57 protein-coding genes and 1 pseudogene (2 of these 58 only partly in view) are annotated in these 56,176 nt (G+C 66.5%); 31 read left to right on the forward strand and 27 right to left on the reverse strand.

Going from position 1 to position 56,176, the window contains the following annotated elements; all coding sequences use genetic code 11:
- Together ACIP5Y_RS35110 and ACIP5Y_RS35115 are read left to right on the forward strand one after the other, a co-directional pair.
- A protein-coding gene (locus ACIP5Y_RS35110) for an AAA family ATPase (RefSeq protein WP_400356688.1) crosses the window boundary here: on the forward strand, nt 1-318 show its end. 765 nt of this gene lie to the left of the window's left edge; only the last 318 of its 1,083 coding nucleotides appear in the window; its start codon lies off the left edge, out of view; the stop codon is at nt 316-318.
- Between the two features lie 673 nt (nt 319-991).
- The gene (locus ACIP5Y_RS35115) at nt 992-1,162 is read left to right on the forward strand and encodes a hypothetical protein (RefSeq protein WP_400356689.1); all 171 of its coding nucleotides are present in this window, start codon (nt 992-994) and stop codon (nt 1,160-1,162) included.
- A 9-nt stretch (nt 1,163-1,171) separates the two neighbouring features.
- Here the strand turns inward: ACIP5Y_RS35115 and ACIP5Y_RS35120 are convergent, their stop codons facing one another.
- From ACIP5Y_RS35120 to ACIP5Y_RS35130, 3 genes are all read right to left on the reverse strand, one after another.
- Nucleotides 1,172-1,726 (reverse strand): hypothetical protein, encoded by a 555-nt coding sequence (locus ACIP5Y_RS35120; protein ID WP_400356690.1) that lies wholly within the window; start codon nt 1,724-1,726, stop codon nt 1,172-1,174.
- A 347-nt stretch (nt 1,727-2,073) separates the two neighbouring features.
- Nucleotides 2,074-2,223: a hypothetical protein gene (locus ACIP5Y_RS35125; protein WP_400356691.1), complete on the reverse strand. Its 150-nt coding sequence runs from the start codon at nt 2,221-2,223 to the stop codon at nt 2,074-2,076.
- Entirely contained in the window at nt 2,220-2,606 is a 387-nt protein-coding gene (locus ACIP5Y_RS35130) for a hypothetical protein (RefSeq protein WP_400356692.1), read from the reverse strand. Before ACIP5Y_RS35130 ends, ACIP5Y_RS35125 begins: the two co-directional genes overlap by 4 nt.
- 183 nt (nt 2,607-2,789) lie before the next feature.
- On the opposite strand from ACIP5Y_RS35130, the gene ACIP5Y_RS35135 reads away from it, so the two are divergent.
- On the forward strand, nt 2,790-3,578 hold the full coding sequence (locus tag ACIP5Y_RS35135) for a helix-turn-helix domain-containing protein (protein ID WP_400356693.1): 789 nt from the start codon (nt 2,790-2,792) through the stop codon (nt 3,576-3,578).
- Between the two features lie 4 nt (nt 3,579-3,582).
- Here the strand turns inward: ACIP5Y_RS35135 and ACIP5Y_RS35140 are convergent, their stop codons facing one another.
- From ACIP5Y_RS35140 to ACIP5Y_RS35180, 9 genes and pseudogenes are all read right to left on the reverse strand, one after another.
- Nucleotides 3,583-4,284 (reverse strand): HAD family hydrolase, encoded by a 702-nt coding sequence (locus ACIP5Y_RS35140; protein WP_400356694.1) that lies wholly within the window; start codon nt 4,282-4,284, stop codon nt 3,583-3,585.
- Nucleotides 4,285-4,622: 338 nt separating this feature from the next.
- Entirely contained in the window at nt 4,623-5,177 is a 555-nt protein-coding gene (locus ACIP5Y_RS35145; RefSeq protein ID WP_400356695.1) for a recombinase family protein, read from the reverse strand.
- A gap of 479 nt (nt 5,178-5,656) precedes the next feature.
- A pseudogene (locus tag ACIP5Y_RS35150) lies at nt 5,657-5,797 on the reverse strand (MFS transporter); the annotation flags it as partial.
- Between the two features lie 4 nt (nt 5,798-5,801).
- Entirely contained in the window at nt 5,802-6,266 is a 465-nt protein-coding gene (locus tag ACIP5Y_RS35155; protein WP_400356696.1) for a MarR family winged helix-turn-helix transcriptional regulator, read from the reverse strand.
- A 126-nt stretch (nt 6,267-6,392) separates the two neighbouring features.
- Nucleotides 6,393-7,436, reverse strand: coding sequence for an acyl-CoA dehydrogenase family protein (locus tag ACIP5Y_RS35160; RefSeq protein WP_400356697.1), 1,044 nt, complete (start codon nt 7,434-7,436; stop codon nt 6,393-6,395).
- On the reverse strand, nt 7,433-8,593 hold the full coding sequence (locus ACIP5Y_RS35165; protein WP_400356698.1) for an acyl-CoA dehydrogenase family protein: 1,161 nt from the start codon (nt 8,591-8,593) through the stop codon (nt 7,433-7,435). Before ACIP5Y_RS35165 ends, ACIP5Y_RS35160 begins: the two co-directional genes overlap by 4 nt.
- A 32-nt stretch (nt 8,594-8,625) precedes the next feature.
- Complete coding sequence (locus ACIP5Y_RS35170) at nt 8,626-9,756, reverse strand: acyl-CoA dehydrogenase family protein (RefSeq protein ID WP_400356699.1); 1,131 nt, start codon at nt 9,754-9,756, stop codon at nt 8,626-8,628.
- Nucleotides 9,757-10,665: an enoyl-CoA hydratase gene (locus tag ACIP5Y_RS35175; protein ID WP_400356700.1), complete on the reverse strand. Its 909-nt coding sequence runs from the start codon at nt 10,663-10,665 to the stop codon at nt 9,757-9,759.
- Nucleotides 10,662-12,209: a FadD3 family acyl-CoA ligase gene (locus ACIP5Y_RS35180; protein ID WP_400356701.1), complete on the reverse strand. Its 1,548-nt coding sequence runs from the start codon at nt 12,207-12,209 to the stop codon at nt 10,662-10,664. Before ACIP5Y_RS35180 ends, ACIP5Y_RS35175 begins: the two co-directional genes overlap by 4 nt.
- Before the next feature lie 71 nt (nt 12,210-12,280).
- On the opposite strand from ACIP5Y_RS35180, the gene ACIP5Y_RS35185 reads away from it, so the two are divergent.
- From ACIP5Y_RS35185 to ACIP5Y_RS35215, 7 genes are all read left to right on the forward strand, one after another.
- Nucleotides 12,281-13,501 carry an acyl-CoA dehydrogenase family protein gene (locus ACIP5Y_RS35185; RefSeq protein ID WP_400356949.1) on the forward strand — a complete coding sequence of 407 codons (1,221 nt, stop codon included), beginning with the start codon at nt 12,281-12,283 and terminating at the stop codon, nt 13,499-13,501.
- Entirely contained in the window at nt 13,498-14,292 is a 795-nt protein-coding gene (locus ACIP5Y_RS35190) for an SDR family oxidoreductase (protein WP_400356702.1), read from the forward strand. The genes ACIP5Y_RS35185 and ACIP5Y_RS35190 overlap by 4 nt, the downstream gene beginning before the upstream one ends.
- Nucleotides 14,293-14,510: 218 nt before the next feature.
- A complete protein-coding gene (locus ACIP5Y_RS35195; protein WP_400356703.1) occupies nt 14,511-15,266 on the forward strand; it encodes a hypothetical protein in 756 nt (251 codons plus the stop codon).
- Nucleotides 15,267-15,314: 48 nt separating this feature from the next.
- Nucleotides 15,315-15,920: a TetR/AcrR family transcriptional regulator gene (locus tag ACIP5Y_RS35200; RefSeq protein ID WP_400356704.1), complete on the forward strand. Its 606-nt coding sequence runs from the start codon at nt 15,315-15,317 to the stop codon at nt 15,918-15,920.
- A 102-nt stretch (nt 15,921-16,022) separates the two neighbouring features.
- Entirely contained in the window at nt 16,023-17,174 is a 1,152-nt protein-coding gene (locus ACIP5Y_RS35205) for an acetyl-CoA C-acetyltransferase (RefSeq protein WP_400356950.1), read from the forward strand.
- A 134-nt stretch (nt 17,175-17,308) separates the two neighbouring features.
- Entirely contained in the window at nt 17,309-19,162 is a 1,854-nt protein-coding gene (locus ACIP5Y_RS35210) for a multicopper oxidase family protein (RefSeq protein WP_400356705.1), read from the forward strand.
- 63 nt (nt 19,163-19,225) lie between these two features.
- Entirely contained in the window at nt 19,226-19,618 is a 393-nt protein-coding gene (locus tag ACIP5Y_RS35215) for a hypothetical protein (RefSeq protein WP_400356706.1), read from the forward strand.
- Between the two features lie 80 nt (nt 19,619-19,698).
- Here the strand turns inward: ACIP5Y_RS35215 and ACIP5Y_RS35220 are convergent, their stop codons facing one another.
- Entirely contained in the window at nt 19,699-20,508 is an 810-nt protein-coding gene (locus ACIP5Y_RS35220) for a hypothetical protein (RefSeq protein WP_400356707.1), read from the reverse strand.
- Nucleotides 20,509-20,608: 100 nt separating this feature from the next.
- Nucleotides 20,609-21,466: a metallophosphoesterase gene (locus ACIP5Y_RS35225; protein WP_400356708.1), complete on the reverse strand. Its 858-nt coding sequence runs from the start codon at nt 21,464-21,466 to the stop codon at nt 20,609-20,611.
- Nucleotides 21,467-21,553: 87 nt separating this feature from the next.
- On the opposite strand from ACIP5Y_RS35225, the gene ACIP5Y_RS35230 reads away from it, so the two are divergent.
- Nucleotides 21,554-22,387 (forward strand): SDR family oxidoreductase, encoded by an 834-nt coding sequence (locus tag ACIP5Y_RS35230; protein ID WP_400356709.1) that lies wholly within the window; start codon nt 21,554-21,556, stop codon nt 22,385-22,387.
- Between the two features lie 87 nt (nt 22,388-22,474).
- Here the strand turns inward: ACIP5Y_RS35230 and ACIP5Y_RS35235 are convergent, their stop codons facing one another.
- The 4 genes from ACIP5Y_RS35235 to ACIP5Y_RS35250 are packed head-to-tail and all read right to left on the reverse strand — an operon-like array spanning nt 22,475 to nt 25,958.
- A complete protein-coding gene (locus tag ACIP5Y_RS35235) occupies nt 22,475-23,554 on the reverse strand; it encodes an NAD(P)H-dependent flavin oxidoreductase (RefSeq protein ID WP_400356710.1) in 1,080 nt (359 codons plus the stop codon).
- A complete protein-coding gene (locus ACIP5Y_RS35240; RefSeq protein WP_400356711.1) occupies nt 23,551-24,309 on the reverse strand; it encodes a CoA-transferase subunit beta in 759 nt (252 codons plus the stop codon). The genes ACIP5Y_RS35235 and ACIP5Y_RS35240 overlap by 4 nt, the downstream gene beginning before the upstream one ends.
- Nucleotides 24,309-25,187, reverse strand: coding sequence for a CoA transferase subunit A (locus ACIP5Y_RS35245; RefSeq protein WP_400356712.1), 879 nt, complete (start codon nt 25,185-25,187; stop codon nt 24,309-24,311). Before ACIP5Y_RS35245 ends, ACIP5Y_RS35240 begins: the two co-directional genes overlap by 1 nt.
- Nucleotides 25,188-25,193: 6 nt before the next feature.
- Complete coding sequence (locus ACIP5Y_RS35250; protein WP_400356713.1) at nt 25,194-25,958, reverse strand: enoyl-CoA hydratase family protein; 765 nt, start codon at nt 25,956-25,958, stop codon at nt 25,194-25,196.
- A gap of 56 nt (nt 25,959-26,014) precedes the next feature.
- Here ACIP5Y_RS35250 and ACIP5Y_RS35255 point away from each other — a divergent pair, with 56 nt between their 5' ends.
- The 5 genes from ACIP5Y_RS35255 to ACIP5Y_RS35275 all read left to right on the forward strand — a co-directional run bounded on the left by ACIP5Y_RS35255 (nt 26,015) and on the right by ACIP5Y_RS35275 (nt 31,147).
- Nucleotides 26,015-26,788, forward strand: coding sequence for an SDR family oxidoreductase (locus tag ACIP5Y_RS35255; protein ID WP_400356951.1), 774 nt, complete (start codon nt 26,015-26,017; stop codon nt 26,786-26,788).
- A 10-nt stretch (nt 26,789-26,798) separates the two neighbouring features.
- The gene (locus ACIP5Y_RS35260) at nt 26,799-27,710 is read left to right on the forward strand and encodes an SDR family oxidoreductase (RefSeq protein WP_400356714.1); all 912 of its coding nucleotides are present in this window, start codon (nt 26,799-26,801) and stop codon (nt 27,708-27,710) included.
- 518 nt (nt 27,711-28,228) lie between these two features.
- Complete coding sequence (locus tag ACIP5Y_RS35265; RefSeq protein ID WP_400356715.1) at nt 28,229-29,572, forward strand: hypothetical protein; 1,344 nt, start codon at nt 28,229-28,231, stop codon at nt 29,570-29,572.
- Nucleotides 29,573-29,582: 10 nt separating this feature from the next.
- A complete protein-coding gene (locus ACIP5Y_RS35270; protein WP_400356716.1) occupies nt 29,583-30,095 on the forward strand; it encodes an ImmA/IrrE family metallo-endopeptidase in 513 nt (170 codons plus the stop codon).
- Nucleotides 30,092-31,147: a hypothetical protein gene (locus ACIP5Y_RS35275; RefSeq protein ID WP_400356717.1), complete on the forward strand. Its 1,056-nt coding sequence runs from the start codon at nt 30,092-30,094 to the stop codon at nt 31,145-31,147. Before ACIP5Y_RS35270 ends, ACIP5Y_RS35275 begins: the two co-directional genes overlap by 4 nt.
- 491 nt (nt 31,148-31,638) lie before the next feature.
- On the opposite strand, the gene ACIP5Y_RS35280 is transcribed toward ACIP5Y_RS35275, so the two are convergent.
- Complete coding sequence (locus tag ACIP5Y_RS35280; protein ID WP_400356718.1) at nt 31,639-32,055, reverse strand: helix-turn-helix domain-containing protein; 417 nt, start codon at nt 32,053-32,055, stop codon at nt 31,639-31,641.
- A 357-nt stretch (nt 32,056-32,412) separates the two neighbouring features.
- Nucleotides 32,413-33,582 (reverse strand): steroid 3-ketoacyl-CoA thiolase, encoded by a 1,170-nt coding sequence (locus tag ACIP5Y_RS35285; RefSeq protein ID WP_400356719.1) that lies wholly within the window; start codon nt 33,580-33,582, stop codon nt 32,413-32,415.
- A 207-nt stretch (nt 33,583-33,789) separates the two neighbouring features.
- On the opposite strand from ACIP5Y_RS35285, the gene ACIP5Y_RS35290 reads away from it, so the two are divergent.
- Complete coding sequence (locus ACIP5Y_RS35290) at nt 33,790-34,989, forward strand: cytochrome P450 (protein WP_400356952.1); 1,200 nt, start codon at nt 33,790-33,792, stop codon at nt 34,987-34,989.
- A gap of 65 nt (nt 34,990-35,054) precedes the next feature.
- Here ACIP5Y_RS35290 and ACIP5Y_RS35295 read toward each other — a convergent pair whose 3' ends face one another.
- The 4 genes from ACIP5Y_RS35295 to ACIP5Y_RS35310 are packed head-to-tail and all read right to left on the reverse strand — an operon-like array spanning nt 35,055 to nt 38,600.
- Nucleotides 35,055-35,465 carry a nuclear transport factor 2 family protein gene (locus ACIP5Y_RS35295; RefSeq protein WP_400356720.1) on the reverse strand — a complete coding sequence of 137 codons (411 nt, stop codon included), beginning with the start codon at nt 35,463-35,465 and terminating at the stop codon, nt 35,055-35,057.
- The gene (locus ACIP5Y_RS35300; protein WP_400356721.1) at nt 35,462-36,628 is read right to left on the reverse strand and encodes a thiolase domain-containing protein; all 1,167 of its coding nucleotides are present in this window, start codon (nt 36,626-36,628) and stop codon (nt 35,462-35,464) included. The genes ACIP5Y_RS35295 and ACIP5Y_RS35300 overlap by 4 nt, the downstream gene beginning before the upstream one ends.
- Nucleotides 36,625-37,659 (reverse strand): thiolase domain-containing protein, encoded by a 1,035-nt coding sequence (locus ACIP5Y_RS35305; RefSeq protein ID WP_400356722.1) that lies wholly within the window; start codon nt 37,657-37,659, stop codon nt 36,625-36,627. Before ACIP5Y_RS35305 ends, ACIP5Y_RS35300 begins: the two co-directional genes overlap by 4 nt.
- Before the next feature lie 17 nt (nt 37,660-37,676).
- Nucleotides 37,677-38,600 (reverse strand): Zn-ribbon domain-containing OB-fold protein, encoded by a 924-nt coding sequence (locus ACIP5Y_RS35310; RefSeq protein ID WP_400356953.1) that lies wholly within the window; start codon nt 38,598-38,600, stop codon nt 37,677-37,679.
- Between the two features lie 168 nt (nt 38,601-38,768).
- Here ACIP5Y_RS35310 and ACIP5Y_RS35315 point away from each other — a divergent pair, with 168 nt between their 5' ends.
- The 3 genes from ACIP5Y_RS35315 to ACIP5Y_RS35325 all read left to right on the forward strand — a co-directional run bounded on the left by ACIP5Y_RS35315 (nt 38,769) and on the right by ACIP5Y_RS35325 (nt 42,735).
- Nucleotides 38,769-39,806 (forward strand): LLM class F420-dependent oxidoreductase, encoded by a 1,038-nt coding sequence (locus ACIP5Y_RS35315; RefSeq protein ID WP_400356723.1) that lies wholly within the window; start codon nt 38,769-38,771, stop codon nt 39,804-39,806.
- Nucleotides 39,807-39,890: 84 nt separating this feature from the next.
- Nucleotides 39,891-41,540, forward strand: a complete 1,650-nt coding sequence (locus tag ACIP5Y_RS35320; RefSeq protein ID WP_400356724.1) for an acyl-CoA synthetase — start codon at nt 39,891-39,893, stop codon at nt 41,538-41,540.
- Between the two features lie 190 nt (nt 41,541-41,730).
- Nucleotides 41,731-42,735, forward strand: coding sequence for a sigma-70 family RNA polymerase sigma factor (locus tag ACIP5Y_RS35325; protein ID WP_400356725.1), 1,005 nt, complete (start codon nt 41,731-41,733; stop codon nt 42,733-42,735).
- A 125-nt stretch (nt 42,736-42,860) separates the two neighbouring features.
- On the opposite strand, the gene ACIP5Y_RS35330 is transcribed toward ACIP5Y_RS35325, so the two are convergent.
- Nucleotides 42,861-43,274 (reverse strand): VOC family protein, encoded by a 414-nt coding sequence (locus ACIP5Y_RS35330; RefSeq protein WP_400356726.1) that lies wholly within the window; start codon nt 43,272-43,274, stop codon nt 42,861-42,863.
- A 133-nt stretch (nt 43,275-43,407) separates the two neighbouring features.
- Between ACIP5Y_RS35330 and ACIP5Y_RS35335 the strand changes: the two genes are divergently transcribed.
- Together ACIP5Y_RS35335 and ACIP5Y_RS35340 are read left to right on the forward strand one after the other, a co-directional pair.
- The gene (locus ACIP5Y_RS35335) at nt 43,408-44,604 is read left to right on the forward strand and encodes a glycosyltransferase (protein WP_400356727.1); all 1,197 of its coding nucleotides are present in this window, start codon (nt 43,408-43,410) and stop codon (nt 44,602-44,604) included.
- Nucleotides 44,605-44,741: 137 nt separating this feature from the next.
- Entirely contained in the window at nt 44,742-45,437 is a 696-nt protein-coding gene (locus ACIP5Y_RS35340) for a maleylpyruvate isomerase family mycothiol-dependent enzyme (protein ID WP_400356728.1), read from the forward strand.
- A gap of 103 nt (nt 45,438-45,540) precedes the next feature.
- Here the strand turns inward: ACIP5Y_RS35340 and ACIP5Y_RS35345 are convergent, their stop codons facing one another.
- Complete coding sequence (locus ACIP5Y_RS35345) at nt 45,541-46,668, reverse strand: acyl-CoA dehydrogenase family protein (protein ID WP_400356729.1); 1,128 nt, start codon at nt 46,666-46,668, stop codon at nt 45,541-45,543.
- A 20-nt stretch (nt 46,669-46,688) separates the two neighbouring features.
- On the reverse strand, nt 46,689-47,882 hold the full coding sequence (locus tag ACIP5Y_RS35350) for an acyl-CoA dehydrogenase family protein (protein WP_400356730.1): 1,194 nt from the start codon (nt 47,880-47,882) through the stop codon (nt 46,689-46,691).
- A gap of 155 nt (nt 47,883-48,037) precedes the next feature.
- Here ACIP5Y_RS35350 and ACIP5Y_RS35355 point away from each other — a divergent pair, with 155 nt between their 5' ends.
- The 9 genes from ACIP5Y_RS35355 to ACIP5Y_RS35395 all read left to right on the forward strand — a co-directional run.
- Entirely contained in the window at nt 48,038-48,226 is a 189-nt protein-coding gene (locus tag ACIP5Y_RS35355; RefSeq protein WP_400356731.1) for a ferredoxin, read from the forward strand.
- A gap of 45 nt (nt 48,227-48,271) precedes the next feature.
- Nucleotides 48,272-49,174 carry a 3-oxoacyl-ACP reductase gene (locus tag ACIP5Y_RS35360; protein WP_400356732.1) on the forward strand — a complete coding sequence of 301 codons (903 nt, stop codon included), beginning with the start codon at nt 48,272-48,274 and terminating at the stop codon, nt 49,172-49,174.
- Between the two features lie 319 nt (nt 49,175-49,493).
- Nucleotides 49,494-50,258, forward strand: coding sequence for an MlaE family ABC transporter permease (locus ACIP5Y_RS35365; protein WP_400356733.1), 765 nt, complete (start codon nt 49,494-49,496; stop codon nt 50,256-50,258).
- 4 nt (nt 50,259-50,262) lie between these two features.
- Nucleotides 50,263-51,114, forward strand: a complete 852-nt coding sequence (locus ACIP5Y_RS35370) for an MlaE family ABC transporter permease (RefSeq protein ID WP_400356734.1) — start codon at nt 50,263-50,265, stop codon at nt 51,112-51,114.
- Between the two features lie 8 nt (nt 51,115-51,122).
- Nucleotides 51,123-52,376, forward strand: a complete 1,254-nt coding sequence (locus tag ACIP5Y_RS35375; RefSeq protein WP_400356735.1) for an MCE family protein — start codon at nt 51,123-51,125, stop codon at nt 52,374-52,376.
- Nucleotides 52,373-53,401, forward strand: coding sequence for a virulence factor Mce family protein (locus ACIP5Y_RS35380; RefSeq protein ID WP_400356736.1), 1,029 nt, complete (start codon nt 52,373-52,375; stop codon nt 53,399-53,401). The genes ACIP5Y_RS35375 and ACIP5Y_RS35380 overlap by 4 nt, the downstream gene beginning before the upstream one ends.
- A complete protein-coding gene (locus ACIP5Y_RS35385) occupies nt 53,398-54,462 on the forward strand; it encodes an MCE family protein (protein WP_400356737.1) in 1,065 nt (354 codons plus the stop codon). Before ACIP5Y_RS35380 ends, ACIP5Y_RS35385 begins: the two co-directional genes overlap by 4 nt.
- Nucleotides 54,459-55,700 (forward strand): MCE family protein, encoded by a 1,242-nt coding sequence (locus ACIP5Y_RS35390; protein WP_400356738.1) that lies wholly within the window; start codon nt 54,459-54,461, stop codon nt 55,698-55,700. The genes ACIP5Y_RS35385 and ACIP5Y_RS35390 overlap by 4 nt, the downstream gene beginning before the upstream one ends.
- A protein-coding gene (locus tag ACIP5Y_RS35395) for an MCE family protein (RefSeq protein ID WP_400356739.1) crosses the window boundary here: on the forward strand, nt 55,700-56,176 show its beginning. It continues 741 nt past the right edge of the window; the window shows 477 of its 1,218 coding nt (coding positions 1-477); it begins with the start codon at nt 55,700-55,702; the stop codon falls past the right edge of the window. Before ACIP5Y_RS35390 ends, ACIP5Y_RS35395 begins: the two co-directional genes overlap by 1 nt.

Raw genomic sequence — 56,176 nt, forward strand, 5'->3', positions numbered from 1 at the left:
TACGGCAACATCGACCACGGCCGGACGCTGGAGATTCGACCCGAGGAAGGCGCACGGTTCACGGTGCTGTCCGGAATCGAGATGTCCGAGATCGTGGCGAAGAATCGGGAGCGCTCAGCCGATGTCTTGGACCGGACCGCAGACCAAGCGCGGTTCGTCGTTGACCAATGCCAGGGGATGAGTCAGCGGTCCACCGCTGAGGCGTTGGCCGAGAAGTTCGGTGGTTCGGCTGGGACGTACCGGAATTCACTCGGTAAGGGCAGACTCTCGAAGCTGGTCACCAAGCCCGGGGACCGGTGGGAAGCGGTGACTCGATAGCGTCGCGGTAGTGCCACCTCAGGCGGGTTTACGCTGGTCACGGGTGGCACACCGGTCTGTGCCACCTTGTGCCACCCGAGGGAGAAACAGCAGGTCAGGGTTGGTGGCACAGTGGCACTGGAATCCCCTTATAGGGGTTCGTTGCACTCTCCCCCTTTACCCCACTTCGTATTTGGTTCTTTCCTGCGACGGGTGAATAAGCAGCCCTTGGTGGGGCTGCGTTTCAACCGGAGACCAGATGAGGGCGAAGCAGCCTTGAGGGCTGCATAGCCATCAGGGGAACCAGGGGAGAGCAGCAGCCTTGGAGGGCTGCTGATCGACCATGGACAGGTTGATGTTCAAGAGGCAGCCTCGGGGCTGCCGACGATAAGGATCAGGAGAGCAGCCATCTTCGAGGACGGCTGATCGAGCACAGACCGGGTAAGAGAGAGCGGCCATGTGGGGCATGGCCGTTCGACCGTCTGGTAACCAATCATGGTTAACGGCAGCAGTCTTGGGGGCTGCTGCCTTACCGGGACCGGGTGAAGCCCTGAGCCCGAAGGATCGGGGCTGAGGCCCTCACCTTCGGTGGTCGAGGGGCTACCGCATCGTCTTCGGTAGCCTGGATTTTCGTTGTGGTGAAGGCCCTCGGTTTCGAGCCGGGGGCCTTCGGCTGTGTGGGAGGGAGTACGCCGTGAGCGGCGACGTGTTCGACGAGATCGAGGAGTTGAAGGCGAGTCGAGAGCGCTTCCGGTTCGCGCTCGACACCTTGAACACGATGGTCAAGGAGCTGATCGATATCACCGAGGAACACGACAGCCGGATAGCGGCGTTGGAGGCGAAGGTGTCCGCCCCTGGGACGTAGGGCCGGTCTCTAACCGGTGAGTACGTTGCGGTCGGTAGGGTCCGGTGATGGTTCGGGTATTCCGCCGTCCCCGTCCCACCTGGGGCAGTACGGGCACCAGGGCCGTAGCCGGTGGTGGAGGCGTTCGGCGATACCAATGGTGATCGCCCACGCCTCGATCGGTAGTGAGCCTGCTCCGGTGTCCCACGACACCGGCACCAGTAGCGGCCCTGCCGCGGTCGCGGCGAAGACGCCGCAGACGAATACTGGTTTGGCTTCCAGGTGCCAGGCTTTGAGTAGCCAGCGGCGGTGTTGGGCTTGTGCGGCAGCATCATCGGGGACTTCGCTCATGCAGTGCACGCACAGGCGGGTGTAGGTGGTGTGGAGTTTGGTGATGAGGAATGCCAGGCAGAACGGGACGGTCACGGTGAGGGCGAGGACCGCGAGCCACGCTGTGTCGATGAACCAGGTGGTTACGCACAGGGCGGCGTAGGCGGTGAGGAACCAGCCGCAATGGTGGGTGATCCAGTCCAGGACCCGCCCGGCGGGCCGGTCCGGGCTGTTGAACACGTCGATCACACTCATCGGGGTGCCCCTTCGTATGGGGTTGTGGGTTTTTGTGTCTCAGCGTTGAATCTGGAGGCCGTTATGGGCCTTCGGGTTTCGGGTAGAAGAAGTTCCCCCAGCCTTCTCCTGTGGCTGGGGGAACCTTCGGGGGTTCCCGAGAACGTATCTCGGGTGAAGACACTGCGGGGGTGCCTGAACCAGCCACCTCGCGGGCGTCCGATGATGTGAGTGTTCGCGGTTGCTCTCACCTGATCGCCCCGCCGCGTCTTGCTCGTGCGTGGGTAACGCACGGTCACCGTGTCCTGAATCATGGTGTCGCCGTTCGTATCACCCCCTTCCGGGGTCTCCGAGCTATCGGAGTGGCTTCAGCGGTTCCGCTGCCGGAACGGTTCGATGACCTCACTAGGTGATGCGCCGTACACCAACGCGGCCAACGCGAGCACGCCCACGGCGATGTACACGATCACGCCCACTACCGCCGCGACGAACCACACGGCGAGTTCGATCAAACTCATTGACCAGCCCTCTCTTTGATGTCCTGGGTCATGCGGGCACACACGGCCTTGATCTCGGCCACAGCCTCCAGCGACTCACGCCACCGATAGCGCCGTTTGGGTTTAACCGTGAGTAGTTCGGCAAAGCCGGTCACGTAATCCGGTTTCCCCCCAACGTGTTTCAGGTTCGGGGTGATCACGATCGGGGCGTCGTGCTGCCTGAGCAGGTCGCGGAGACGAGCGTCGGGGTAGTGGTCTTCCGTCACGATCTGCGACACCCGAAGACCCAGTTCCTCGGCACGCTGGCGGGCGTAGAACTCCGCCCAGTCCAGATCTGCCTTCGTGGTCAATAGCCTGCGGCAGATGAAGATCACCGCCTTGTACGGAAACACGTCCTCGGTCACGTCCGCCCCTGTCGTCGCTGGTGAGGCAGTCCGGGGCCGAGTCGGCTGCACCAGCCCCGAACGCCTGACCTTGACGTTATGGAGCATCAACAGGCGTAGAAACCGCACGGGAGGGGCGTTGTGGGACGTATCCTCCGACAACCAACGTCCCTCGGCGTCCCGACCGGGAAGGAGTGCCGGATCATGGCCAATGAGCGACTCCGCGCTACGTTGCTTGACAGCGACTACGACGAGCACTCGCTAGCGGCTGAACTCGGCTTGGACCCTAAGAGCGTCCAGCGCTGGATCACGCGGGAGGTGACACCCCGGCGTAGTACCGCGCTTCGTGCTGCAAGAGTTCTCGGCGTCTCTCTTGTGTGGTTGTGGCCGAACCTGGAGACGGATCGGCAGGCAGCGTCACAGGCTGAAATTGTGACGCTGTACCCGCACCGCTCGGAAGTACCTCGCCATCTTTGGCTGGATCTTCTCGAAGCGGCGAATAGCCGCGTGTGGCTCTACGCTAACGCGAGTCTATTTCTGCCGGAAGACAACCCGCAGTCGATAGACATCATCAGAAGGAAAGCGGCTGGCGGCACCGACGTCCGCATTCTTATGGCTGATCCGGACAGTGAATTATGTGTTAGGCGCGGAGTGGAGGAACGCCTCTTTGACGCGATACCATCGCGTGTGCGAATGGCACTGTCGTACTATGCACCACTTGTGGGTGTAGCGGGAATTAACTTTCGGCTACAAAGGGAAACCCTCTATAACTCAATATTCATCTACGACGATGACATGTTGATCAATCAGCATGTGTATGGAATGTATGGGTATGTGGCTCCGATCCTCCATTTACGACGAATGGAGGGCGGAGACTTCTTCGACATGTACGACCGGAGCTTCAATCGCGTCTGGGATGTTTCATCCAGCATTGAAGAGTCAAACTTTTGGAAACAACGCTCTGCGACAATAGGTCAGCAACCATTGAAGTAGTTCCCTATCGCTGAAGGCTCGTGATTGCCGCGACGACAGCACGGGCATCCCGAAGGTTTGGGAAGACCAGATTGGCACCTGCTGCATTAAGTTCATCGACAGTTTCGGAACCTGTAGCGACTGCAATTGTATACGCACCGCCGTTTATTCCCGCCCTAATATCGCGGGTGGTATCGCCGATCACCACGGTATTAGATCCGCCGAACATGGCACCGTACTTATTCGATGCTCGCCGCTGTGCGAAGGCGACCAGATTGTCACGTACAGGGTGGTCGGAGCCATATCCACCAACCTCGAAGTCCATGAACCTGTCCAGGTCGAACGCTGAAAGCTTAGTGATGGCATTTGCCTTGATGTTTCCAGTCAGTACCGACTGGATAATTCCCGGTGTCGATTGGAGCAGCGCTAGCGCATCGCGTGCTCCGGGCAACTCATGCCCCCGTTCACGTAACGTATCGACCTTAGATAAAGTTGCGGAATCCAGAATTTCTAGAACGCGATCGACAAGGTCGGGCGTCATCTCTATTTCGTGATCTAGAAGCATGTTCCGCATCACCTCCGGCTCAGTGCGTCCCTCGGTTCGTGCTCGATACTCTGCGGGCCGACCCGTCAGCATCTCAAACGCCAAGCCGTATATCTCTTTGTTGACTCCATTATTCTCGGTCAACGTATGATCAATATCCCACAAAACAAGTAGATCGCCCATGGAGGGAAATCTTAGCGGAGTGGCCGCGCAGGCGCTGATATGTAGCGCCATCGAAACGCGGCCTAGATAGCCCGTAGAGGCACGAAATATCCTTCGGGGGGATACTGGCCCGAGTGCCTGAGGGCAGGCCGACCACCCAGGGGGAGGCTGGTCCCCCACCCCCAGTAGGTCTAATGCGAGAGGCGAGCATGCCTGCGAGGCTCGCCATTTAATGACTGGAGGGGCACGCCCCCAGGATGACCGGAATCGGTTTACCCATACTCGGGTATGGGAAGGGGCTTGTTAGTCCGTTAGAAACGAAAATAGGCCCCAGTTTCCCGGGGCCTTGGTTGCGTGGATCATTCTTCGGAGAGATACCGGTAGACGGTCGCTCGGGAGCATCCGAGCATCTTGGCGATGTCCGGAGCACTGAGCCCCTTTGCCTTCAGCTCTTTGGCCTTGTCGGCATCCGGGTTGTGCGTCCGCTTGGGACGGCCGCCCGTGCGTCCACTGGCCTTTGCCGCCGCCAGTCCAGCGCGGGTGCGTTCGATGATCGTGTCCCGCTCCAGTTCGGCGAACGCCATCATGATCGTGAGCATCGCCTTGCCCATCGGCCCGTCGGTGTGGATTCCCTCGGTGAGGCTGCGGAAGCCGATACCGCGCTCGGTAAGTTGTTCGATCAGCTGCAACACGTGAACGGTGTTGCGGCCCAACCGATCCAGCTTCCACACTGCCAGCACATCACCCTCACGGAGGTGATCCAGGCATCGATCCAGTTCCGGGCGTTCAGCCTTCGCGCCGGATACACCGTGATCGGTGTAGACCCGTTCAGCGCCAGCCGCTTTGAGTGCGTCGAGCTGAAGCTGTGGGTCCTGGTCGGTGGTGCTGACTCGGGCGTATCCGATGAGGGCCACTGAATTCCATCCTTGTCTCAAGAACTCGTTGATTCGACAGTTCCTGAGACTACAGTTTGTGAGACGAGTTGTCGAGACAGTTGATCCGGGGGTTTCCCGAGGAACAGCGTGTGTCCGACGGACGGTGTTCTCAGTCGCAACAAACGACCGTTTCAAGAGACGCACCCGAACAGCGTCGCTTCGACAGACGCTGTCCAGTTCTCAGGCGTGCCGGGTGGGGGTGTGACCCTCGAAGGCATCCACGGCCCACTCACGGACATACGGGCCTCGGACGCACACGCCCCGGGGGAGGGGGTGGCAGGCATCTCGGAACCGGTGAACCCGATGGACGGTGTTCGTCCATCGGTTTTTCCGATACATGAACCGGTGACCCCAGGGGAGGGCACCCTTCCCCCGGCGCTCAGGATCGGCCCGTACTGCGGCCCTCCGACCCTGTACGGGTTTGGAGGCTTCAGGCTGATGACTATGGGTCAGTCAACCAGTCTGGGATCGACCAGTCCGATGCCCATGAACGCGATGACCGACGCGAAGGCGACGGCCCAGACGGCCTTGGGCTGCTCGGTTTTCGAGGGTTCGCCGACGGCGGTGGGCCGGGCGAGCGAGATGGTGCTCACGGGCATGTCCTCATCTACGAGTGGTGACGGCTTTCAAGGCTTCGACGAGGTCGTTCAGGTCCTGTTGCAGGCGGGCCAGTCTGGCGGGATCGAAGTCGGGAAGGTGTGCGGCGAGCGAACTGCCGAGGCCGGTGCGGGCGGCGGCCAGCCGGTCCCGGCCCGCGGGGGTGAGGGTCACGACCACGGCTCTGGAGTCGTGGGGGTCCTTGGTCCGCGTGGCCAGGCCGGCTTCGGTCAGCCGTCCGATCAGCGTCGTTGCTGCCGGTTGCGAGCATCGGTCGATGCGAGCGAAGTCGCTGATCCGCAGTGGGCCGTATTCGTCGAGGGTCCCGAGGGCCCGCATGACGGCGTGCGGCAGATCTATCTCGCCGAGTACTCCGGCCAGGCGGTTGAGCTGGGTCGAGCCGACGACGATGTCGACCAGACTCTCCTCGAGAGCAGGGGTGAGGGGCTCGGTTGCCTGGGTCGGCTGCACTCAAATTATGTTACATAAGCTAACTATCTAATTACATATGCTAACTATATTCACCCGCGTGAGATGAGCCACAGACGGAAAACGGCCCGCACGCCGGTCGCGTGCGGGCCGTTCGAGCCGTGCCGACTAGGCCGGGCGGGCCAGCGGGCGGGAAGGAACGCCGAAGAGCTGGGCGTCGGCGTGGGCGCGCTTGAAGAAGAGATGCGCGTCGTGCTCCCAGGTGATGGCGATGCCACCGTGCAGCTGGACGGTCTCCGAGACCACCGAGTTCAAGGTGTCGATGGCATGCAGCCGGGCCGCGGCCACGTCGACGGCCTCGGCGGTGCCGTCGGCCAGGCCCGAAATGGCCAGGTAGATCACGGATCTGGCGGACTCCACCAGCACGTACATATCGGCCATGCGATGCTTCAGCGCCTGGAAGCTGCCGATGGGCCGGCCGAACTGCACCCGGGACTTGCTGTACTCGACGGTCATGTCGAGGCACTGCGCGGCCGCGCCGAGCTGATCGGCTGCCACTGCGGCCCAGGCGATTTCGCGGAGCCGCGTGAGGTCGACCGCGCCGAGCGCGCGCGCCGGGACGGCCGCGAATTCGATGGTGGTCAGCCGCCGGGTCGGATCCATCGGCGGCACCGCGGTCCGGGTCACGCCCGCCGCCTCGCCGTCCACTTCGTACAGCCCGTCGGCGGTAACCACCAGCAGCGTGTCGGCGTAGGTCCCGTCGAGCACGTAATGCGCACTCCCGGTGAGGGTTCCGTGCTCGGCGCGCACGCCGAACGAGTCCCAGCCGCCGGTCCCGGCCCAGCACACCGCCAGGGTGCGGGCACCCTCGGCGACCTCCGGCAGCAGCCGCTCACTGGCTTCGGCATTGCCCGCCAGCAGCAATGCCTGTACCCCGAGCACCGCCGACCCGAGCATAGGCGGCGCGGCCAGCGTCCGCCCGAGCTCCTCGATCACCAGCAGCGCTTCGACCAGCCCCACTCCGATGCCCCCGAATTCCTCCGGAATCGCCAGCGCCGCAACCCCGACCTGCTCGCACAGCAACTGCCACAACTGCTCGTCGTACCCGCGCTCACCCGCGAGCCCGCGCCGCATGGCCGCACTGTCCCCGTGCTTGGCCAGCACCGCCCGCACGGTGGTGGCGAGTTCCTGCTGTTCGGCGGTGATGCTCACGCGCTGGCTCCCGTCGTGGTCAGGTCGCCGGCGCGGAGGGCGGCGGCGATGCGGGCACGGTGCAGTTCCGGTGTGCCCCAGGCGGATCGGAGGGCGGTGACCTTGGTCAGCCAGAGCGACAGGTCGTATTCGGCGGTATAGCCGATGGCGCCGTGGACCTGCAGGGCGATGCGGGCGGCCCGGTAGGCGGCCTCGCCGCAGGCCAGCTTGGCGGCGGAGATATCGCGGGAGCGGGTGACCGGGTCGGCGCCGTCCTGGAGAGTGAGGGCGGCGCGGTAGAGCAGCGGCTGCGCCATCTCCAGCCCGATGTGGGCATCGGCCAGGTGGTGCTTGATGGCCTGGTAGCGGCCGATCGGGGTGCCGAACTGCTGGCGCTGCTTCACGTATTCGACGCTGGTGTCGAGCAGTGCCCGGCCCGCGCCGAGCAGTTGCGCGGCGGTGGCCAGGGCGGCGGTGTCGAAGGCGAGATCTATTGCGGCGCGGACGCCGTCGCCCTCGGCGAGCACGTCACCGGGCTGCAGGGTGAAGAGCCGGCGCGCGGCGTCCACCGACTTGACCGGTGCACCGGGGGTGGCGAGCCAGATCCGGTCGCCCTCGGCGATCAGTGCCAGGTCGGCGATGTCGGCGTCCAGCGCGGTCGGGGCTCCGGCGGCCCATCCGGAGCTGAATCCGGGCGCTTCGGCGGTGGCGTCGGCGCGTGAACTGTTCGCCGCGTCCGCGTGCGAACCGGTAGCGGAGTCGGCCGCTCCCGCGGTGCCGGCGCCCGACCGGTGCGCCGAGGTCAGGGCGATCGTGCCCAGCTTGGCGCCCTCGGCGAACTGCGGCAGCCATGCGGTGGCGGCCGCGGTGTCCCGGAGTGCTTGCAGCAGTGCGGGAATCGCGGCGGCGGTCTCCACCAGCGGGCCCGGTACGGCGGCGCGGCCGATTTCGGTGAAGGCCACCACCAGCTCGACGGGGCCGGCGCCGAAGCCGCCATTGTCCTCGGAGATGGTGAGCCCGAGCGCGCCCGCCTCGGCCAGCCGGCCGATGAGCGCGCGCCCGGCGGCGGTGTCGCCCGCGCCCCAAGCGCGCACGACGCCCGGGGTTTTCGCGGATTCACCCATCTTGCGCATGCTGGCTGCGAAGTCCTGTTGTTCTGCGGTTATTGCGAAACGCATTGTCGTCCTCCCGGTTCTTTGTGCAGACGCAGCTAGCGCGGGAGCCCGAGCAGGCGTTCGGCGATGATATTGCGCTGAATCTCGTTGGTGCCCGCGTAGATCGGGCCGGCCAGCGCGAACAGGTAGCCGTCGGTCCAGGCCGACTCCTGTTCGGCGGCGGCGCCGTGCAGGTCCAGTGCGGTTTCGTGCATGGCGATGTCGAGTTCGGACCAGAACACCTTGTTGATCGAGGATTCCGCGCCCAGCTGCCCGCCCTCGGCGAGGCGGGTGACGGTGGCCCAGGTGTTGAGCCGGTAGGCCTCGGCGCCGACCCAGGCGTCCACGATGCGGTCGCGAGCGGCCGTGTCGGTGTCGGAAGCCGTGCCGCGCCAGAGGTCGATGAGTTTGGCGGCGGTGGCATTGAACCGGCCCGGTGCGCGCAGCGAGAGCCCGCGCTCGTTGCTGGAGGTGGCCATGGCGACCTTCCAGCCGTTATCGGCCGCGCCGATCACATCGGCGTCCGGCACGAACACATCGTCCAGGAAGATCTCCGCGAAGCCGGGCTCGCCGTCCAGCTGCGGGATCGGCCGCACGGTGACGCCTTCCGCGGTGAGCGGGAACATCACGTAGGTGAGCCCGCGGTGCCGTTCGGCCTCCGGGTCGCTGCGGAACAGGCCGAATCCCCAGTCCGCGAACGAGGCTCGGGAGCTCCAGGTCTTCTGGCCGTTGAGCAGCCAGCCGCCGTCGGTGCGCTTGGCGGTGGAGCGAATGCCCGCGAGGTCGGAACCGGCCTCGGGCTCGGACCAGGCCTGCGCCCAGATGTCTTCGGCGCGCGCCATTCTCGGCAGGATGCGCGCGAGCTGCTCGGGCGAGCCGTGCTCGAACAGGGTGGGCGCGAGCAGGAAGATGCCGTTCTGCGAGACGCGCCCCGGCGCACCCGCCGCGTAGTACTCCTCTTCGAAGATCACCCATTCGGTCAAGGAGGCATCGCGGCCACCGTATTCGGCGGGCCAGGCGACACAGGACAGTCGCGCGTCGGCGAGCTTCGCCTCCCACGCCCGGTGGGCCTCGAAGCCTTCCTTCGTGTCCATGGACGGCAGGGGAGTGGCGGGCACGTTGGCCGCCAGGAACTCGCGAACCTCGCGCCGGAATTCCTCTGTCTTGGCGTCGAATTCGAGATTCACCTATTTCGCCCCATCATTGTTCGTAGCGGCAGTGGATTCGCGGCTCGCCGCGGCAGCTTTCATCGATTTGGCGTTCATGCCGCCGAGCGGGTCCGTGCCGGCCTCGGCATTGTGGGCGTGCGCGAAGTGGTGCAGCCCGAATACCGAGTCCATCCCGGCGCGCATGCCCATCAGGTCCTCGCACTGGTTGACGGCCTTCTTGGTCAGCGCCAGGCCGAAGGACGGCATCTCCGCGATCTTCTCGGCGAGCGCGAAGGTTTCGGTCTCCAGGTCCGCGCGGTCGACGACCCGGTTCACCATGCCCCACTCGTAAGCCTGTGCGGCGGTGAAGCGTTCACCGGTGAACAGCACCTCCTTGGCCCGCCGCGGCCCGAGCACCCACGGGTGCGCGAAGTATTCGACGCCCGGAATTCCCATCCGCACAACGGGATCGGAGAAGAACGCGTCCTCGGAGGCGACGATCATGTCGCACGCCCAGGCCAGCATGAGCGCCCCCGCGATGCACGCGCCCTGCACCATGGCGATGGTCGGCTTGGGGATCTCCCGCCAGCGCCGGCACATGCCCAGGTACACCTCGGATTCCCGCGCGAAGCGCTGGTCCCCGCCCGGCCGGTCGACGTGGTCCCACCACATGACGGCCTTGTTCTCGTAGCTGATGTGGTGATCGCGGCCCGGTGTGCCGATATCGTGCCCGGCGCTGAAATGCTTTCCGGCGCCGCCCAGCACGATCACCTTCACCTCCGGATCCTCGACGGCCCGCACGAAGGCGGCGTCGAGGGCGTAGGTCATGACCGAGTTCTGCGCATTGCGGTAGTCCGGCCGGTTGAGCGTGACGACCGCGATCGGACCGCGCTTCTCGTAGCGGACGACATCGCCCTCATCCGGGATGGGACCCAGTTGCTCGCTCACGCCTTCTCCTCACGTAATTGCCGCTTGAGAACCTTCCCGGCGGCGTTGTAGGGCAGCTCGTCGCGGAATTCCACGTACTTCGGCATCTTGAAGTTGGCCAGCAGCGTCTTGGCATGCGCCAGCACGTCTTCGGCGGTGAGTGCCACACCGGTCCGGCGCACCACGAACACCTTGCCGACTTCGCCCATGCGCTCGTCGGGTACGCCGATGACCGCGGTCTCGGCGATGCCGTCGAGCCGGGCCATGGCCTGTTCCACCTCGGCGGGATACACATTGAAGCCACCGGAGATGTACATGTCCTTGAGCCGGTCGGTGACCTTCATGTAGCCGCGTTCGTCGATGACGGCGACATCACCGGTGTGCAGCCACCCGTCGGGATCGATGGCGGCGGCGGTGGCCTGCGGGTCGTCGAGGTATCCGCGCATCACCTGCTCGCTGCGCAGCAGCAGTTCACCGTTGTCGGCGAGCTTCATCTCGAAGCCTTCGATCACGCGCCCGCAGGTATTGGCGATGGTCTCGGCGGAGTCCTCAGGCCGGCACATGGTGCCGAAGCCCCCGGATTCGGTCTGCCCGTACGCGGTCAGCACCACCTCGAAATCGAGTTCGCCGCGCAGTCTCTCGATGAGCACGACCGGCACGGTGGCCGCGCCGGTGACCGCGACGCGCAGGCTGGACAGGTCCGCCTCGGCGCGGGCCGGGTGGTCGAGGATGGTCTGGTGGATGGTCGGCGGGCCGGTGAGCACGGTGATGTGTTCGTCGTGGATGAGCCGCATGGTTTCCCGCACGTCGAATACGGCCTGCGGCACGATGGTCGCGCCGGTGGCCAGGCAGGTGATGATGCCGGCCTTGTAGCCGAAGCTGTGGAAGAAGGGCGGCACCACCAGGTAGCGGTCGCCGTTGTTCAGGGTCGCGCAGTCGGCCCAGGCCCGCGCGCTGGTGAGCAGCTGGTGGTGCGCGATGAGCACGCCCTTGCTGCGCCCGGTGGTGCCGGAGGTGAACAGGATGTCCGAAAGATCGTTGGGCGACACCGATTCCGCGCGCGCGATGGCATCACCGAGGCTGACGGCCTCGGCCACCTTCTCCAGTTCCGACCACGCGATGGCGTGCTCGACCGGTTCTTCGCCCTCGACCGGAATGACGATGGTCGTCTCGATGCCCAGATCCGGTGCGGTGGCCCGCAATTCGGCCAGCCGATCGCGCCCCAGGAAGGTGCCCGTGATGAACAGCGCCTTGGCATCCACCCGCGACAGCACATCCGCCGCTTCGGCCGCCACGTACCGCGTATTGAGCGGGACGATGACCGCGCCCACGTAGTGCGTGGCCAGCAGCGCGGTGACCCAGTGATGGGTATTGGGCGCCCAGATGCCGATCCGGTCGCCGCGCTGCACGCCGCGCGCGAGCAGCGCGCGCGCCGTCTCACGGACCGAGTCCAGCAGTTGCGACCAGGTCGGCCGCACGGCACCGTCGGCGACAGCGGGCGCGTCGCCGTAGGCGGCGGCCGCCGCGTGCAGGGCCAGCGGTGTGGTCTGCGGAGGAGATGTCACGGGGTTTCCTCGCCGTCCGGGAATGGGTCTAACAAAGCAAGTGCTTGGTAGGTTACTCTACCGACGTGAGCATGATCCAGACCCCCGAACCGGCCAGCGGGAACACTCCTGCCGATGACGCCGAATTCCGTGCCGAGGTGCGGGAATGGCTGGCCGAGAACCTCAACGGCCAGTTCCGCGAACTGCGCGGTCTGGGTGGTCCGGGGCGCGAGCACGAGGCCTTCGACGAACGCCTCGAATGGGACCGCGCCCTGGCCGCCGCCGGGCTGACCTGCCTGGGCTGGCCCGTGGAATGGGGTGGCCGGGACGCGACCCTGCAACAGCAGGTCATCTTCCACGAGGAGTACGCCAAGGCCGACGCCCCGAGCCGGGTCTCGCACCTCGGCGAGGAACTGCTCGGCCCCACCGTCATCGCCTTCGGCACCGAGGCGCAGAAGCAGCGCTTCCTGCCCGGTATCCGCAATGTCACCGAACTCTGGTGCCAGGGCTACTCCGAACCCGGCGCGGGCTCGGACCTGGCCGCCGTGGCCACCAGCGCCTACCTCGACGGCGACGAATGGGTGATCAACGGACAGAAGATCTGGACCTCGCTGGCGCACCTGTCCGACTGGTGCTTCGTGGTCGCCCGCACCGAGAAGGGCTCGACCCGCCACCACGGCCTGTCCTACCTGCTGGTGCCCATGAAGCAGCCGGGCGTCGAGATCCGGCCCATCATCCAGCTCACCGGGACCGCGGAATTCAACGAGGTCTTCTTCGACAATGCCCGCACCGCAGCCGATCTCGTGGTCGGCGCGCCCGGCGACGGGTGGAAGGTGGCGATGGGCACGCTCACCTTCGAGCGCGGCATCTCCACCATGGGCCAGCAGATCCGCTACGCGCGGGAACTCGCCGACCTGGAGGCGGTCGCCCGCACCAACGGCGCGATCGAAAACCCGGTCATCGCAGACCGATTCGACAAGGCGTGGGTGGGTCTGCGGGTGCTGCGCGCACACGTGCTGCGCACCCTGGAATCCGGCCACGATGGAGCGTCCGTGGATGCTCGCACCGCGGCCGGGCAGGCCTCGGTCACCAAGCTGCTGTGGGCGAATTGGCATCGGGGACTGGGTGAATTGGCCATGGACGTGCTCGGCGCGCCGGGCCTCATCGCCGATGCCCCGGGTGACGATCTCAATGCCTGGCAACGACTTTTCCTGTTCAGTCGCGCCGACACCATCTACGGCGGCTCGAATGAAGTGCAGCGCAACATCATCTCCGAGCGGGTGCTCGGACTTCCGCGAGAGGCTAGGCCGTGACCGATCTGTCCACTGCTCCTGAAATCACCGGCGGCCACAATCTGCTGGCGGGTAAGACCGCGGTCGTCACCGCCGCCGCGGGGACCGGCATCGGTTCCGCGACCGCGCGCCGGCTGCTCTCCGAGGGCGCGGACGTGGTGGTCTCGGACTGGCACGAACGCCGCCTGAAGGAGACCGAAGCCGCGCTGCAGGCCGAATTCCCCGACCGCCGAATCGCTTCCGTGGTCTGCGACGTCTCCAGCACCGACCAGGTGGACGCGCTCATCGCCGCCGCCGCGCAGGCGCTGGGCCGCATCGACATCATGGTCAACAATGCGGGCCTCGGCGGCGAGACGCCGGTGGTGGACATGACCGACGAGCAGTGGGACAAGGTCCTCGATATCACTCTCAACGGCACCTTCCGCTGCACCCGAGCGGCACTGCGCTATTTCCGTGAGGCCGGGCACGGCGGCGTGATCGTGAACAATGCCAGCGTGCTCGGCTGGCGCGCCCAGCACGGCCAGGCGCACTACGCCGCGGCCAAGGCCGGTGTGATGGCGCTGACCCGCTGCTCCGCGGTGGAGGCGGCCGAATTCGGTGTGCGTATCAATGCCGTTGCGCCGTCCATCGCCCGGCACGCCTTCCTGGACAAGGTCACCTCGGCGGACCTGCTGGACCGGCTGGCGGCCGGTGAGGCCTTCGGGCGGGCCGCGGAACCGTGGGAGGTCGCCGCGACCATCGCCATGCTGGCGAGTGATTACACGACTTACCTCACGGGGGAAGTGATTTCCATTTCCAGTCAGCGTGCTTAGGGGTACCTGAGTCTCGACCATCGAGTGAATGTCGAACCTCCGGCGCACTCCCCGGCCCATCCGAAATTCGGGTGGGCCTTCGGTTTTCGGTCATGATGGCCGAATGCCGGGGGTCGGTCGGGACGCGATGTTTAATGAGCGGAAAATGGCTGGCGCACGGATGGTGTCATTGTGCAATCCTGGTTTAGGCCGGTTCCGCTAGTCGAAGGGCGCGACCCATGGGTCCGGATCGCCGACAACAAGCAGCCACAGAGGAAATCCACGAGGATTGGGAACTCGAGCTGGTGCGCGAGGTTGTCCTGGCGCGCCGAAGACTCGACAAGGTCGTGCTCGCCGCACTGACGTTCGGTGCGGAATTGCTCGATCACGATTCCGAATGCGCCACCGCCATGCGCGCGGCGCAGATTCTGGAACAGCACGCGGTGGACGAGTCCGACGTGACCCGCGATCCACGAGCAGCCCTGCGCCGCGACATGATCCGCGATCGTGATCGCGCCCGCCGGCTCGGCCTGTCCCACGAGACGGGCTACGGGGAGACGGAGGCCGAACAGCATCGCAGGAAACAGACCGAACTGCTGTGTGAAGTACGCGCCGACCTGCTGGAGGTGGTGCGCAGTTGCCGGCAGCTGCGTTTCGACCACAATGCCTTCGCGGACGGCATTGCGCAGGGATTATGTGCTGCCACAGACAAATTGGTAGTGGGGGCCGATATGGAGACGTATCGGGCCTGGCAGCGGGGGATGGTGCTGAAGATCATCGAGGAACCGACCGTCGACGGCACTCCCGCGCGGGTGATGGCGACCGTGGACGCGGGTCCCGGCCGGGCCCCGATGACCGTTGAGTGGGACAGTCCCGAACGGCGGCTGGCATTGGTGGCGCGGATGGCCCGAGCAGGGATTTCCCCGGTGGTCATCTGTGATCGGCTGCTCGCCGACCTGTCCGTGTCCTCGCCGCTGCGGTACTCGGTGCGCTGATCGCCGGGCCGTGTGGACCAAGCAAATGCTTGGTTGTATATTGAGGCGGTGACCTCACCTGACCCCTCCAAATCGGCACGTCGCAACGAACTGCTCGGCCTGGCCGCGAACCTGTTCGCGGAGCGGGGCCTGCGCGCTACCACCGTTCGTGACATTGCGGACGCGGCGGGGATTCTATCGGGGAGTCTCTACCACCACTTCGATTCCAAAGAAGCAATGGTGGACGAAATCCTGCGCGGCTTCCTCGACGACCTCTTCGGGCGCTATCGCGAGATCGTGGCCTCCGGCCTGCCCGCGCGCGACACACTGGAAGCATTGGTCATTACGTCCTACGAATCGTTCGACCGATTCCACGCGGCTGTGGCGATCTATCAGGCCGAAGCAAAACGCCTCAGTGACACTCCACGATTCGGTTACATCGCCGAATACAACAAAGAGTTCCGCGAGCTCTGGCACCAGGTGCTCGCCACCGGCGTCACGGACGGAACATTCCGTCCGGAACTCGATATCGAACTCGCCTACCGATTCCTGCGCGACACCGTGTGGGTGTCCGTGCGCTGGTACGCACCGGGTGGCCGCATCACGGTCGACAACCTGGCGAAGCAGTACCTGAGCATCGTCCTCGACGGGCTCACCAATCCCGACAGGGGTTGACCCACTCCTGGGGTACTCAGGGGCAAGCCCCTGAAACCCCTAATGAACCAAGTCGCAGTAGGAGTTCCAATGTCTGCAACCTCCCGCCGCCAGTATGCGCCCATGCGTGAGGCGTATGTGATCGACGCCGTGCGCACCCCCGTCGGCAAGCGCGGCGGTGCGCTCTCCGCCGTGCACCCCGCCGATCTCGGCGCGGCCGCCATCGAAGGACTGATGGGGCGCAACGAGATCGACCCGGTGGCCGTGGACGATGTGGTGTTCGGCTGCTGCGACACCATCGGCCCGCAGGCCGGAAACGTCGCGCGCACTGCGTGGTTGGCGGCCGGCTACCCGGAGTCCGTGCCGGGCGTCACCGTGGACCGGCAGTGCGGTTCCTCGCAGCAGGCCATCACTTTCGGCGCGCAGGCCATCATGTCCGGCACCGCGGAGGTGATCGTGGCGGGCGGTCTGCAGAACATGAGCGCCATCCCGATCTCGGCCGCCATGCTCGCGGGTCAGCAGTACGGCTTCGAGGGCCCCTTCGTGGGCTCGCACGGCTGGGATCACCGCTACGGCACCGGCGATGTGTCGCAGTTCAATTCGGCCACCATGATCGCCGAGAAGTGGGATATCTCCCGCCGCGATATGGAGGAGTGGGCGCTGCGCTCGCACGACCGCGCCCGCAAGGCCATCGTGGAGGGCAAGTTCGATCGCGAGATCGTGCCGGTCGGCGACTTCTGGATCGACGAGGGCCCGCGCGAGACCAGCCTGGAGAAGATGGCCGGCCTGCAGCCGCTCGCCGAGGGCAGCCGCATCACCGCCGCCCTCGCCAGCCAGATCTCCGACGGCGCGAGCGCCACGTTGCTGGCATCGGATTGGGCGGTGCAGGAGTACGGGCTCACCCCGCGGGCTCGTATCCACCACGTGAGCGCCCGTGGCGCGGACCCCATCTACATGCTCACCGCGCCGATTCCGGCCACCAAGTGGGCGCTGGAGAAGACCGGGCTCACCATCGACGACATGGACGTCATCGAGATCAACGAGGCGTTCGCGTCCGTGGTGCTGGCCTGGCTGCAGGAGACCGGCGCGAATCCGGACAAGGTGAACGTGAACGGCGGCGCCATCGCGCTCGGGCATCCGCTCGGGGCCACCGGCGCAAAGCTTTTCGCCTCGCTGCTCAATGAGCTGGAGCGGGTGAACGGACGATACGGCATGCTCACCATCTGTGAGGGTGGCGGCACCGCCAACGTGACCATCATCGAACGCCTGGGCTGAAGTCTCTTCGTCTTTTCGGAAGCCGCACACCGTATTCGGGTGTGCGGCTTTCGTCGTTCGCATCCGTAATGATCGGATTCGTCGGACGATGAATCGGTAGACGTAGAGAACTTTCGGTCCGGGGTGGGGCGCGAATGATGAACGAGAAGCTGCCGCGCAGGGGTTTCCTACTGGGTGCGCTCGGCGTGCTGGGCACGAGCTGCATGGCTTCGGCGGCCGCCGAACCGGTTCCGTTACCGCCCCCGCCGGTGCCCATTCCGCCGATACCGGCGCCGACCTACACGCCGCTCAACTATCACTCGCCGGCGCTGCAACCCTATGTGGATGCCCTGCCCATTCCCGAAACGCACGCCGTGGCAGGGCAATCGATCATCGCGACCGACGGGATGCACCGCTATCACCGGGATCTACCCGAGACACGCACCTGGGGATTCGGGCAGCCACTGCTGGGGCCGAATCTGGAGGCGCATCGGGATCGGGTGGCGCACATCAGTTTCCGCAATCAGCTCGGCGCGCATCCGCTGGCCCCGCATGTGGATCTCACCATGCACGGCGTCACCGAGCTGGATCGCACCGATCCGCGGTTCACCGTTCACCTGCACGGCGGGGTGAACACGCCGGACTCGGATGGGCATCCACTCATCAACTGGCGCAATGGCGGTGGCCCGAGCTATACCTACAACAACCGGCAGGAGGCGGCGACCCTCTGGTACCACGACCACGCCATGGGCATCAACCGGCTCAATGTCCAGGCGGGGCTGGCCGGAATCTATTACCTGCGAGACGAATTCGATACCGGGCGGGCGGACAATCCGCTGGGGTTGCCCAGCGGGGAGTTCGAGATTCCGCTCATCGTGCAGGACCGCACCTTCAATGCCGACGGCAGCCTGCAGCCCATGGTCGCGCGGTATATCCCCGAGGGATACAACCAGTCCGGTCAGTTCGGCGACACCTGCTGCGTGAACGGCGTGGTGTGGCCGGAGCTGGCGGTGCGGCGCACGCTCTACCGCTTCCGGCTGCTGAACGGATCCAACTCGCGGCCTTATATCTTCGAGTTCTCCAACGGCATGCTGTTCCATGTCATCGGCACCGATCAGGGACTGCTCGATGCGCCGGTGGCAACGCCGTCCCTGCGGGTGAGCAATGCCGAACGGGTGGATCTGCTGGTGGATTTCAGCGAGCTCGCGGACGGGACCGCCGTCGAGCTGATCAATACCGCCGAGAACGACCTCGGCAACGAGGTTTTCATGGTTCCCGAACTGCGCCGGATCATGCGGTTCGTGGTCGCCGGTCCCGGGCCCGCGGCCTCGATTCCGGCCCGGCTGCGCGGCGGGGACGGGCTGCCCGCGGCGCTGGAACCCCTGGCCCGGCCGGATCTGGTCCGCACCGCGACCCTCATCGGGTTGAACGATCCGTCCCGTGCCGCAGCCGTTTTCCCGACCATGATGGCGCAGAACAATCTGCCCTTCCTGACCTCGGACATCGATACGGCGCGCGCCGGCACGGTCGAGCAGTGGAACATCGTCAATACGACGCCGTTCGACCACCCCATGCACTGGCACCTGGCGCATCTGCGCGTGCTCGGCCGCCAGCCCATCCTGACCTCCGCCTACTGGCTGGCGAATCCGCCGCCCGCCTTCGGGGTGCGCTGGTCGAACTCGGCCGACGCCTTCGCCATCGGCCCCCAACAGGGCCCGCCGCCTTGGGAAGCCGGCTGGAAGGACACCGTCGAATGCCCGACCGACACCATCACCCGCATCCTCGTCTACTGGCCGACCCTCGACGAGATCGGCGCCGACCCCGATATGGCCATCCCGATACCGCCGGACGCGGAAGCCATGTCCCCGGCACCCACCGCCGATATGTCCGGCGGCATGTTCATGCCCGCCTCCGATTCCGGTCCCGAAATCCGCGGCTACGTCTGGCACTGCCACAACCTCGACCACGAGGACCACGACATGATGCAGCAGATCCGCGTCCGCCCCTGACCACCCGGTGCGAAGTCCCCACTCGCCCACCCGAACCCGCTCGCCGCACCTAACCTGCGAACCATGACAGGCGAGAGGCGACTGGCGGAGCTCGCCCGGAAGGCGCGGCGGGTACAAGACGCGGTAGCGCGGATCCGCGGGGCAGCCGTAGTGGGCGAAGTGCGGATCGAGGTCGCGCCGGATGGGCGGATCACCGGGCTGACCGCCCCTGATCAGGCTCTGGCACAAGCCGTTTCAACGGCCCACGCCGAGGCGCTACGCCGAGCACAAGTGCAAACTGCCACGCTGCGAGCCGAATTGGCCGACGACCCGATTGTCCGAGCGGCACTGCACCTTTTCGCGCCCGACGATCCCGCCCCACCCCCGCGCCTTCCGTTTCACCCGACGTCCGACCCCGAGGAGGTGAACCCCTACGCCCTCCCCACCCCAATCCGCCGCCGCTACGGCCTCGGCTAGCCGCGAGCGGGAACTGGTTGCGGCAAATCGCGAGAGCGGTCCACCACCGGATCCCGCTCGCGGGCGGCCGCACCGACGCGCTAGAGGGGGACCTGGAGTTGGCGGGCTGCCACGCAGACCTGCTCCCAAGCGATGGGGGCGATGGCGTCGACCAGGTCGTTGCCGTCGTCCAGTGGGGTCACGAAGACCGGGAGGCCGGCCAGCGCCTTGCGCGGGATGAGGATGATGTTGTCGTCGTTGTCGCGCAACAGGAGCCGGTTGGTGTACGGCATGATGCAGTCGCGGTCGGGGAGCAGGATCGAGAAGGTGACCTTCTCGAGGGATTCGGGGCGGGTGCCCTCGAAGGTGCCGGCCTGCTCGTAGCGCGGGTCCGGCCATTGGACGCGGCGCATGAGGGCCACCAGCTGGGCGGGCGCGGCATTCTCGAGCTGAGCGATCAGGCGGGGGCCCAGGCAGAGGCTGCGGTTGGGGCCGGGGAGGGAGATGACGCCGCCGTCGCGGGCGACGAGCTGGGCGGCCACCCGGATCGCGGAGGTCAACTGGTGCTCCCGCCAGCCGGCGTCGAAGACGTCGTCGAGTTCGCCGAGACTCAGTTCGCCGTGATCGGTTTCGATCGGCGATCCGCTGTGCACCGCGGCCCGTCGCACGATGCCGAGTGCGAGTTCGCAGTCCTCCTCGCACGATCCGACGGGCAGGTTGATCTCGAGTTCGTCGTCCTCGTAGTGGATGGTGACGGCTCGGGTGGACAGGCCGGCCCGGTACAGGCGGCGGCTGCCCTCGGTGACCGGGTCCGTGAGTTCCTCGCCGTACCAGCGCAGGTCGGATAGTCCGGTATCGATCACCGTCAGGGGCATATCCCCGTCCATGCGGATGGTGAAGGTCGCACTCATGGTGTGCAGCATGCCCGCCGGAACCGAAGTGCCGCACCCGAATAACACCTCATTGCCTGAATAACCCGAATCATCCGGATGACATCACGCCGCGGGCGGATCAGCCCGCGCGCGGCTGATCCAGGGTCGCCGCGCCATAGGGCAGTGGCACTACCAGCCAGGAGTGCTCTTCCGTATAAGCGGGATGCGGTGCGGCATCCGGATCGGCCGCGAGCCCCTCCACCCGCGTCCACCGGTCACCGCCCGAGAGGATGGTCTCGGTGTAGCGGTAGTGCAGATGCCCGTGCAGGTGCAGGGCGGGGTGCAGCGTCTCGACCACGCGCTGGATGCGGTCCTGATTGGGGAAGCATTCGGGCTTGTTCTTGCGGTTGAACTTCGGCTCGGTGGCGCGTGGCTTGTCGTGGGTGAGCAGGATGTCGACCGGCGAGCCGTCCGCGCTGAGCAGGGCGTCCAGCTCGTCGTCGGTCATCTCCTCCTCCGGGAACCACAGCGTCCCCGCGGTGACCGGCGTCCGGGCGGAACCGTAGCCGCGCCGCTTGGCGGCGTGCTCCTCCTTGCGGGCCTCCCGGGCCAGCCGCCAGCCCTTGTCGGTCGAGCGGGCGCCGCCGAACGCGGCGAAGGTGGTGCCGTCCCAGGTCCAGCGGTGCCCGCGCGGCGCATAGCGGAGATGCTTGCGGCACACCAGGAATCCCTCGTCGTCCCGCTGGTCGTCGTACAGCTCGTGCAGCAGTGAGCTCTTGTCGTGGTTGCCGTCCAGGAAGTAGACGGTCACGTCCGCCCGTTTGGCCGCCTTGTTCACCACGTCGAAGTACCGGCGGCCCGAGTGCACGTGCTCCCAGGCCCCGAAATCCCCCACCACGAACATGCGCGCGCAGTCGTTGCGCGCCGCGACCTGCACCAGCGTCAGCGCGTGTTTGGTGTTTCCGTGCAGGTCACCGGTTATCAGGACACTCCCCATCGGGATATGTTCGCAGCCGCGTGCATTTCCGGCATCCGCAAATCGCCGGGAGCGCGCTCGAATCGATCCCGTTCTACGCTGAGGTACATGAACTCTGTGTTGGTCACCGGCGCGGCCCGGGGCATCGGTAAGGCCATCTGCCTGCGCTTGGCGCAGCAGGGCTGGCAGGTGTACGCGGGCGTGCGCAAGCTGTCCCACGGTGCGGAGCTGACGGCGCAGGACCCACGCATCACCCCGGTGGTGCTCGATGTCACGAACAGCGAGCAGATCGCGGCCCTCGACGCGGTGCTGCCGGCCGAGCTGACGGCCGTGGTGAACAATGCGGGCATCGTCGCCGACGGCCCGGTCGAACTGCTCGACCTGGACGTGGTCCGAAACCAGTTCGAGGTCAACGTCTTCGGCGCACTCGCCGTCACACAGGCCGTGCTGCCGCGGCTGCGCGCCACCAAGGGCCGCGTCGTATTCGTCTCGTCGCTGAGCGGGCGCATCTCCACGCCCGGTATGGGCGCCTACAACTCGTCGAAGTTCGCGCTCGAGGGCCTGGTGGATGCCCTGCGAGTGGAGTTGCGCCCGTGGGGAATCCGCACCTCGCTCATCGAACCGGGGCCGATCGCCACCGACCTCTGGTTCGGCGCCACCGATACGGTGGACAACACCGCCGCGCGTCTCACCGACGAACAGCGCACCCTGTACGCCGGTCATCTGGCCGGGCTGCGCCGGATGACCCAGCAGATCCCGAAGCTGGCCGCCCCGGTCGAATCCGTGGTCAAGGAGGTCGAGAAGGCCCTGACCGCAAAGCATTCCAGGGCTCGTTACGTGCCGGGCCTGGCGGGCAAGATCCAGGTGGCCGCCGCCGCCCTCACCCCGACCCCGGTGCTGGACGCGGTCTTCGCCCTGGTGGCCGGGGTTCGCCGCAAGTAGGGGAGAAGCAGCAAACCGCCCCCGGGCGAGAGGTTCCGGGGGCGGTTCGTGCGCGGCCGACTGTGGTCACCGCGCGGTCCGGGTGCGTCAGGCGGGTGCGGTGACGCGGTACTGCTGCAGGCTGTCGATGCGCTCGACGGCCTCGGCGATGATGCGGTCGATGAGCTCCGCCACGGTGGGCAGATCCTCGATGATGCCCGCCACCTGACCGGAGGCCAGCACACCCGCGTGGGTATTGCCCTCCACCAGACCGGCTTTCAGCAGCATCGGGGTATTGGCCGCCATGATCACCTGGGACCAGGTGAGTTCCTTCTGCTTCCGCATGGCGAGACCATCTTTGATCATGGTCGACCACTTCATGCCCGTCATGCCCTTGAACTTGACGGCATTGGCGACGGCGGCGGCGAGACCGCGGTAGCCGCCCGAATGTTCCAGCTTCTGCACCAGTTCGGTGTTCAGCACGCGGTGGGGCATACCGTCGACCTTGGTGGAGACGACCGTGTCCTGCAACCCGCGGGACAGATACTCCTGCTTCACCGAGTCCGGGACGCTCGAATCCTGGGTGAGCAGGAAGCGGGTGCCCATGGCGACCCCGGCCGCACCGTAGGACAGCGCGGCGGCCAGGCCGCGGCCGTCGAAGAAGCCGCCGCCGGCGATGACCGGAATATCCACGGCGTCCAGCACGGACGGCAACAGCAGAGTCGTTGCGACGGAGCCGGTGTGGCCGCCGCCCTCGCCGCCCTGCACGATGACCGCGTCCGCGCCCCAGGAGGCGACCTTCACCGCGTGCTTGGCCGCGCCGATGGACGGCACCACGACCACGCCGTTGTCCTTGAGCCGCGCGATGAGTTCCTTCTTGGGCGCGAGCGCGAAGGACGCCACCTTCACGCCTTCGCGGATCATCAGCTCGCAGCGGTCGACCGCGTCGGAGGCGTCGGCACGGATGTTCACGCCGAAAGGCTTGTCCGTCTTCGCCTTCGTCTTGGCGATGGCCTCCTCGAGCTGCTCGAGGGTCATGGTGGCCGAGGCGAGAATGCCCAGGCCGCCCGCATTGGCGGTGCCCGCCACCAGGCTGGGTCCGGCGACCCAGCCCATGCCGGTCTGCACGATCGGGTGATCGATGCCGACCAGTTCGGTGAGCGGCGTCTTCAACCGCTGCTCGCTCATGCCGTCACCTCCTTCTCGCGGAAGCCCTTGGGATCGAGCACGTTCCGGATGATGTTCAGTTCTTCGTCGGTGGGCAGCCGGGTCTCGCCCGCCTCGGCCAGGCCCGCGATCTCGAACGAGGTGTTCGCGGCGACCTCGTCGGCGGTCACGCCCGGATGCACGGACAGCGCGCGCAGGGTGTGGTCCGGTCCGCCGAAGTCGAACACGCCGAGGTTCGACACCACCCGGTGCAGGTGGTGGAACCGGTACGCCGGATTCTCGGGATCGACCTTGTCGTAACCGATTCCGGAGACGATGTCGACGGTCTCGCAGAACACCCGCTTGTTGTGCTTGGGCACGAAGTAGCTGGTGGCGTGGTTGATGGTATTGCCCGGCGCGCCGCGCACCCCGAACATCTGCCGGGTCGGGTGCTGCAACGGACCGAACGCCGACAGGTTCTGATTGCCGTGCCGGTCGATCTGGTTGGCGCCCATGACCACGTGGCGGCGGCCGGAATTCACCACATCGAAGACCTTCGAGAACGGGATCCAGCCCTCGATGGGCGCCTTGCCGCCGATCGGCGGGACCTCGGCGAAGAACAGCGCCTCACCGTCGGACAGCAGCAGGTCCGGCTCGAAGGTGAGCCGCGCCAGCCGGGCACCGATGGTGGTGACGGTGGACATGGGGCTGGCCATGATCTCGCCCGCGCCCCGGAAGATCTCGGCGGCCGCGACCACGCAGACCTCGGCGCGAGTGATTGTGGTGGTTTCGCTCATTACTTCTGCTCCTCGGCGAAAGCCTTGACGGCGGCCTGATATTCGTCCTCCGACACGTCCAGGTACTTGGCCTTGAACTCGGCCCACGACTCCGGAGTCTTGGCGGCCTCGACGTAGAAACGCTGGAACTTCTCGTCGCGTCCGTAGCTGCCGGAGAAGGTGAAGTGCGCGCCGCCCGGGGCCTCGACCACGCCGTCGACCATCATGCGGTTGAGGATGAGGGCCTGCGTCGGAACGGCTTTCACCAGTTCATCGGTCTCGACCAGCCGGTCCACCGACAGGTAGCGCTTCTCGGCGGCCAGGGTGTACAGCTCGTCCATGTACGGGTCGACGCCGGTGTAGGCGGCATTGCCGTGCTTGTCACCGAGATCCAGGTGCACGAAGGCGGCATCCAGATTCAGCGCGGGCATCGCGACGAGGGTTTCGCTGCGGCCGTCGGCATCGGTGTAAGGGGACTGAACAGTTTTCAGCTCGCCCTCCCAGAAATCGATGACGGCCGAACCCAATCCGGCGCGGATGGGCTGGAACGGCAACCGGGCCGCGGCGGCCTGCAGGCCGCACTTGACCATGCCCTCGTCCATTTCGCGCACGGTGATCTCACCCTCGGTGCGCGCCTTGGCGAACCACGGGTCGTAGAACGGCGCGGAGTCCAGGGAGACGAAGCCGTAGTAGGCCTTTCGCACCTTGCCCGCCGAGCACAGCAGCCCGAGGTCCGGTCCGCCGTAGGTGACGACCGTCAGATCCTTGATGTCCGAACGCAGGATGGCCCGCACGAAGGCGAGCGGCTTGCGCCGCGAGCCCCAGCCGCCGAGGCCGATGGTCATTCCGCTGCGCAGTTCGCCGACGACCTCGTCGAGCGTCATTCGCTTGTCGCGCATGGTTTTCTACTTCTCCTTCTTCTGCGCGGCCAGATCGTCGTCGAAGCGGGCCCGGATCTCGTCGGCCACGCCCGCGAGGTTGAGCTCCATGGTGAAGCCCTGCTCGAAGCGGTACGAGCGGTGCACGTCCTGAACGTCGATGCCGTTGAGGGCCTTCTTGGCGGCGCGGATGACGCGGCCGTCCTTATTGGCGATGTTCTTCGCGACTTCCAGTGCGGCGGCGTCCAGTTCGGCGCGCGGCACCACCTTGAACACGGAGCCGTAGTGGTGCAGCTGCTGCGCGGTAAGGGTGCCGGCGGTGTAGAACATGGTCCGCATCAGATGCTGGGGGACCAGGCGCGACAGATGGGTGGCCGCGCCGAGCGCCCCGCGATCCACTTCGGGCAGGCCGAAGGTGGCGTCGTCGGAGGCGATGATGACGTCGGAGTTGCCGACCAGGCCGATGCCGCCGCCCAGGCAGAAGCCGTTGACCGCGGTGACGACGGGGACCTGGCAGTCGTAGACGGCGGCGAAGGCTTCGAAGCAGCCGTGGTTGGCGGCGATCAGCTTGGTGTGGCCGACGTCGGCGTTCATCTCCTTGATGTCGACACCGGCATTGAATCCGCGCCCCTCGGCGCGCAGCACGACGACCCGGGTCTCCGGGTTGCGCCCGGCCTCGCGGATGGCGTCGGCGAGGGCGAACCAGCCGTCGGACGGCAGTGCGTTGACCGGCGGATAGTCGACAGTGACGACTTCGACGCCCGCGGTTTCGGTGTGACGGTTGATCCCCATCGAATGTCCCATCGTTGGCAAAACAAGCAAGTGCTTGGTAGGTTATCACGGTGGGAATCGAAGTGAACCTCTCCGGCTCGGTCGTTCTGGTCACCGGCGGAGTGCGAGGCGTCGGAGCCGGCATCAGCCGGGTCTTCCTGGACGCCGGCGCGACCGTGGTGGCCTGCGCCCGCCGCCCGGCGGACGCCCCGATCGAGAGCAATGGCCGGAGCATCGACTTCCTGCCCTGCGATGTGCGCGACGCGGACTCGGTCAAAGGACTGATCGACGCGATCGTCGAGAAGTACGGGCGGCTCGACACCGTGGTGAACAATGCCGGCGGCGCGCCCTTCGCCCTGGCCGCCGATGCGAGCGCCAATTTCCACTCGAAGATCGTGCAGCTGAATCTGCTTGCACCGCTCCTGGTTTCGCAGATCGCCAATGAGGTGATGCAGAAACAGGAGACCGGCGGCTCGATCATCATGATCTCGTCGGTCTCGGGCCACCGCCCCTCGCCGGGGACCGCCGCCTACGGCGCCGCGAAAGCCGGTGTGGACAGCCTGGTTTCATCGCTCGCGGTCGAGTGGGCGCCGAAGGTGCGGATCAACTCCGTGATCGTCGGCCTGGTGAATACCGAATCCTCCCACCTGCACTACGGCGACGATGAGGGCATCGCACAGGTGAGCCGCACGGTTCCGTTGCAGCGCATGGCCGTTCCCGAAGACATCGGACGCACCGCCGCCTTCCTGGCCTCGCCGCTGGCCTCCTACATCAGCGGCGGTTCGCTGCTGCTGCACGGCGGCGGCGAGAAGCCGGCCTTCCTCGAAGCATCCACAGTCACTCATCAGTGAGGTAATCGATATGACGGACAACAAGATCTGCGACGGCCGCGTCGTCATCGTGACCGGAGCGGGTCGTGGCATCGGCCGCGCGCACGCCCTCGCCTTCGCCGCCGCGGGCGCCAAGGTCGTGGTGAACGACCTCGGTGCGGAGCTCGATGGTGCTCCCAGCCCGGATTCCCCGGCCGCGCAGGTGGTCGAGGAGATCGAGGCGCTCGGTGGCGAGGCCGTCGTGAACGGCGACGACGTGTCCGACTGGGAGGGCGCGCGCCGCCTGGTGCGGACCGCCGTCGAAACCTTCGGCGGACTGGACGCCCTGGTGAACAATGCGGGCATCGTGCGCGACCGCATGCTGGTGAACCTCGGCGAGGACGAGTGGGACGCCGTCATCAAGGTGCACCTGAAGGGCCACTTCGCGCCCATGCGCCATGCCGCCGAATACTGGCGCAACGAGTCCAAGGCCGGACGGCAGCCGCAGGCGCGCATCATCAACACCAGTTCCGGCGCGGGTCTGCTGGGCAGTGTGGGGCAGGGCAATTACGCGGCCGCCAAGGCCGGCATCGCGGGCCTGACCGTCACTGCCGCCGCGGAATTCGCGCGCTACGGCATCACGGTGAACGCCATCGCCCCGGCCGCGCGCACCCGGATGACCGAGACCGTTTTCGCCGACACCATGACCGCGCCGGAGGACGGCTTCGACGCCATGGCTCCGGAGAACGTGTCGCCGTTGGTGGTCTGGCTGGGCAGTGCGGATTCCGCGGGGGTCACGGGCCGCATGTTCGAGGTCGAGGGCGGCAAGGTGACGGTGGCCGACGGCTGGCGGCACGGCGTCTCGATCGATCGGGGAGCGCGCTGGGAGCCGGCCGAGCTGGGTCCGGTGGTGCGTGATCTGCTGGGCAAGGCGACCGTGCCGGAGCCCGTCTACGGAGCGTGATCTGCGTCACGCCAGTCGCTTTCGTCGCCGGTACCCACTGGGTGCCGGCGACGACTGTTTTGTATGGCGTAAGTCACTTCTCCGCTGTGGCAAGTGTCACCTCACGGCAAAACGGGCAACCCGGCGCGGCGGTGCGTGGGGTGAGCAGATGATTAGCTGTCCTGTACGGGTGGATTGCCGGTTTTGCTCGGGAGGGACAGCGGCGTCGCGGTGACATCTGAGGTGGCTGGGACGCACGGGATGATCTCGAATCGGCCAATTATGCTGGGGCGCTTGTTCATATTCGGTACGCGGGGGAAGCGGCGGGCGTACGGTTTCATCGTTCCCCTAATGCTCTCGAGAGTTGTGCGGGGTGACATGGTGACCGGTACGATGACCGCGTTCCGCAAAGGTCCGGCAATCGGGGCTGTGAGGGGCGCTTGATACCGCTCCAACCTGACTGGTGCGGGTAGGAATTCCCCGCACCGCAGGACGGGAGGAAGCCGACCGCGCAGTATCGATGAGGGGATGGCTTTCGCATGATCTTCGGTCGTGCATGGCGCTTGGTGGCAGTGATAACCGCTGTCGCCGGGTCGGCGCTGCTCGGGCCCGTGGCCGCCGACGCGCAGCCCAGCGGCATCGATCTACAGCCCGCTCCGGCGGGCGGCGACTCCGCCCCGCAGGCTCAGCCGCAGGGGGCGAATCCCGTTGCGGGCGGGCCCGATGATCTCCTGGCCATCCTCGGCCTCGGTACCGGCTCGGCAGGGGTCGGCTCGGCCGCGGTGGGTTCCGCCGGCGTGGGCTCGGCCGCAGTCGGATCCGCCGGCGCCGGGACGGTATTGGGCGGCACCGGCTCCGCCGCATTGGGCACCGGCTCGGCCGCGCTGGGTACCGGATCCGCCGCCGTAGGTTCGGCAGGCGCGACCACCGGCTCCGCCGTGCTGGGCGCAGGCGCCGCCGGACTCGCCACCGGTTCTGCCGCACTCGGCGCCGGTTCCGCCGCAACGGGTTCCGCGGGCCTCGGCACCGCCGGCATCCTCGGCCTCGGCTCCGCCGGCGTGGGTTCCGCCGGAATCGGCACCGGCGCCGGACTTCTCGGTCTTCTCTTCGGCACCGGCTCGGCCGGAGTCGGTTCGGCCGCGGTGGGATCCGCCGCGGTCGGCTCGGCGGGCCTGGGCGCGTTGTGCACCGGCTCTGCCGCCGTCGGCTCCGCCGCGGTGGGCTCGGCCGGTGCAGGTTCGGCCACCGGCGGCTCGGCGGGCGTCGGCTCGGCGGGTACCGGGTCCGGAGTCGGTTCCGCCGCAACGGGTTCCGGTGCGGGCTCCGCCGCGACCGGTTCGGGTGTGGGTTCGGCGGGCGTCGGGTCCGCGGGCGCCGGTTCGGCCGGGGTCGGTTCGGCGGCAACGGGTTCGGCCGCACTCGGTTCTGCCGCGGTGGGTTCCGCGGCGGTCGGTTCGGCCGGTGTGGGTTCGGCGGCCGTCTGCGCCTCACCGCTCCTGCTGTTGCTGATTCCGCCGCCGCCCGCGCCGGCGGCGCCCGGTGTGCCGCTGGAGATTCCGCAGCCCCCGGCCGTACCGCAGCTCCCCGCGTTCCTGCCGCCGCTGCCCGCGCTCCCGGCCGCTGCGCCGGCTCCCGCACCCGCGCCCGCCGCGGTGCCGCCCCCGCCACCATCGGTTCCGCCACTGGCGCAACCGAATCCGGATATCCGGCCGACCTCGGCCAACAGTCCGCTGCCGCCGATCAAGGTGCTGTCGGTGGTCGGTGGCCTGATCGCGCTCACGCTCGCGGGCGCGGGTTCCGGTGCGGTGAGCTTCCAGGGTGCGTCGGCGGCGCAGGCGCGGGTGGATGCCGCCCGGGCCGCGTTCTTCGGACCGAGGGTGTAGGGGTAGCGCGATGACCGAGAGCAAGGCGCACAGCATCGGCTCCTACCGGAGGGTGGCGGCCGCCGTCGACGCGGTGTGCGCGGTGGCGGCCGATTTCGACGCCACCACCCTCGACGAGGTGGTGCTGGCCATCTCCGCCGAACGGCGGCGGCCCATCGAAATCGCCAGCGCCCAACTGGGTCCCGGCGTGTGCGGTCAGCGCCGCAGTTATCCGGAGAAGGATGTCATCGTGCTGGCGTCCGCATTACCCAGCCGCGAGCACACCCTCGCCCACGAACTAGGGCACATCGTGTTCGATCATCCGGGCGAGGCGGCCGCCGAGGTGGTGCTGGAGGCCAGCGACGACCTCATCGCCTACATGCTCAGCCAGCGCTCCCATCAGAAGGCCATCGATCTGGGCGAGGACGAGCAGGCCGAATGGGAGGCGGAGACCTTCGCCAGCATGCTCATGACCCGACTGCGTGTATTCAAAAGCCGGGGCGCGGGCGTCTCGGTCCTTCGATTCGATGAGGCACTCGGATGACCTTCTGGCTGACAGCATTGCTGGTCTGGATGGCAGCCGGCGCGCGGGTGGGGCGGGTGCTGGTGAAGCCAGCGACCACGGCGCGGGTGGCGATCGTGGTCGCGGTGGCGTCGGTGGCGGCCTCGGCCACCCTGGCCGTGCCGGAAATCAATGTGGCGGTGGATCATCTGCTGCCCAACGGCGTGCACGGGGAGTGGTTCGGTGACCGCTTGACCGCGGCCTCCTGGATCCTGTTCGGCACCGCCACCTCGGTGGTGGCGGCCGCCGCCTGGCCGGTGGTCTCGCGCCGCAATCTGCGCCAGATCGCCTGGGTGATCTATGCGGGCGGCCTCATCGCCATGCTGCTCACACTGGTCTGGTCGCTCACCTTCGGGTGGGTGATCGTGGTGGTGGAGTGCGTCTTCATCGTCATCACCGGCGTGCGTAACCTGGACTGGACCACGCTGGGCCGCGGTATCGCCCTCTATTCGACGGGCACCTTCCTCGTGGGTGTGCTTGCCGCACTGTCGATTCGGCGCGCGATGCAGCACCAGCCGATGGAGGTGCCGGGCCAGGGCGCCTGGTACTGGCCGGTGTGGGAGCTGGCGAGTCTGCTCATCGCGGTGGGCGCGGTGTGGATCGTCATCGAGCTGTGGTGGCGAGCGCGCATGCTGCTCAGGCAGATTCGGACCCTGCACCGGGTGCTGGTGGGCCGCTTCCCGGAGGTGATCGCGCACGAGGAGAAGGGGTCGGGCACCCAGATCAAGGCCTCCGACCAAGTGGCGCAGATCATGGACGCGCTCTACCTGCAGGCGGGTGGCGGTGTGGATCTGGCCACGGTCGGCATCCAGCTGACCGATGCCACCAAGCCGCCGGACGAGGTTGCTCCGCGCGCCCTTCGGGTGGCGGAGTGGGCCCGGAATCCCTTCGGCGATGTGGTGATCGATCCCCGCTGGATCTCGCCCCCACCCGGAGTGGGTCCGCGCGGGTGGGTGCATGCGATTGCTCGGGCATATGATGCGACGGGTTCGAATGCGCGCCCCAACGCCGTTCAGGGTTCGGCGCAACACTAGTCGCCGAATCCGTCATCGAATCGGTCACTTCGCGTCAGTTCGACTGCACGGTGCTGGTCACCGCTGTTGTACTAATACCTTTCCCGCGACAGGTTGGCGCAAATACGATCTTGTCTCGAATATGACAAGTCCCGTGCTGCCATGCAGCACGGGACTTTGCTTGTCACGGGATGGTGCATTGGGGGCGAATCACTCACAGTGCACAAAACGGCATAGTGCACAAAAGAACTGACTTCGGGACCCGGAACGTGCTGGATAGGTAATGCCAGGATTGTGCATATTGCACCAGCGCAGGGTTCTACGCCACATGGCCTCGGCGAACCGGGACCGGTGCAACACTCCTCATGCATACCGAATGGTCGGGGATTGGCCGGCGCTGCCCTGCAAGCAGAGCCGGTCATTCTCCGTCGGTCCGACGTGGATCACGCTGCCGACAAACCAACACAGTGCGGCCTCCGAGCTAGCCGCACTGTGTTGCTCTGTGGCAGGGCCTATTCCGTGCCGTCCGGAGGAATTTCGGGCAGACCTTCGCTTGCCCGCAACTTCTCCGCCATGGAGGTGGGTAGATTCTGAGATTCTTCGGAGAGGTCGAATGCTCTACTCGACAGACGACGAAGTCCGTAGCCCTGCAGCTGGGACAGCAGCTCTAGATCATGATCGATCTTCGCCGCGTAGATGTCGTTGAAGAAGTAGTCAGGTTTGACCTTGAAGAACTTTGCCAGAGCAGCCACCGTCTCATCCGACGGGTTCGTGCGCTGTCCCGACCGCAACTGCGAGAGATACGGTTTCGAGATCGGATGGCCGGATGCCGTCAAGGCGGCCGCCACCTCTGCGTTCGTGTGCGGCTTACGCCCCGGGGGATGCACGGTTTCGAACAGCTTGTTCAGCCGCGCCGCGAAATCAGCCATTGTGAGCCGCCCAATTCCCTTCGCTGTACTAACAGTCGTTATCTCGGATACGTATCATTGATATTAGCGGCTCAGTAACTGAAAACCTACGCCTGATTCGCGATTTCCTTGAAGCTTCTAGGCGGTGATCCGGTTCACCCTCTGTGGCTTGGGCGTTTGCGGGCCAACCCCACGGTTCTTGCCGAGCGCTTAAGCGGACCGGTTCTGGCCCGTCGCGAGGGTCTTCCCGGACGGGCCACCTGTAGCTATAAGATAGCTGACATCTCATCTTCTTGTCTGTACCGGAGATTGTGTGGCGTACGCCACGTTTCGCGACAAGTCGGATGAACGTTCAACCCAGGCCCCAAAAAGTTTGGGCTACTGGATCCGCTCGATGATGGTGCCGGTCGCGAGCGCGCCGCCGCAGCACATGAGGACCATCGCGACGTTCTTGTCCGACCGCTCCAGCTCGTGCAAAGCCGTTGTGATCAACCGGGATCCGGTGCTGCCGACCGGATGCCCGAGCGCGATCGCGCCGCCGTTCACGTTCACCCGATCCAGGTCCGGCTTGTGCACCGAGGCCCACGACAGCACCACGGACGCGAAAGCTTCGTTGATCTCGAACACATCGATATCGCCGATGCTCATGCCGCTGCGCTCCAGCAGCCGCTGGCACGCCTGCACCGGACCGTCCAGCTGGTATTCGGGCTCGCCACCCACCAGGCACTGCGCGATGATGCGGGCGCGCGGGCGCAAACCCTCACGCTGCGCGGCCTTTTCGTCCATCAGCAGCACGCCGGCCGCACCGTCGGAGATCTGCGAGGAGGTGCCCGCGGTGTGAATTCCGCCCTCCTGCACCGGCTTCAGCTTCGCCAGGCCCTCGCGGGTGGTCTCGCGCAGGCCCTGGTCGCGGCTGATATCGGCGGTCTCGCCGGTGAGGGTGCCCTCCTTGTCCACCTGCGGGGCGTCCTTGATGGTCAGCACCTCGCGATCGAAGCGGCCCTGCGCCCACGCCTGCGCGGCCAGTCGCTGCGAGCGCTCGCCCCACTCGTCGGTGTCGTCACGAGTGATGCCGCGCCGCTTGGCAATTCGCTCCGCGCCGGTGAACTGGTCGGGCAGGTCGATATTCCAGGAGGCCGGCTTGCGCGGGCCCGCGTGCGTTCCGACGTTGGCGCCCAACGGAACATGGCTCATGGACTCGATGCCGCACGCCAGGCCCACCTCGATGGCGCCGGTCGAGATGAGACCCGCCACCAGGCCGACCGCCTGCTGGGCGGACCCGCACTGGTTGTCGATGGTGACCGCGCCGGTCTGCCACGGCAGGCCCGCGTGCAGCCAGGCGGTGCGGGTGACATTGTTGCTCTGCTCGCCGACCTGCATGACGCAGCCGCCGATGACCTGCTCGACCAGGATGGGGTCGATCTCCGCGCGTTCGAGCACGCCCTTCTGTGCCGCTCCCAGGAGTTCGGCGGCGTGCAGACCGGCCAGCCAGCCGTTGCGCTTGCCGATCGGCGTGCGGGCCGCCTCGACGATGACAGGTGTACCCATGACTTTCCTTCCGGATCAGAACTGCAACAAGTTCTCTGCGACTAGCCTAAGTCAGTAAACGGTGTTTTCCATTGTCTCTTCCCCTGGTTTACCACCCGTGCTTGAATGTCGGTAGAACAGGTTTCAGTTGGTCAAAGGAGACAGCTGGTGGTGGATACCCAGGCCCGCCCGAACGTCCCGGACGGATTCGACGTCACCGACCCGGAAATGTGGGCGCAGCGCGTTCCGGTCGAAGAACTCGCCGAACTGCGCAAGGCCGCACCGATCTGGTGGAACCCGCAATCCCCCGAAGTGGGCGGCTTCCAGGACGACGGCTTCTGGGTGGTGAGCAAGCATGCCGACGTCAAGACCGTCTCGCGCCGTGACGACGTGTTCTCCACCTTCGAGAACACCGCCATCCCGCGATTCAACGACGACATCACCCGCGAACAGATCGAACTGCAGCGCTTCGTCCTGCTCAACAAGGACGCGCCCGAGCACACCAAGCTGCGCAAGATCATCTCCAAGGGCTTCACGCCGCGCGTGATCAACGGCCTGCGCGCCGAACTGACCGCCCGCGCCGAATCCATCGTGAAGGCCGCCGTGGCCTCCGGCACCGGCGACTTCGTGCAGCAGGTGGCCTCCGAACTGCCGCTGCAGGCCATCGCCGAACTCATCGGCGTGCCGCAGGAAGACCGCATGAAGCTCTTCAAGTGGTCCAACGAGATGACCAGCTACGACGACCCGGACAGCGACGCCGATCCGGTCGTCGCCTCCACCGAGATCCTGGGCTACGCCTACCAGATGGCCGAGGCCCGCCGGGCCTGCCCGGCCAACGACATCGTCACCGAACTGATCAATGCCGATCTGGACGGTGAGGCGCTGCTGCCCGAGGAATTCGGCTTCTTCGTCATGGTGCTGGCCGTGGCCGGCAACGAGACCACCCGCAATGCCACCACCCACGGCATGGCCGCCTTACTCGAAAACCCGGACCAGTGGGAGCTTTTCAAGTCCCAGCGGCCCCGGACCGCCGCCGACGAGATCATCCGCTGGGCCACCCCGGTGAGCAGCTTCCAGCGCACCGCGCTCGAGGATGTCGACCTCGAGGGCACGCAGATCAAGAAGGGGCAGCGAGTGATCCTGTCCTACCGGTCGGCCAACTTCGACGAGGAGGTGTTCGAGGATCCGTATACCTTCGATATTCTGCGGGATCCGAACCCGCACTTGGCTTTCGGCGGCACCGGCGCGCATTTCTGCATCGGCGCCAATCTGGCCCGGCTGGAAATCGAGATCATCTTCAACGCTATTGCCGATCACATGCCCGACATCACCAAACTCGGCGATCCGAAGCGACTGCGCTCCGGCTGGCTGAACGGCGTCAAGGAATTCCAGGTCGACTACAAGAGCGGATGCCCGGTCGCCCACTGACCTCGTCACAGTAAGAAAAAGGCCCCGCCTGCCAGTGCAGCAGGCGGGGCCTTTCTTGTGTGTTGCTACGCCGGCTTCAGCGTCGTCATCGCACGTTCGGTCTCCCAGAAAGCGCGCAGGGCAAGGATTTTGCCGTCATTGTCGACCTTGTAGGTGAAGACACCCTCGGCATCGATGATCTGTCCCGCCATGGTGGTGCGGATGCGGCCGACATAGGCCACCTCGCTGCCACAGGCGAAGGAGTCATCGAACAGGAATTCGATGGAGTCGGTCTGCGCGATCGCCTTGTCCCAGAACGCCGCAATGGCCTCCGCGCCGCGGTGCCCCTTGCCGTCCGGATCGAAGAACGACGGACCGACCGGATCCTCCACGATGCCGTCCACGGCGAACAGCGACACCCAGGTGTCCTTGTCCTTGGCCCGAACGGCCGCCTGCGATTTCAGGCCCGCGACCCGGGCCGGATGCTCGGTGCTCACGGCTGCTCACTCCCGACCACCCACATCGAGAAGTACTGTGAGCCACCGCCGTACGCATGCCCGAACGCCTTGCGTGCGTTCTCCACCTGGTAGTCGCCCGCACGGCCCATGACCTGCTTGGCCGCCTCGGCGAAGCGGATCATGCCGGACGCGCCGATCGGATTGGAGGACAGCACGCCACCCGACGGATTCACGGGAAGCTTTCCGCCGATGGCGGTTTCGCCCGCATCGGTGAGCTTCCAGCCCTCACCCTCGGGCATGAAGCCCAGGTTCTCCAGCCACATGGGCTCGAACCAGGAGAACGGGACGTAGATCTCGGCCGCGTCGATCTCCTCGAGCGGGTTGGTGATCCCGGCCTGCTTCCAGAGCGCCTTGGCGGCTTCCTTCCCGGCCTGCGGACTCACCTGATCGCGGCCGGCGTAAGCCAGCGGCTCGGTGCGCATGGCGGTGCCGTGGATCCAGGCCACCTTCCGGCCCTGCGCCTCCACGGCCTTGGCCGCGGACTCGTCACCGATCACCATGGCGCACGCGCCGTCCGAGGACGGGCAGGTCTCATCGAAACGGATGGGGTCCCACAGCATCTGGGACGACATCACCGATTCCAGCGTGATATCCGGCTGATGCAGATGCGCCAACGGATTACGCGCGCCATTGCGGCGATCCTTCACCGCCACCATGGCGCCGATGTGCAGCGGCGCGTTCGCGCGGCGGATATAGGCGCGCACGTGCGGGGCGAAGTAGCCACCCGCGCCCGCACCGACCGGCTTGGTGAACGGCACCGGGTTCGACAGCGCCCACATGGCGTTCGACTCCGACTGCTTCTCCCAGGCGACGGCCAGCACCCGGCGGTGCACACCCGCCTGCACATGACTGGCGGCCACGACCGCGGTCGAACCGCCCACCGAACCGGCGGTGTGCACGCGGAGCAGCGGTTTTCCGGTGGCGCCCAAGGCATCCGCGAGGAACAGCTCCGGCATCATGGAGCCCTCGAAGAAGTCGGGGGCCTTGCCGACCACGACCGCGTCGATATCGGCCATGGTCAGGTCGGAGTCCGTCAGCGCCCGGTCGATGGCCTCGCGGACCATGCCCGCCATGGAGACATCCGACCGTTTGGTCACGTGATGAGTCTGTCCGGTACCCAGGACAGCGGCTGGCAAGGTCATCGTGCCTCCAAGGTGGCGACCAGGTTCTGCTGCAGCGCGGGTCCGGAACTGGCATGGGCCAGCGCGCGATTCGCGTTGCCATTGAAGATTTCGGTGGCGGCGAAGCCGATGCGTTCGAGACCGGCCGCGAACATGGGGTTGCCTGCGAGCGGGCCGCCGGACGGATTGATACGAGTGTTCCCGTTCAGGCCGATGGCCTGCTTCAGGATCAGCTCCTCGTGGCTGAACTGCGCGTGCAACTCGGCCACATCGAAGCCGCTCGCATCGCCGCCGGTGACCGCGTCGGCCGCCCGCTTCGCGGACTCGGAGACGGTGAGGTCGCGGGCGCCCAGCACCGGGCTGTCGATGTAGTGGGCCATGCCGGTCAGCCAGGCCGGGCGCTCGCGCAGCTCGCGGGCGCGATCGCCCACGGCCAGCACGATGGCGGCCGCACCGTCGGTGATCGGGGCGATGTCATGGGCGCGGAACGGATCGGCGACCTTGCTTGCGGCCAAGAGCTTTTCGGCGTCGGCGCCGGTGGAGCGGGCGGCCACGGCGGCCATATCGGCCTCGGTCCACTTGCCCGCGTCCAGGCCCGCCCGGGCCTGCAGGCCGGCGAGGGAAACCGAATCCGGCCACAGCGGCGCGACCAGATACGGGTCGGTCTGCAGGGTCAGGATCTGGCGCAGGGTACCGGCCGACGCCTTGCCGAAGCCGTACACCAGCGCCGTCTCCGCCTGTCCGGAGCGGAGTTTCACCCACGCCTCGTACAGCGCCCAGGCCGCGTCCATCTCCACGTGCGACTCGTTGATCGGCGGCACCGCGCCGATGGAGTCGATGGCCGAGATGAACGAGAACGCGCGTCCGGCAAGGTAATCCGAGGAGCCGGAGCACCAGAAGCCGATATCGGAGACGCCGATGCCGAGCTCGGCGTAGAGCTCCTGGAAGCACGGCGCGAGCATCTCGACGCCATTGGTGGTGCCGAAGGTCTCCGGCACGTGCGGCGCGTGCGCGAAGCCCACCACCGCGATGTCGGTTGCTGTGTCACTCAAGGTATTTCAGCGCCTCTCTACAGGTGGTGCGCGAAGCTGTCGTAGTCGGCATCGGGCTCGCCGGTCGGCCGGAAGTGGTCGATATTGCCGATGGACAGGCCCCACTCCTCGCGCGGCTTCCACACCGCCTGGACCTTCATGCCCATCCGGACCTCGCTCGCCTCGATGCCGAGCACCAGGTGCAGGAACGGGATATCCGCGCCGTCCAGCAGGATGTAGGCGGCGACATACGGGGGCTTCAGCGTCTGACCCATGAACGGCACGTTCACGATGCAGAAGGTGGTGACGATGCCCGTATCGGACACCTCGACGTAATCGTCGGTGGGGGAGCCGTCCCGCGGGTCCGCGCCGCGCGGCGGGAAGTACACCTTGCCGTCCATGCGGGCGCGGGCGCCGAGCAGCTTGCCCTCCATGAGCGCCTTCAGGAAGACGGCTTCCTGCGGCGCGGCGGTGTGCTTGATGGAGAAGTCGACCGGGGTCACGATGCCGGTGATGGGTTCGGCATCGGACGCGGAATCGGCTGGGGCGATGGAGGTCTCGCCGGGCTCGAAGGCGGCGATGTCATGAATGCTGCCGGTGCGTTCGCCGGCCCAGCGCGCCCGTACCCGCAGACCGATCGAGATGTCGGCCGGTGTTGCCACGTCCACCGCGTGCAGGATGGCGGTGTCCGCGCCGTCCAGCTTGATGAGCGCGTAGGCGAAAGGACGATCGAAGGGCTGACCCGGCAGCGGCTCGGCGACCCAGGACCAGGTCTGGACCGTGCCGACATCGGAGACCTCGACGAACTCCGAGAGCGGTTCACTGGTCTTCGGATCGAATTCCGCGGGCGGCACGATTACGCGCCCATCGGACCCCCGCACACCGACGACCTTCCCGGACCGCAGTTCCGTGAGGAAGCGCCCGATGATCGGTCCGGTGGAACGGGTGTAGTCGAATTGCATCCGCAGCGGCGCGGACAGTACTTCGGTGTTCCCGTGAGTCACGAGATCGAGTAGAACAGGTTCTAGAGATAGTGGCAAGGGCCGGGGCTGCGCCCCTGCCCACCGCTGTATTGGTCCGCGGGGGCTTCGCCCCCGCGGACCCCCGGATGTTCTAGGAGGAGGACGGGAATGCGGTTTGGGTTGCAACTCGGATATTGGGGGCAGCAGCCGCCGGCCAATGCGCAAGATCTCGTGAACGCCGCCGAGGAGGCCGGATTCGACGCCGTCTTCACTGCGGAGTCGTGGGGGTCGGACGCTTTCACGCCGCTGGCTTGGTGGGGTTCGCAGACCAGCCGGGTGCGGTTGGGGACCTCGGTGGTGCAGTTGTCCGCGCGGACACCCACGGCGACCGCGATGGCCGCGCTGACGCTGGATCACCTCAGCGGTGGGCGGCACATTCTCGGGCTCGGCGTTTCCGGTCCGCAGGTGGTCGAGGGTTGGTACGGGCAGCCGTTCGCGAAGCCGCTCGCGCGCACCCGTGAGTACGTGTCGATCATCCGGCAGGTGCTCGCCCGCGAGGGCAAGGTGACCGGTGCCGGACCGCATTACCCGTTGCCCTACAACGGTTCCGGGGCCACGGGTCTCGGCAAGCCGTTGAAGTCGATCACCCATCCGCTGCGCGCTGACCTGCCCATTTGGCTGGGCGCGGAGGGTCCCAAGAATGTGTCCCTGACCGCGGAGATCGCCGACGGCTGGCTGGCCATCTACTACACGCCGCGGCTGGCGGACATGTACAACGAGTGGTTGGACGAGGGCTTCTCGCGGCCCGGGGCGCGGCGCTCCCGCGAGGACTTCGAGATCGCGGCCACCGCGCAGGTGATCCTGACCGACGATCCCAAGGCTGCGCTGGATCGGCTGCGGCCGTTCTCGGCGCTCTATATCGGCGGGATGGGCGCGGAGGAGCTGAACTTCCACGCCGAGGTGTACCGGCGGATGGGTTACGGCGCCGAGGTCGACGAGATCACGCGCCTCTTCCGGGCAGGGAAGAAGGAGGAAGCGGCCGCGGCGGTGCCCGATCAGCTGATTCTGGACACCACGATCATCGGCGACGAGGACCATGTGCGCGAGCAGTTGAAGGTCTGGGAGAAAGCCGGCGTGACCATGATGCTCGTCGGCGTGCACGATGCCGAGCAGTTCGAGCGGCTGAAACCGCTTATCCGGTCGTAGAACTCGTTCTAGGATCGAACTCGATCTCGGTGAGTGGGAATGTCCCCCTTGCCGAGAACGAGAACAGGTTCTATTTTCATCCTTGTGAGCTACAACATAGCGGACCTTGTCGAACACACCATCGATCTCATGCCGGAGCGAGTCGCACTGGTTGATGACACCCGCTCGGTGACGTACGCCGAGCTGGAGGACCGGGCCAACCGGCTCGCGCACTACCTGCAGGAGCACGGTGTGCGGCCCGGCGACAAGGTCGGCGTCTACTCGCGCAACACCATCGAGGCCGTCGAGGCCATGGTGGCGATCTTCAAGGCGCGGGCGGTCATGATCAACGTGAACTACCGCTACGTCGAGAACGAATTGCAATACATCTTCAGCAATTCGGACATGGTCGCGCTGATCCACGAACGCCGCTACAGCGAGAAGGTGGCCAATGTGCTGCCGAACGTCCCCGCGGTGGCCACGGTCGTCACCGTCGAGGACGGCACCGATCTCCCGCTGCCCCCCGGCGCGGTGGCATACGAAGCGGCACTGGCCGGTTCGTCCGGCGAGCGCGACTTCGAGGAACGCACCTCCGACGACATCATGATGATCTACACCGGCGGCACCACCGGTCTCCCCAAGGGCGTCATGTGGCGCCAGGAGGACTGGTGGCGCGTGCTCGGCGGCGGCATCAACTTCTACACCGGCGTCCACATCGAGGACGAGTGGGAACAGTCCAAGGGCGGCGCCAGCGGCAACACGCCCATGGTGCGCTACCCCATTCCGCCGCTGATCCACGGCGGCTCGTTCACCGCCACCCTGCACAGCCTCTTCGACGGCGGCAAGGCCGTCATGCTGCCCGAGTTCAGCGGCCACGGCGTGTGGCAGGCGATCCAGCGGCACGGCGTGAACATGATCTTCATAACGGGCGACGCCATGGCCCGGCCCATGCTCGACGCCGTCGCCGAGGGCAACCCGGAAACCGGTGAGCCGTACCAGCATTCGAGTCTGTGGGTGCTCGCCAGCAGCGCGGCCCTGTTCTCGCCGACGCTGAAGGACGAGTTCGTCGAGCGGTTCCCGGGCGCGCTCATCACCGACTCCATCGGTTCCTCCGAGACCGGCTTCGGCGGGCTCTCCGTGGCCGCCAAGGGCACCACCCACACCGGCGGGCCGCGCGTGAAGATCGACGGCTCGACCCAGGTGCTCGACGAGGAAGGCAACCCGGTCGAACCGGGCTCCGGCAAGGTCGGCATGCTGGCCCGGCACGGCAATATCCCCGTCGGCTACTACAACGACCCGGTCAAGACCGCGGAAACGTTCAAGGAGTTCAACGGCATTCGCTACTCCATCCCCGGCGACTACGCCCGCGTGGAGGAGGACGGCACCGTGACCATGCTCGGCCGCGGCTCGGTCAGCATCAACTCCGGCGGCGAGAAGATCTACCCCGAGGAGGTCGAGGGCGCGCTCAAGGCGCATCCGGAGATCTTCGACGCGCTGGTGGTCGGCGTGCCGGACGAGCGCTGGGGCCAGCGAGTGGTGGCGGTCGTGCAGTGTCGCGACGGATCGCGACCCACCCTCGACGAACTGCGGCCCACGCTGATCCAGGAGATCTCGTCCTACAAGCTGCCGCGCAGCCTGTGGTACGTGAACGAGATCAAGCGGTCGCCCGCCGGTAAGCCCGACTACAAGTGGGCGCACGCGCAGACCGAGGAGCGCCCGGCCGACAATCACGCCCAGGCGCCCGGTTCCAAGTAACCCGCAACCGGCTTCGAGCACCAAGTAGCTCGCGGGAAGATCCCTCGGTGCTCGCGAGAATCGCGCCCGGTCACGCTCACCGCGTGACCGGGCGCGATGCGTTGTCCCGGGGAGTCGTGCCGCGCCGCCTTCGAGAGTGGGGGACTTCGTTTTCCGCAACTTGTCGGTGGCCTGTGCCACAGTGGTCCGCATGAGCGAGAAGGGGGACCGGTCCGCCACGGTCACCGACGAGGTTTTACAGAGCTTCGAGACGCACCGGCGGGAACTGTGCGCCTACGCCTATCGCATGCTCGGATCTTCGTTCGAGGCCGAGGACGCCGTGCAGGAGACCTTCACCCGCGCGTGGAAGTCGTATGACGGTTTCGAGGGCCGCTCCAGTCTGCGGTCCTGGCTGTACAAGATCACCACCAATGTCTGCCTGGACATGCTCGACGGTCCACAGCGCCGCGCCCGGCCGATGGATCTGTCCGGTCCCTCCACCCCTGATTCGCAGCTGCCGGCGCCGGAGCCGGATTACGTATGGGTGGAACCGATTCCGAACGGCCTCGCCTTCGGCGCCGATCCCGCCGAGGCCGCGAGCGCGAAAGACACACTGCGCCTGGCCTTCGTGGCCGCGGTCCAGCACCTGCCGGCCAGTCAGCGCGCCATCCTCATCATGCGCGAGGTGCTGCGCTTCTCCGCCAGCGAGACCGCCGACATGCTCGAGGTGTCGCCCGCCTCGGTGAACAGCGCGCTGCAGCGCGCCCGCGCCACCATGTCGAAAGTGCAAGAGAAGTCCACGGTTTCGGACGCCTTCAGTGAAACCGATGAGCAGCAGCGCAAACTCGTCGACGACTTCGTCAAGGCCTTCGAGTCCTATGACATGACCGCGCTCACCGACCTGCTGAAGGCCGATGTGGCACTGTCCATGCCGCCGTTCCCGCTGTGGGTATCCGGTCCGGAGAATGTCGCCGCCTTCATGCTCGGCACCGGTCAGGCCTGCCGCAACTCGCGCCTCATCCCGCTCGCGGGCGCCAACGGGCAGCCGGCTTTCGGTCACTACAAACCCAGTGACGAAGAACCGGGACTGTGGACGCCGTGGTCGATTACAGTGTTGGAGCTCGATGGCTCCACCATCTCGGGCCTGAACTTCTTCCTCGATACCGAGAAGTTGTTCCCGCTCTTCGGCCTTCCGATGGAGTACCGCGAGAACTAGTTAGACTTTGTCGTCGCGCAGGTGGATGCGCCGGGGTGGTCCGGCGCAGTGCGGCGGCATGCGTAGAACGGCCCGCAGGGTGAAAACCCCGCGGGCCGTTCACGTCTCGAAGACCGGGCGGTCGGCTAACCCGGATAGGCCATGTGGAAAGGCTCCCACTGGTGGCCGTCGGGATCGATGAAGGTGCGGCCGTGCATGCCGACTTGCGCCTCCTGAGCCCGCTTGTCCGCGTTCACCTCTTCGATCGCGCCCGCGGCGACGGCGGCGTCGGTGAGGGCATCGACCTCGTGGGCGCTGGCCAGCGAGAGCGCGTACAAACCATTGACCGTGCTGACCGAATCGCCGAGCGGTCTTTCGCTGAACGTGGTGAAGAAGTCTCTGGTCAGGAGCATCAGGCAGATGTTGTCGTCGATGACGATGCAGGCCGCGTTCCCGTCGGTGAAATCCTGATTCACCTTCCAGCCGATGGACTCGTAGAACCGCTTGGCCCGCTCCAGGTCCGCGACCGGGAGATTGATGAAGATCATTTTGCTGGCCATGGGGGTCGTCCTTCCATCCGCGATCCGATGCACGCAGTGACAGCTGTCGCTAGTGGGGACGAATCGAGCCCGAAAAACTCATCGGTCCGACAGCGGAGCGCCGGTCGTGACAGAGTGGCTGTGGAGGTGCTCGATGAAATACAGCTACCTGGTCGCACTCACCGGAAACGGCGGGCCGGTGCCACCGGAGCTGGGAGTCGTGCGCCGGCTGGTGCGGCGAGGTCACCGGGTGACCGTGCTCGCCGAGGAATCCATGGCCGCCGAGGTGACCGACACCGGAGCCCGGCTGCGGCCGCGGGCGGGTGTCGGATTCGCCCGCGATACCGCCGACGAAATCGATTCGGAACGGCCGGATCTGGTGCTGACCTCCTATTTCGCCTTCGGAGCCATGGTCGCGGCCCAAGCCTGCGGAGTGCCGTTCTCGGTGCTCATGACCGGCGTCTATCCGCTGCAGGTGGAAGGCGCCCCGCCGCCCGAGACCGGATTCGGGCCCGCACACGGACCGGTCGGCCGGCTACGCGACCGGCTGGTGGGCACGCTGGTACAGCGGCAATGGGATCAGGGACTGCTGCCGCAATTGAACGCGCTGCGCGAAGGCTTCGGGCTGGAACGGCTGGCCCACTACCAGGATCAGGCCCAGCTGGCGCACCGGCAGCTCGTACTGTCCAGTGCCGCCTTCGATTTCCCGGGACAGCGCCCGCACGGCGTCCGGTACGTCGGGCCCATCCTGGATGATCCGCACTGGGCGGGGGAGACCTCCTGGACCGCCACCGACGGCGGCGACCCACTGGTCCTCGTCTCGCTGTCCACCACCGCCCAGGGCCAGGCCGAATGCCTGCAGCGGATCGCCGAGGGCCTGGGCCGGCTGCTGGTGCGCGGCATCATCACCACCGGACCCGCGGTCGATCCGGCCGCCGTCATCGCGCCCGCGAACGTGACAGTGCTGCAGACCGCCCCGCACCGCGAGATCATGCGCTACGCCAGCCTGGTGGTGACGCACGGCGGGCACGGCACCCTGATGAAGGCGCTGGCCGCCGACCTACCCGTGGTGGTGCTCCCGCACGGCCGCGACCATGCCGACCATGCCGCCCGGGTGCGCGCGCACCGGGCCGGAATCGTGCTGCCGCGCATTGCTTCTCCGCAGCGCGTCGCCCGTGCCGTCCGGCAGGTGCTGCGGTCTCCGGTGTACTACCGCGCCGCCGGTGAGCTCGGCCGCCGCATTCGCGCGGACGCGCTGAGCGATCAGCTGCTGCGGGAACTGGAACCGTCCGGACATGCCGCGGGACCGGTGGCCGAACGCCTCTTCTCGGTGCGCGAAATGGAATCCTGAACCGCGAACCGACGGAATCCCGAACCGCGAAACGCCGGAATCCGGGGCCGCGAATCGCGCGTTGTTCGACCGAAATTCGCACGCCACTGGCCGGATATCGCTGGTGTGCGGCATAACCGCCGCTTACCGTGTGGCTCATGGATTTTCTAGCGGTTTTACGACATCAACTCACGGCATTCGGGGAGCTCGTCACTCCGGATGTGGAGCTGTCGACACCGGTCACGGGCTGCGGCGACTGGACCCTCTACGACCTCGCCGACCATGTCGGGAACGGCAACCTGTGGGTCGTGACCGCCGTCGCCGAGAACCGCGGCGACCACACCGGCGAACCCGCGCCGAAGACGGCCGCGGAACTCCGCGCCTGGCTGGATGACACCGCCGACGCCCTGGTGACAAGCCTGTCCGTGGACCCGGAAACGCCGGCCTGGACCTTCTCGAAACTCCTGCCGCGCACCGTGGGTTTCTGGCAGCGCCGTCGTGCGCTGGAAACCCTGGTACACGTCTGGGACGGGCAGCACGCCCTCGGCGCGGCCGAAGCCTTCGATCCGGAACTGGCCGCCGACGGCATCAGCGAGGTCTTCGAACTGTTCGCCCCGCGCATGATTCAGCGCGGCCTGGCCACCGAACCGCAGGCAGCGCTGCGCATCCGATCCACCGATACCGGGCAGACCTGGACCTACGGTCCCGGCGAACCGGTCGCCGAACTCACCGGCGCCGCATCGGATCTGCTGCTCGCCCTCTGGCAGCGCATCCCCGCCACCGACCCGGCCCTGGCCTGGAACGGCAACTGGGCCGCCGGCGAGCGCATTCTCGCCGGGCCGCTGGTGCCGTAAAGCCTTCGCGCGCAGAGAAAAGCGGCGAGGCGGTGGCCGGTATGGAAGCCATCACCTCGCCGCTTCGACCGCGGATGCAGGGGCCGTCAGTCGTATCGGGACCTCAGTGGGCCGGTTCGGCGAGCAGGCTGCCCAGGGCCCGCAGATGATCGGTCGCGCCGCCGAGCGCGAACTCGTTGTGCTTGGCGGCGGTGAAGAACTGGTTGACGATGTGGTCGCGGTCGATGCCCACGCCACCGTGCACGTGCACGACGGTATGGGATACGCGGTGACCGGCGTCGGCGGCCCAGTACTTGGCGGTGTGGATCTCGGCGGTGGCCGGGAGCCCTTCGGCGAGCCGCCAGGCGGCCTGCTGCACCGCCAGGCGCACCCCCTGGACATCGATGTAGGCGTCGGCGAGGCGCTGAGCCACCGCCTGGAAGCTGCCGATCTTCTTGTTGAACTGCTCGCGCTCGCGGGCGTAGTCGGCGACCAGTTCCAGGCCCTTCTCGACCGTGCCCAGCTGCTGGGCGGCCAGGCCCAGCCAGGCGCGTTCCAGCAGCCATTGCAGGATTTCCGCGCCCTGCTCGACGGTGCCGACCAATTCGGCGGGGGTGCCGGAGAATTCGACCTCGGCCTCGGGGGAGCGGTCGGTGACGATCTGGTCGTCGACGCGCACGGTGGCATCCGACGGATCGACCAGGAAGACGGCCGCCTTGCCGGACACGGTGGCGGGCACCAGGATCCGGGCGGCCTGGCGGGCGTAGGGCACGGTGGTCTTGAGACCGGTGATGCGCCAGCCGCCGTCCTCGTCGGCCGTGGTCACCGGGCTGGTGAGCTCCCAGTTGCGCTCCTCGGCCAGCGCCACGGTCAGCATCTTCGCGCCGGACGCGGCTGCGGCAGCCAGCTCACGCTGGGCGTCGGAACCGAACTCCGCAAGTGCGCTCGCGCCCAGCACGATCGACCACAGGTACGGCACGGCGGCCACCGACTTGCCGAGCTCGCGCAGCACGGCGGTCTGCTCCAGCACGCCGAAATCGCTGCCGCCCACCGACTCCGGCAGGGCCGCGGCCAGCACGCCGGTCTCGGCCAGGGAGTTCCACAGCGGCTCGTCGAAGCGCACGGCCGGCGCGCCCGCGGCGTCGGTGTTCTTGTCGAGTTCGCGCAGGCGGTCCGCGGTGACGAGCTTGCCGGTCACCTCGGCGGTGAGCCGGGCCAGGTCCTGCTGTGCTTCGGTAAGGCTGAAATCCATGATGGTTACCTAGCTTTCGATCAGCGAGCGGCCGCGGGCTGCTTGAGGGCGGTCATGGCGATGATGTCGCGCTGCACCTCGTTGGTGCCGCCGCCGAAGGTGAGGATCAGGCAGGCGCGGTGCATGCGCTCCAACCGGCCGCGCAGCTGCGCGCCGACCGAATCCTGACGCAGATAGGCCTGCGGGCCCAGCACTTCCATGAGCGCGCGGTAGGACTCGGTGGCCAGCTCGGTGCCGTACACCTTGCAGGTGGAGGCGTCCCACGGGCGCGGCGCGGCGTCCCCGCCGGCGTCGGCGCGAGAGGCGATCTCCCAGTTCAGCAGCTTCAGGTATTCGACCTTGGCGTGCACCTTGGCCAGCGCGATCCGCACCCACTCCTGGTCGATGACCCGGGAACCGTTGCCGGTCTTGGTGTTCCGCGCCCATTCGGTGGTCTGCGCGACCGCGAGGGCCAGCGGCGCGGACGAGGTCAGCGCGACGCGCTCGTGGTTGAGCTGGTTGGTGACCAGCGACCAGCCGCCGTTCTCCGGGCCCACCATGTCGGAGTGTTTGACCCGCACGTCCTGGTAGTAGGTGGCGGAGGTGTCCGGGCCGGCCATGGTGTGCACCGGCGTCCAGGAGAAGCCCTCGGCCGAGGTCGGCACGATGAACATCGAGATGCCCTTGTGCTTCTTGGCGCTCGGGTCGGTGCGGGCGGCCAGCCAGATGTAGTCGGCGTAGGCGATGAGGGAGGTCCACATCTTCTGCCCGTTGATGATCCACTCGTCACCGTCGCGGACCGCGGCGGTGCGCAGCGAGGCCAGGTCGGTGCCCGCGCCGGGCTCGGAGTAGCCGATGGCGAAGTGCAGCTGACCGGCGGCGATCTTGGGCAGGAAGAACTTCTTCTGCTCCTCGGTGCCGTAGTGCATGATCGTCGGCGCCACCGAGTTGATGGTCAGGAACGGCACCGGGGCGCCGGCCACGGCGGCCTCGTCGGTGAAGATCAGCTGATCCATGGTGGACCGGTCCTGGCCGCCGTACTCCTTGGGCCAGCTGAGGGTGAGCCAGCCGTCGCGGCCCATCTCGGCGACGACCTCGCGGTAGACATTGCCTTCGCCGTACTCACCGGTCGTCGCCGAAAGCGCCGCTCGCCGTTCGGGAGTGATGAGTCGGGCGAAGTAGTCACGCAGCTCAGCACGTAGCTGTTCCTGTTGCGGCGTGTACGCGATACGCATAGCTGTACCTCTAGCCTTCGTTTTCTCGGTTCAGCCGATCATTGCACAGCTGGTGAAACATGTTCCAGTATGGACCTCGGGTAAGGGTCGGTTTGCTACCCCCGGCCGGACCCGGGCACTAGGCTCGGGCCATCCCTGTGCATAAGGAGTCAGCTATGAAGGTCACCGTCGATTTCGACCAGTGCGAGGCCAACGGAATCTGCGTCGGAATCGCCCCTGATGTCTTCGAACTCGATGACGACGACAACCTGCACGTTCACGAGGCGGAGGTCACGGAGGCGAACCGGGCGGACATCGAGACGGCCGTGGCGCAGTGCCCCAAGGCCGCACTCAAGCTGTCCTGAGCGGATGCTTGCCCGTCGGGTGGAACACGTTCTAGAGTCGGCCCCGTGAGCGATTCTGATGTGAGCCTGGCCGGCAAAGTTGCCGTCGTCACGGGTGCGGGCGCCGGACTGGGCCGGGCCGAAGCCCTCGAACTGGCCCGGGCCGGCGCCTCGGTCATCGTCAACGACCTGACCGAGAACGACGCGGTCAGCGCGACCCTCGCCGACCTCCGCGCCCTGGGCGCCAAGGCCGAATTCGTGGGTGGCAGCATCGCGGAACGGGCCACCGCCGACGCGCTGATCAGCACCGCGGAGGAAGCCTTCGGCGGCCTCGACATTGTCGTCAACAATGCCGGGATCACCCGGGACCGCATGCTGTTCAACATGTCCGACGAGGACTTCGACGCGGTCGTGGCGGTGCACCTGCGCGGCCACTTCCTGCTGACCCGCAATGCGGCCGCCTACTGGCGCGCCAAGTCCAAGGCCGCCGACGCGCCCGTCTACGGGCGCATCATCAACACCTCGTCCGAGGCCGGCCTGCTCGGCCCGGCGGGACAGGCGAATTACGGTGCCGCCAAAGCGGGTATCACCGCGCTGACCTTGTCGGCCGCGCGGGCACTGTCGAAAATCGGTGTGCGCGCCAATGCCATCGCGCCGCGCGCGCGGACGGCCATGACCGAGAAGGTCTTCGACGCCGCCCCCGAGGCGGGTCCCGACCCGCTGTCCCCGGACCATGTGGCCCGCCTGGTGGCCTATCTGGCCTCTCCCGCCGCCGATTCCATCAACGGCCAGCTGTTCGTCGTCTACGGCCCGATGGTCGCCCTGATGGCGGCTCCGGTGGTGGAACAGCGCTTCGACGCCGAGGGTGAGTGGACCCGTGCGGGCCTCGCCGACACGCTGGGCGGCTATTTCGCCGAACGCGCTTCCGGCGCTTCCTTTTCCGCCTCGTCGCTGTCCGAGCTCGGCTGAGGCTTACCTGACTTCCCCCGGTGGGGCCGCGAGTTCGTAGATTTGACACTCCGGCCCCCAACGGTTGATCACGGGGTCGATCGTTGGTAGGAAGGGGAGCAACTATGTGTGTGGTGCCTCACAGAGCTCCACCAGTCTGACGGTAGCTCTAGGGAGAACATGTTCCCGAAACTTGACACGTGTTCGAAGAGAATGCCTGTTCAATACCGTCGAAACCTTCCCGAATCACGTAAGAACGTGTTCTAATCTTCGGGCGGGACCGAGATCACAATCAGATCTCAGGTGCTATAGCTAGGCAGGGGCAGGAGGAATAGCGGGAATGAATGAAGTCCTTGCCGTACCGCTGCGGGCGGTCGGAGGGTTCTTCGAACTCGCCGGCGCTGTCGCCCGCGCCATGGTGCGGCCCCCGTTCCAGCGACGGGAATTCATCGATCAATCCTGGTTCGTCGCGCGGGTTTCCATCGTTCCGACCCTATTGGTCGCCATTCCGTTCACCGTGCTGGTGAGCTTCACACTCAACATCCTGCTCCGCGAGATCGGCGCAGCAGACCTCTCCGGCGCCGGCGCCGCATTCGGCACCATCACGCAGGTCGGGCCCATGGTCACGGTGCTCATCGTGGCCGGCGCGGGCGCGACCGCCATCTGCGCCGACCTCGGCGCCCGCACCATCCGCGAAGAGATCGACGCGATGAAGGTGCTCGGCATCGACCCCATCCAGCGGCTCGTGGTGCCGCGGGTGCTCGCCTCGACGCTGGTGGCCTTCCTGCTGAACGGCCTCGTCTCCACCATCGGCATCCTCGGCGGCTTCGTCTTCTCCGTGTACCTGCAGGGCGTCAATCCCGGCGCCTTCGTGAACGGCCTCACCCTGCTGACCCACTTACCCGAGCTCATCATCTCCGAAGTGAAGGCCACGCTGTTCGGGCTCGTCGCCGGACTCGTGGCCTGTTATCTGGGGCTGAACGTCCGAGGAGGGCCGAAGAGCGTCGGCGATGCGGTGAACCAGACCGTCGTCTTCGCCTTCATGGCCCTCTTCGTCATCAACGTGGTTGTCACGGCCGTTGGCATCAAGTTCACGGCGAGGTGATCAGATGGCGTTCGTGATCCAATCCCGCTTCCCGCGCATGACGAAGCGAACCCGGCGATTCTCCGAGGCGCTCGACTCCGTCGGCCACCATGCGATCTTCTACGCACGGTCGATCGCCTCGGTGCCGCGGGCGCTGATCCACTACCGCACCGAGACCATCCGGCTCATCGCCGAGATCTCCATGGGTACCGGCGCATTGGCCGTCATCGGCGGCACCGTGGTGATCGTCGGATTCCTGACCCTGGCGGCCGGTGGCACCATCGCCGTGCAGGGCTACAGCTCCCTCGGCAATATCGGCGTCGAGGCCCTGACCGGCTTCTTCTCCGCCTTCATCAACGTTCGCATTGCGGCGCCGGTGATTTCGGGCATCGGCCTGGCGGCGACCCTCGGCGCGGGTACCACCGCGCAGCTCGGCGCCATGCGGGTCTCCGAGGAGATCGACGCGCTCGAGGTGATGGCCATCCGCCCGGTGCCCTTCCTCGTGGGCACCCGCATGCTGGCGGGCCTGATCGCGGTCATCCCGCTGTACTCGCTGGCCGTCATCGCCTCGTTCATCGCCAGTCGCTTTGCGACCGTGGTGATCTACGGGCAGTCCGCCGGCGTGTACGACCACTACTTCAGTACCTTCCTGATCCCGAGCGACATCCTCTGGTCGTTCGCCCAGGCGATCTTCATGGCCATGGCGGTCATGCTGATCCACACGTACTACGGCTTTCACGCCTCCGGTGGACCGGTGGGCGTGGGCGTGGCGGTCGGTAATGCCGTGCGCGCCTCGCTGATCGCCGTCGTCATGGTGACGCTGCTGGTCTCACTGGCCATCTACGGCACCTCCGGCAATTTCCATCTCTCCGGGTAGGCGGCGACATGGCAACAGAAACGGGAACGGCCCCCGGCCCGAGCGGCCCGGCCTTCGACCGGAAGCCCGGTCCCAAGCGGACTCTCGAACAGGGCTGGGCCATCAAGCTCTGCGGCGCCGGCCTGGTGCTCGGCCTCGTCGGCGTGGTCGCCGTGAGTTTGGTGATGTTCTCCGGCGGTTTCGAGAACACCGTCAAGGTCACCGTCGACGCACCGCGTGCGGGCCTGGTCATGGACAAGGACGCCAAAGTGAAGATGCGCGGCGTGGAAATCGGTCATGTGGCGAGCATTTCGAATAATGCAAATGGCAGCGCTCGCATCGAACTCGCGCTCGATCCGGACAAATTGAAGTTGGTGCCGGCGAATTCATCGGTGGATATCCGATCCACCACCGTCTTCGGTGCGAAGTACGTCAACTTCATCGAGCCTCAGCAGCCCTCCAAGGCTTCGCTGCAGCCGGGCTCGACGGTGCAGGCCGACGCCGTGACCGTCGAATTCAACACCATCTTCGAACATCTCAACGATGTGCTCGCAAAGGTCCAGCCGGACAAGCTGAATGCCACCCTGACCGCGCTCGGCACCGCCCTGCAGGGTCGCGGTGACAAACTCGGCCAAGCCCTCTCGGACGCGGATGTGTGGCTGCGCCAGATCAATCCGGATCTGCCGATCCTGCAGGACGACCTGCAGAAGACCACGACGGTGACCGGCACCTATTCGGACACCGTGCCGGACCTGCTGCAGACCACCGACAATGCGGTGGTTACCGGTAAGACCATCGTCGACGAGCAGAAGAGCCTCGACGCCATGCTCACCAACCTGATCGGGCTGGCGGACACCACGACTCCGATCCTCAACGACACCGAACCGCCGCTGACCCAGGCGCTGGCCTATCTGAAGCCCACCACGGGACTGCTCAACGAGTACCGGTCCGCGCTCTACTGCACCATCGTCGGCATCGGCTCGAACATGCCGCTGGTCGGCGACATCTTCGGCGGCCGCTACCCCGCGGTCACCATGAATGCGAGCATCATGCCCGGCGGCACGCCGTACCAGTACCCGCAGGACCTGCCGAAGGTGAACGCCACCGGCGGACCGCACTGCGAGGGCGTCCTCGACCATCAGCCCGGCACCAATGCCGACTACCTGGTCACCGACACCTCGCAGGGCGAAGTCTGGCATCCGGAAACCAATCCGCACCTCAATGCGAATGTGTTCCAGCTGCTCTACGCCGGCCTGCCGGGCGTCCCGGGGGTGGGTAAGTGAGGTTCAAGCCCCGCGCGGTCTCGGTCAAGCTCGGCCTGTTCACGCTCGTCATGGTGCTGGTGCTGGCCATGCTCGGCGTGATCTTCTCCCAGATGCGGTTCGCCCGCGAGAACGGCTACCACGCCGTGTTCACCAGCTCCTCCGGCATGCTGCCCGGCTCCAAGGTGCGGATCGCCGGCGTGCCGGTCGGCTCGGTATCGCGGGTCTACGTGGGCAAGGACAAGCTGGCGCACGTCGATTTCGACGTGGACCGCAAGTACCGGCTCTACGCCAGCACGCAGGCGACCATCCGCTACGAAAACCTCGTCGGGGACCGCTATCTGGAGCTGCTCGAAGGACCGGGTAGCGCGCAGACCCTGGGCAAGGGCGGGACCATCCCGGTGGCGCAGACCAAGCCCGCACTCGACCTGGACATGCTGCTCGGCGGCTTCAAGCCGCTGTTGCGCGGTCTCGACCCGACCCAGGTCAACGACCTCACCGGTGCACTGCTGCAGATCTTCCAGGGCCAGGGCGGCACGCTGGTGTCCTTGCTCAACAGTTCCGGGGACTTCGGCAAGACCCTCGCCGATCGAGATGCCTTGATCGGCAGCGTGATCAACAATCTGAAGACGGTGCTGTCGACCATCGACCAGCGCGATCAGGCCTTCGGCACCACCCTCGACGAACTGCAGCGGCTCATCACCGGCCTCGCCCAGGACAAGGATCCGATCGGCGACGCCATCCCCCGGATCTCCGGCGCCACCGGCGATCTCACCGATCTGCTGCGCACCGCGCGACCGGACCTGAAGTCCACCTTCGATCAGCTGGGCCGGACCGCGAGCACCCTCGATGATCAGAGCGACGAGCTCACCTGGATCATCCAGAACCTGCCGGACGCCTACAAGAAGCTGGTGCGCATCGGTTCCTACGGCTCGTTCCTCAATATCTACGCGTGCCCGACCGACCTGCTGATCGACGGCCCCGACGGTAAACCGCTGCACGTCAAACTGCCCGGCGGCCAGACGACAGGACGGTGTGGCAAGTGAACGGTGAACGCTCACCGCTGATCAATGTCGGCGTCATCGGAATCGTGCTGGCCATCACCATTTCGCTGGCCTCGCTGCAGTTCGACCGGCTGCCGTTCGTGCGCTCCGGCGCCGAGTACACCGCGTTCTTCGGTGACGCCGGCGGGCTGCTGCCCGGCGACAATGTCCAGGTCGCCGGCGTGAAATCCGGTCGCGTCGAGGACGTGAAGCTGGACGGCGCGAAGGTGAAGGTCCGCTTCACCCTGGACGAGTCGATTCCCTTGGGCGACAAGACCTCGGCGGCCATCAAGACCAATACGGTGCTCGGCCGCAAATCCCTCGAGGTCACCCCCGCGGGCAGCGGCACGCTGCGCAAGGACAATCCGATTCCGCTGGAACGCACCACCTCTCCGTATTCGCTCAACGACGCGCTGGGCGATCTGTCCAGCACCGTCAAGGACCTGGACATGGACCAGGTGAACAAGACCCTCGACGCGCTGTCCGACACCTTCAAGGACACTCCCGCGCCGCTGCGGTCCGCGCTCGACGGCGTCACGGCCCTGTCCCGCAGCATCAATACGCGCGATCAGGCGCTGGTCGATCTGCTCGCCAAGGCGCAGGGCGTCACCAAGGTGCTGTCCGACCGGGCGGCGAAGATCAACCAGCTGCTGCTGGACGGCAATGACCTGCTCGGCGAACTGGACGCGCGCAAGACCGCGCTCGGACAGCTCATCGTGTACGTCAACAATCTGGCCCAGCAGCTCACCGGATTCGTCAACGACAACGAGGCGCAGCTCAAACCCACACTGGACAAACTGAATTCGGTGCTGGGCATCCTGCAGAAGAACAAGCAGAACCTCTCCGCCGCGCTGGACGCCCTCGGCCCCTACGCGGGCGCGCTGGGTGAGCAGGTCGGCAGCGGCCCGTACTTCCAGGCCTACATCGTCAATGCCAACAGCGACTACCTGCAGATGCTGACCGACTCCATGGTCTGGCCGCAGCACCTGCCGGATGACCTGCAGCACTACCTGAAGGACTTCCCGCCGGTCATCGCCCCGGCACAGACGGAGCCTGGCAAATGAACGCACTGCGAAAAGTTGGAACACTGCCCCGCTGGGCGCGCATCGGCGCGATCGTGGCGCTGGTCGTCATCGTGGTCGGCGCCGGTTACTCGGTGGTGACGCGGATCGGCAAGACGCACATCACCGCGTACTTCCCGTCCGCCAACGCCATCTACGCGGGCGATGACGTGCGAGTGCTCGGCGTGAAGGTCGGCCGGATCGACGCCATCGATCCGGGCAAGGACAAGACCACGGTCAAGATGACCCTGGATCGCGACATCGACATTCCCGCCGACGCCAAGGCCGTGATCGTGTCGCCGAACCTGGTGTCGGCGCGATTCATTCAGCTCGCGCCCGCCTACACCGGCGGCCCCAAGATGCGCAGCGGCGCGACCATTCCGCTCACGCGTACCGCCATCCCCGTCGAATGGGATGACATCAAGGCCGAACTGAACAAGCTGGCAACCACTCTCGGCCCGGTCGGGCAGGACCAGCAGGGCTCGTTCGGCCGCTTCGTCAATACCGCCGCCGACAATCTCGACGGCAACGGCCAGGCCTTCCGCGACACGCTCAAGGAACTGTCCGGAGCGCTGAACACGCTCTCCGACGGGCGCACCGATCTCTTCGCCACCATCCGCAATCTGCAGGTGTTCGTGGATGCCCTGTCGCACAGCAACGATCAGATCGTGCAGTTCGGTAGCCGGCTGGCGTCGGTGTCCTCGGTGCTGGCGGGGGTCGACACCGATCTCGGTGCGGCACTGGACAATCTGGACGGGGCCGTCTCGGATGTGAAGCGCTTCCTCGACGAACGCGGCGGCGCGCTCACCGACAGCCTGCAACGCATGGCCGACGTCACCCAGCTGCTGGTGGACAAGCGACCGCAGATCGAACAGGTGCTGCACGCCGGACCCACCGCGCTGGTGAACTTCTACCAGATCTACAAGCCCGCCCAGGGCACGCTGACCGGATACCCGGTGCTCACCAATATGGCCGATCCGATCAGCTTCCTGTGCGGCTCCATTCAGGCGCTGCAGGACAACGAATCCGACAAGAGCGCCAACCTGTGCGCCACGGCCCTCGGACCGGTATTGCAGAACCTGGCCATGAACTACCCGCCGCTCATGCTGAGCCCGGCCACCACCGCGGGCGCCTACCCCCAGCAGCTGAAGTACACCGATCCCGACCTCGAGGCCCGCGCCAACGCTCAGGTCAGCGTGCCCAAGAGTCTGGCCGATCTGGCGCTCCCGGGAGGCAACTGATGAGGACCATCCGCGGACGAAAGACGGTGGCGTGCCTGGCGATCGGCGTCGCCCTCGCGCTCGGCGTCACCGGTTGTGAATGGGACGGCCTCAACTCGCTGCCCATGCCCGGCGCCGCCGGGACGGGCGCGGGCTCGTGGCAGGTGAAGATCCAGATGCCGAATGTCACCACGTTGACCCGCAATTCACCGGTCATGGTGAACGACGTGACCGTCGGTACCGTGACCGGCATCGAGGTGGAGGGCTGGCACGCGCTGGTCACCGTGAGCCTCGAGAAGGACGTGAACCTGCCGGCCAATTCCATCGCCAGGATCGGGCAGACCAGTCTGCTGGGCAGTAATCACCTCGAACTGGCCGCACCCGCCGACGGTACGGGCCAAGGGAAACTGAAAGGCGGAGACCTCATTCCGCTCGAGCGGGCCGGGGCCTACCCGACCACCGAGCAGACGCTGTCCTCGCTCTCCGTCGTGCTCAAC

Source organism: Nocardia sp. NPDC088792, from assembly GCF_044750615.1.
Classification (GTDB): Bacteria; Actinomycetota; Actinomycetes; order Mycobacteriales; family Mycobacteriaceae; genus Nocardia.

Coding starts and splice junctions, on each gene's coding strand:
- ACIP5Y_RS35335 (WP_400356727.1), top strand. CDS start 43,408: ATGAAATACAGCTACCTGGTCGCACTCACCGGAAACGGCGGGCCGGTG.
- ACIP5Y_RS35185 (WP_400356949.1), top strand. CDS start 12,281: ATGATCCAGACCCCCGAACCGGCCAGCGGGAACACTCCTGCCGATGAC.
- ACIP5Y_RS35345 (WP_400356729.1), bottom strand. CDS start 46,668: ATGGATTTCAGCCTTACCGAAGCACAGCAGGACCTGGCCCGGCTCACC.
- ACIP5Y_RS35390 (WP_400356738.1), top strand. CDS start 54,459: ATGAACGCACTGCGAAAAGTTGGAACACTGCCCCGCTGGGCGCGCATC.
- ACIP5Y_RS35135 (WP_400356693.1), top strand. CDS start 2,790: ATGGCCAATGAGCGACTCCGCGCTACGTTGCTTGACAGCGACTACGAC.
- ACIP5Y_RS35330 (WP_400356726.1), bottom strand. CDS start 43,274: ATGGCCAGCAAAATGATCTTCATCAATCTCCCGGTCGCGGACCTGGAG.
- ACIP5Y_RS35140 (WP_400356694.1), bottom strand. CDS start 4,284: ATGGGCGATCTACTTGTTTTGTGGGATATTGATCATACGTTGACCGAG.
- ACIP5Y_RS35205 (WP_400356950.1), top strand. CDS start 16,023: ATGCGTGAGGCGTATGTGATCGACGCCGTGCGCACCCCCGTCGGCAAG.
- ACIP5Y_RS35195 (WP_400356703.1), top strand. CDS start 14,511: ATGGGTCCGGATCGCCGACAACAAGCAGCCACAGAGGAAATCCACGAG.
- ACIP5Y_RS35165 (WP_400356698.1), bottom strand. CDS start 8,593: ATGCGTTTCGCAATAACCGCAGAACAACAGGACTTCGCAGCCAGCATG.
- ACIP5Y_RS35355 (WP_400356731.1), top strand. CDS start 48,038: ATGAAGGTCACCGTCGATTTCGACCAGTGCGAGGCCAACGGAATCTGC.
- ACIP5Y_RS35285 (WP_400356719.1), bottom strand. CDS start 33,582: ATGGGTACACCTGTCATCGTCGAGGCGGCCCGCACGCCGATCGGCAAG.
- ACIP5Y_RS35375 (WP_400356735.1), top strand. CDS start 51,123: ATGGCAACAGAAACGGGAACGGCCCCCGGCCCGAGCGGCCCGGCCTTC.
- ACIP5Y_RS35230 (WP_400356709.1), top strand. CDS start 21,554: ATGAACTCTGTGTTGGTCACCGGCGCGGCCCGGGGCATCGGTAAGGCC.
- ACIP5Y_RS35240 (WP_400356711.1), bottom strand. CDS start 24,309: ATGAGCGAAACCACCACAATCACTCGCGCCGAGGTCTGCGTGGTCGCG.
- ACIP5Y_RS35350 (WP_400356730.1), bottom strand. CDS start 47,882: ATGCGTATCGCGTACACGCCGCAACAGGAACAGCTACGTGCTGAGCTG.
- ACIP5Y_RS35265 (WP_400356715.1), top strand. CDS start 28,229: ATGATCTTCGGTCGTGCATGGCGCTTGGTGGCAGTGATAACCGCTGTC.
- ACIP5Y_RS35365 (WP_400356733.1), top strand. CDS start 49,494: ATGAATGAAGTCCTTGCCGTACCGCTGCGGGCGGTCGGAGGGTTCTTC.
- ACIP5Y_RS35340 (WP_400356728.1), top strand. CDS start 44,742: ATGGATTTTCTAGCGGTTTTACGACATCAACTCACGGCATTCGGGGAG.
- ACIP5Y_RS35220 (WP_400356707.1), bottom strand. CDS start 20,508: ATGAGTGCGACCTTCACCATCCGCATGGACGGGGATATGCCCCTGACG.
- ACIP5Y_RS35280 (WP_400356718.1), bottom strand. CDS start 32,055: ATGGCTGATTTCGCGGCGCGGCTGAACAAGCTGTTCGAAACCGTGCAT.
- ACIP5Y_RS35245 (WP_400356712.1), bottom strand. CDS start 25,187: ATGCGCGACAAGCGAATGACGCTCGACGAGGTCGTCGGCGAACTGCGC.
- ACIP5Y_RS35225 (WP_400356708.1), bottom strand. CDS start 21,466: ATGGGGAGTGTCCTGATAACCGGTGACCTGCACGGAAACACCAAACAC.
- ACIP5Y_RS35215 (WP_400356706.1), top strand. CDS start 19,226: ATGACAGGCGAGAGGCGACTGGCGGAGCTCGCCCGGAAGGCGCGGCGG.
- ACIP5Y_RS35250 (WP_400356713.1), bottom strand. CDS start 25,958: ATGGGGATCAACCGTCACACCGAAACCGCGGGCGTCGAAGTCGTCACT.
- ACIP5Y_RS35210 (WP_400356705.1), top strand. CDS start 17,309: ATGATGAACGAGAAGCTGCCGCGCAGGGGTTTCCTACTGGGTGCGCTC.
- ACIP5Y_RS35315 (WP_400356723.1), top strand. CDS start 38,769: ATGCGGTTTGGGTTGCAACTCGGATATTGGGGGCAGCAGCCGCCGGCC.
- ACIP5Y_RS35310 (WP_400356953.1), bottom strand. CDS start 38,600: ATGCAATTCGACTACACCCGTTCCACCGGACCGATCATCGGGCGCTTC.
- ACIP5Y_RS35370 (WP_400356734.1), top strand. CDS start 50,263: ATGGCGTTCGTGATCCAATCCCGCTTCCCGCGCATGACGAAGCGAACC.
- ACIP5Y_RS35275 (WP_400356717.1), top strand. CDS start 30,092: ATGACCTTCTGGCTGACAGCATTGCTGGTCTGGATGGCAGCCGGCGCG.
- ACIP5Y_RS35290 (WP_400356952.1), top strand. CDS start 33,790: ATGTGGGCGCAGCGCGTTCCGGTCGAAGAACTCGCCGAACTGCGCAAG.
- ACIP5Y_RS35235 (WP_400356710.1), bottom strand. CDS start 23,554: ATGAGCGAGCAGCGGTTGAAGACGCCGCTCACCGAACTGGTCGGCATC.
- ACIP5Y_RS35120 (WP_400356690.1), bottom strand. CDS start 1,726: ATGAGTGTGATCGACGTGTTCAACAGCCCGGACCGGCCCGCCGGGCGG.
- ACIP5Y_RS35260 (WP_400356714.1), top strand. CDS start 26,799: ATGACGGACAACAAGATCTGCGACGGCCGCGTCGTCATCGTGACCGGA.
- ACIP5Y_RS35125 (WP_400356691.1), bottom strand. CDS start 2,223: ATGAGTTTGATCGAACTCGCCGTGTGGTTCGTCGCGGCGGTAGTGGGC.
- ACIP5Y_RS35325 (WP_400356725.1), top strand. CDS start 41,731: ATGAGCGAGAAGGGGGACCGGTCCGCCACGGTCACCGACGAGGTTTTA.
- ACIP5Y_RS35270 (WP_400356716.1), top strand. CDS start 29,583: ATGACCGAGAGCAAGGCGCACAGCATCGGCTCCTACCGGAGGGTGGCG.
- ACIP5Y_RS35300 (WP_400356721.1), bottom strand. CDS start 36,628: ATGACCTTGCCAGCCGCTGTCCTGGGTACCGGACAGACTCATCACGTG.